The organism is Cytobacillus sp. NJ13, assembly GCA_030348385.1.
GTDB lineage: Bacteria > Bacillota > Bacilli > Bacillales > Cytobacillaceae > Cytobacillus.
The window spans coordinates 1,037,285-1,094,955 of sequence record JAUCFP010000006.1 but is presented as its reverse complement, the minus strand read 5'-3'; the positions used below and the strand labels follow the sequence as shown (position 1 = coordinate 1,094,955).

Sequence of the window (57,671 nt, the reverse complement as noted above, 5' to 3'; positions counted from 1 at the left end):
ATCGGTATGTTTACTTCCGCCTGATGTGTGCAGCTTACCATTTTTACCGCCCCTTTAAGACTTTCATAGTTGTTTTCCATGAATATCTATTCGGAATGGACGGGTAAAATTCATGAATTTGATTAATTTCCAGATGCCAAGTAAATAATAAATCTTCCTCTTCTCAAAAAGGGATATTACCTTCTGTAGTAATGGTACCTTCTCCTTGAACGTGAAGAATGACATTCATCACAGATTTGATATTCGTGTTCCCAGGGCAGTTTTTTGCCGCATTTTCTGCATTTTCTTGAGAGCTCTTTAATATCGGTTTTTAGTCTTTCGTGAACATGGTCGCTGATTTCTTCCCTTAATCTTTCCCAGTATAACGCTTCTGTTCTCTGCTCAAGACGATACAGGAACAGCAAATGCAGGCCTATTGCTTTATAAGTCAATTCCAGCTCTTCCAGATTCCGGTTCTTGATTCTCGGCTCGGGAAGCTCCTCCCCATCAATAATGGCATACATGGTTTCTTCCCATTGACGGACAAGATCATGTTCTTTTTTTGAAAATGGCAGATGGAGAAAACCATATAGGTCCATTAGGCCAAGCTTTGCTTCAATTTCTGTGCCGCGTATCCTTTCATATAGGTCTCTCTCCTCTGTTAATGCCGCTTTTTTGGTTCCTCTGGGGCTCTCAAACTTATCCCACAGCTCAAAGAATGATCCGAGATCGCGGTAATACCTTTGGAATCTTTCAAATACTGTATTTGTTGGGGCTATGGCAAAGCTGTGGACCGGGGCATCCTCCATTTCAAGCAAGGCCTTCATTCTTTTAATATCTTTTGTAAAAGCAACTTTCCCAATGTTGTAAAGCCCTTTTCGTCCTGCCCTTCCAGCAATTTGCTTAACTTCCTGTGAAGTAAGGGTTCTCCTTTTCGTTCCATCAAACTTATCATTTTCCAAAAAAACAATTCTGCGGATAGGCAGGTTGAGTCCCATCCCAATGGCATCAGTGGATACGATGACGGAAGTTTCTCCCTTTATAAAACGCTGGACTTGTTTTTTTCTGGTTTCAGGAGGCATCGCTCCATAAATCATGCTTACTGAGTGGCCTTCCTGCTGAAGTCTTGAGGCAGTTTCAAGTACTCTCTTCCTTGAAAAACAGATGAGTGCATCGCCTTTTCGTACATGACTGAATTTGAATTCCTTTGCTTCGACTTCAAGAGGAATATCCCGGCTGTATTCATTCAGTTCAATATCTGCTTCGCCAAGAAGCTGGAGCATCATGCTTTTAGCGCTGCGGCTGCCAATGATATGGACTTCATTGGCATTTGCCTTGGTAATTGCTTTATACCAGGAAAAGCCTCTGTCCTTATCCGTGATCATTTGGGCTTCATCAATGACAATGACGTCGTAATAGTCCTTTTCGTAGAACATTTCTACGGTGCTTGAAAGATGCTCAGAACCGGAAACTGCCTTTTCCTCTTCACCGGTTTTCAAAGAACACGGTATACCTTCGCGGTTCAGTTTATCATATACTTCGAGTGCCAATAGCCTTAAAGGTGCCAGATACATGCCGCTTTGGGCTGATTTCATTCCTTCAAGGGCATGATGTGTCTTCCCTGTATTAGTTTCACCAATATGAAGTACATACCTTTTGGCCCGTTCCACAGAAGGGCTGTATTCCTGCCCGAATATATATTCGAGGATGCGTTCCTCTTCTTCTTTCTTCCTCTGCTGCTCAGCTAATTCTTCTGCTATTTTTCTTTCCCTGTCAGCAATGTCCTTCTCGAGCAGATCTTTATGGACTACAGGGTCAAACGGTATATCCGCTAAGCTAAGCAGATCTTCAATATATTCCTCCTGAATGCTGTCAAAAAAGCTTTCATCAAGATCCTGAAGTGTATGGGCCATTAACTTCTTCACCGACTTACCTGTCAGCGGTTTCTGATAAGCGTCTTCATATTCCTCGAATAAATGATGCGGAAGGTTCTGCAGGACGAGCGATTGCAGAGAATCGGACAGAAATCCTGATATATGGTTCTTATAGACATAGTAATAGGCTTCATATTCAAAATAGCCTTTGCCCCCATAAGATGCTTTATGAATATTTCCTGTCAGCTCATCAAAGAATTCCCCCATTACAGTATAATCACCTGCCTCAAACCTGCCTGTCTCATCAAGCTTTTCCTCTAGAGCAAAGGTATCCACTTTTTGATATCTTATCTTGTTTCTAAAATCGGAAGCCAGCTGCTTTGAAGCCATATGTCTGACATGAAGATAAAGAAGGCTATAATCTCTTTCAATAATTTCATCAATATTCTTTTCAATCTCTTCGCGGATGCGATACTTCTTTCGCTGAAGCCGCTCCTCTTCTGTTTTTTGCAGATAATGAGCCCGTGCAGTCTCATAGAGCTCAGCCCAGGCTTCATTATTGCTTTCAAATACGTCATTAAGCCAGTCCAAACTGTTAAATGGCTGATAATCCCTCATTTCAGTCCGGAAGAGGTGATTGATTATTTTCCTGTCAACATTTTCTGTGTCGTACCCTTTTTCACTTAGATATTTCTTTTTTTCATGCTTGGAAATTTTAGCAGTGATTTTATTCAGCCATACATTTACCCAGATTTGATCAATATAATGAAATCTTTCAGAAAGATATTCCTTATAGGAGGGCATCGACTCTTTACTGCCCAGATAGCGTTCGGCATCCTCCAGGATTTTTATTTTGGTATGCTCTGCAGCATTATTGTAAATCTGTTCAAGCTGATTCATGGTCCGTTCCCCTTTAAACATCACTAAACCGTAATGTAATAATTATGACTTAGGTTATGTATGAAATTGATAATTTAAGTAGTCTTCATTTTACCATCTTTTGAAAAAATATCATTGACATAAAACTTAAACCGGCATATAATTTATCTAGAATTAAAATATCTTGAATTCAAAACAAGTGAATTCGAACTATTGGAGGAGAAAATTATGGCTAAAACAAAATGGGCAGTTGACCCTGCACACAGCAGTGTGGATTTTTCTATCAAGCATATGATGATTGCAAACGTGAAAGGCAGCTTTAATAGCTTTGATGCAGAAATAATTGCAGATCCTGCAGATTTAACAACTGCTGATCTTACATTCAATGTTTCACTTTCAAGTGTTGATACACGCAATGAAGATCGTGACAATCACCTGCGTTCTGCGGACTTCTTTGATGTTGAGAACCATCCGAAAATGACCTTTAAATCAACAAGCATTGTAAGCAAGGGTGATGATGAATATGATGTTACAGGCGATCTTACTATTCATGGTGCAACAAAAACAGAAACCTTTACTGTGACATATGAAGGATCAGGCAAAGATCCATGGGGCAATGAAAAAGTCGGCTTTACTGCTGCTGGAGCAATCAAACGAAGTGACTACGGCTTAACCTGGAATTCTGCCCTTGAAACTGGCGGAGTTCTTGTTGGAGATAAAGTGAAAATTGACCTGCAAATTCAGGCAGCAAAAGCAGAATAAGACAGAAAAGGGGCAGGTATACCGGTGATGGCATCCTGCCCTTTTCTTAATGGCTAAAAATGTACATATTCTAAAGTAAGATAACTGTCTCTGCTCTCGGGTCTAAGCTTGTCTAGTGTTGGGCTCCTAAGAGCTTGAGGCCATAAGCCGATAGGCGGGCGCCTTCCGCTTTTCTATTCATTTTATTGATTGGCTAATAACGTGGCAATTTTATCTTCAATAACCTTACCTTGACCGCCATCAGTTAAGTTATTCAGAATAATAGAAAAGATAAGCTCTTCCCCGCTGGACGTCTTAACATATCCTGATAATGAACTGACTGTTGAGATTGAACCTGTTTTTGCTTTGACATTCCCGGCGGCATTGGTGTTTTTCATGCGATTTCTAAGAGTTCCTCCCACCATCCGGTCTGTGTTGCCGGCAATCGGCAATGAGTTCAAATAGGAGCTGAACCATTCTTCGTCCTGGACTTCGAAAAGAAGTTTTGAGATTTCATTTGCCGGAATTAAGTTTACATGTGAGATTCCGGAACCGTCCCGGAGCACGAGAGTTTCCTGATTCATTCCAAAGGCTTCTGCTTGTTCATCTAATACCTCAAGCCCTTTTTCCCAGCTGCCTTCTCCTTTGGAAACTTTGCCCATTTCCTTGATTAATGTTTCTGCATGGCCATTATTGCTTAATTTCATAAATGGTATGAGCAAATCTTTGATAGGCATGGATTTATGCTCAGCAAATAGTTTTGCGCCTTCTGGGACAGGGCCTGCTTCTGTTTTCCCTTTGATTTTAATGCCTTGTTCAGCAAGAGAACGCTTCAATAGATCCAATGCGTAGCCAGTAGGCTCCCATACAGCAATCCATTCCCTTGAACGGCTGCCTTCAAGTGGAATTTCTCCTTCAATTGTAACTGTGTTCGTTCCGTGATCTCTTTCAATATGGATATCCTTCTTTTCGTCTTTAGAGACGGTTTTAGCCTTATTGACGATTTTTATGTAATCTGTTTCCGGCACCATTTTTACAATCGGTTCCTGCCCGGCTTTTTCTCCGGGATAAACCTCTACAATTACTGTGCCCGCGTCATAGTCCTCATTTGGGGAGGCAGTAAGTGCCGAGACTTGTCCGCCATAATACCATGATTCATCGCTCCATGATAGATCGGTTGAATAGCGTACATCATCATACCACGTGTCATCACCTATCAGGCTGCCATGAATAACTTTGATGCCTGCTTCTTTTACTTTAACGGCAAATGAATCAAAATCCTTTTTTAAAAGGGTTGGGTCTCCTTTTCCCTTTAAGATCAAGTCACCTTGAAGTGTCTTCCCATTTATTGATCCTGTGTGAAGAAGTTCTGTTGTGAACTGATAATTTTCTCCCAATGTTTCAAGAGCCGAAGCGGCTGTTAGGAGTTTCATATTAGAAGCAGGTCTTAAACGTATATCCCCGATATGGTCGTATACAAGCTCGCCTGTCTCTGCATTGCGGATACTGACTCCTGCAAGTCCTCCCCGAAGAATTGGATCATTATTAATCATTTGGTTCAACTGCTGTACAAGTTCGCTGCCTTCTTCCGTTGCCTGGACTTTAGGCGATTCGGGTTGAGCAAAAGGAATAAGTGCCAGCATAAATACCAGCAATAAACTGATATTTATTTTTACACTTTTTTTCATACGTATTAAGCCACCTTCCATTTTTGTTTCTTAACCTTTTCTTCTTAGAAAGGTGTGTTTCCTTTATTTCCATAATGAGGAAAAAGAATCAATTTTTGATTTACTTAACTATTTTATTCTCCACTTTAAAAGTTATGAGGACTGGATATTATTTCCTATTTCTTTCTAAAATAAATATTATGCTGCTAAGAATATTTATTCTTAAAATGCTATTAGAAAATGGTATGATAAAAGCAGGTGAATTTTTTAAGGGGTGGAAAGTATGAGTGTACATAAAGCAATATCAGAACATGTAGGAAAGCAGAATAAGATTATAACGAAATTTGCTGCCCTGGAACAGCAGCGCGAATACTATATTGAGCAAGCATTGGATTTATGCAGGCGAGGACTTCCATTTTCTGCGGATAAGATAAATGAAGTAACTGCTGAAATCAATGAACTTTCTAAACAGGGAATTATACCTGCAAGAAAGTATGTAACAATTGAGATGATTGAGGAATATGCATCAAAGACAAAATAGGTACTTATGATTATATAGAAGCGTGACTTCCGAGTGGATGCACGCTTCTTTATATTTGCTGAGATGATTCGTGGACAAATTCCTGCAAATCAAGTCTTTTATTTATATTAAAGTGAATCCCCTCATTTTCTAATAGTTCTCTCTGCATGTCATGCAAATCTCCGTCTTTAAACCCAATTTCCCCTTTCCCATTCACAACCCGATGCCACGGAAGCTGATGCTTTTCACTTTGGGTATGAAGAATCCGGACCACCTGTCTTGCTCCTCGGGGGCTCCCGGCCAGCCTTGCGATTTGCCCATATGTCATGACTTTTCCTCTTGGGATGTTATTAATGATTTTTATAACTTTTTCTGTGAATGGCTGCACATGATTGCTCCTTTTTTATCTTATATTATAAAACAAACCCGCCTGAGTTTCAGGCGGGCTTTCTTATTATCCTAACATTTTCTTTGCACGTTCCGGAAAATCAATAAATGGGTTGCGGTTTCCCTGGAGTTCTTGAATGGCAGCGTTCCTATGCTTCTCATATACAGTCACTGGATATTCCGCATGCCATCTCAGTAAAATCTGCATATCCATCTGTTCTTCGATTTTAATTACTTTATTATATCTGACAGCAAAATAGAATACTGCTCTTGCAGCAATACCTTTTCCATATTCAGGCTCAAACTTTTCCTGTTCTGCCATTCCGCATCCGTTCCTGACACTCTCAGCCTCGAATTCCGGAGCATAGGTTTCAAAATCATAGTAGGGGAAGTTGCTTCTCATACTGTTGCATGCCGGTTCACAGGCAAACAGGTGATGGAGATCCCCTCTCATTGGCTGTCTTTCTTCAAACCAGGATTGCGGAATGACATGCTCTGTATTAAAAATAACTCTTTCACTGCTGCTGAAGCCGCTTTCCTGAATTGACTGCAGGAGCTTGAGATCCTGGTCAATGGCTTTAAGCGGGTCGATGCCTTTCCCTGAATATAAACTTTTTAGCTTGAGGTTTTCCTGCAGATCCACCCATGGATATACATATTGGTGAGGTGAGTAATCCAATTGCCGGTTATGGGTACGAACCATCAGAGTATGGATTTGTTCTGGGATGTCTTCTTTTTCAAAATCAAGGGTGCTGTAGTATTCCTCCTGATTGATGATATCCTTCTGAGCGTCGTAATAGGGTTCATTCTGAACACTTTCAATATACTTTGACTGAGCCTCTGCCCAAGCCGCTGAAATATTGTTCACTTTAATCATATAGCATTATGAACCATGGATTTGAATTGTCGGTCAAAGATCCCGGCTAAATGCTCAGGTACGGTTAAATAAACAAGCCCGTTTCCTTCCAGTTTAGGCGAATTGCCTAACGGAACTGTCCTTCTGATTAATTGTGCGTAAAGTTCTGGTTCTGAAAGTTTTCTTTCAAATTGCTTGTTTGCTAAATCTTTGATTAGGGCCAGCGCACCTGAAACGTGTGGTGCTGCCATTGAAGTGCCGCTAAGCGTTGCGTATTTCCCGTTCAAAAAGGTAGATAATATCTCTTCACCAGGTGCCACCAAATCTATTTCATTATGTGAGTTTGTAAATTCGGAAGAATCCCTCTCAAGGTTTATAGCACCCACACTAATCACCTCATTGTAGCAGCCGGGATAAGCAAACTCGTCGGTAGAATCGTCCCCATCCCCTTCATTTCCTGCTGCGCAGACCACAAGGATATTCTTTTTAACAGCAGCTTTTATCGCATCATGCAATTCAGGAACATCAGCTGGTCCGCCAAGTGACATGGAGATGATATCAGCATTTTGTTCGATGGCATAATGAATGCCATTAATGATCCATTCGTATTGGCCGGAACCATCCTTGTTTAAGACCTTCACAATAAGGAGATCAGCTTCAGGAGCTACCCCAATGACACCAGCATCATTTTCATGCGCAGCGATAGTCCCTGCAACATGGGTGCCGTGGCCATTATAGTCTTTGAAAATAGTAGGATCACTGTTATCGTCGTCTGTAAAATTCCGTCCTCCAGTTATTCGATCCTTCAGATCAGCATGGCTTAAGTCGCATCCGGTGTCCAAAACAGCAATTTTAATTCCTTTTCCTTTTGTTTCGTTCCACATTTTTGGCGCCTGAATCAATTCCACGCCTTTTGGAACTTCCTTAACATCCTCTTCCTGACCAATCACCTTAAAAGGAATAACACGAACATATTGCTCCATTTCTTTCCCTCCTTAAGAGATTAAATTGAAGCTGGTTCTTGCTGTTGGATCCATTTTAACAATTCTGAATATTAATTAACAGTACCGTTGGTAGCGAAATTTAATAGAATTGTGATAATAAAAAGGAAGAATTTGTGATATTTGGACTATGAATGCATTAGGCTTATATCAAAAAGCATTCAAGTAATTGGTTTATCTAAGAGTTTTTAAAAGCTCCGGAATCTCCTCATAGATTTGTATGATTTCATCTATTTTCATTCTGACAAGCCCGGAAGATGAAGGAGCAACAAAGTCGATAGTACCGGGAACTACTGATTCCTCCTGAATTCCCCATGGCAGCTTTTTTTTGCGGCTGTATTCCTGATATACCCCTTTTCCAACAAAGCAAATGACCTTTGGCTTAAGTTCAGCTATTTTTTTCATCAGCTCTGCTCTTCCTTCTATATATTCTTCCTTCGTTATTTCATCGGCTGCTTTAGTAGGCCTTGCAACAATATTTGTCATTCCATAGCCCAATTCCAATAATTTATAGTCTTCTGTTGCGGCGTATTTACGGGGAGTTAAGCCTGATTCATGAAGAATTTTCCAAAAGCGGTTGTTTGGGTTTGCAAAATGATGGCCGGTCTCTCCTGACCGAATGCTTGGATTGAAGCCGACAAAAAGCAAATCAAGATTTTTTTCCAAATGGTCTTTAATAGACTTCATATAACCATCCTCTCTTAATATCAAGGTATAGTTATTTTACATAAAATCCACTTGGGTTTAAAAGAAACACTCTTAAGTGGAAAATAGGGACAGGCGCCCTTCTCCATACCGCAGGGCGCCAAACATAGAGGAATTTCTACAATCCATACCTATTGCAATACTGAGCAACCATCTCTTCTATTTGGTCGTTTTCGGGGAATTTTCCGGAAAATTCGAATTTAAGTTCTTCTACAAATTTTCCATTATGAAAAACATGTATGGCACCGTTCTGGCTGATGACGCTAAATTCAGGCTCAAACCGGTAGCCGTTTCTTTCAATGGCACCCAATCACATCAACTCCAATACAGTTAGTTTTTCTTAGTATAAGGAATTTTCAGCCAGGTATTTATGGCAAAACAAAAAAAGAGCCAATTCGGCTCTTTTTGCTGAACTATTTATCCTTCAAGAATTTCAACTTTCTCCATAACATCGCCATTTCTCATCGCTTTGACTGCTTCAATGCCTGAAGTAACTTTTCCAAAAACAGTGTGAACACCGTTTAAGTGAGGCTGTGGCTCATGAACGATAAAGAACTGGCTTCCGCCTGTGTCACGGCCCGCGTGTGCCATAGATAGAGAACCTTCTTCATGCTTATGAGGGTTGCCTTCTGTTTCACATTTGATTGTATACCCAGGTCCGCCAGTTCCTGTTCCATTCGGGCAGCCCCCTTGGCTTACAAACCCAGGGATTACACGATGGAAAGATAAACCATTATAAAAGCCTTCGTTCGCCAGCTTTTTGAAGTTTTCAACTGTCCCTGGTGCCGCTTCAGGATATAGTTCAAATTCAACCTTTTCACCGTTTTTCATTAATATGTATCCTTTTTCTGCCATACTAATCATCTCCTTATGTAAAAATCAAATTAATAATACCATTAATCTCTCCAGGAATAAAATTAAAAGACGTTATTTCACTGATTGAACATAAAAAACAAAGGGTAAAGTTAAGATAGCATAGCAGTATAAAAAGCAGAAATGTCTTATTGGAGGTTTATAGAATGAAAAAATGGGCTTTTGTCTCAGATTTTGACGGAACAATTTCAAAAAGAGACTTTTATCTGATTATGATGGATAAATATTTTCCGGAGGGGCGCATTCTGATGCCCAAGTGGAAGGCTGGAGAGATAAAAGACATCGACTTTTTGAATAAAGTCTTCACTTCCATCAATCAGGATGAAGAACAAATTATCAGCGATATTTATTCAATAGAAATAGATGAATATGTACCTGATTTTATTGAAAAGATTCAGCAGAACGGCGGAGATTTTTATATTTTGAGTGCCGGCACAGACTATTATATTTATCATCTATTAAAGAAATTTGGAGTAGAACATGTTAAGGTTTTTTCGAATGAAGGGCATTATCATGAGAAGAATGTGCACATGAATATAGATAAGAATCATCAGCATTACTCTGAAAGATATGGTATTGATAAATCGAAGGTTATTCAGGACTTAAAGAAGGAATATGAAACTGTGGTTTTTATTGGGGACAGTGAACCGGATTCCCACCCGGCGGAGTATGCTGACATCACTTTTGCCAAAAATGGGCTTCAGGATCTTCTTCGGAAAAAAGACATATCCTTTGTGCCAGTAGAAGAATTTAGAGAAGTGGAAGCTTATTTAAGGGAAAAAGGCATATTGTCAAGAGAATAATGTTCACTCCAGGGCAAAGCCGCTTACTTTGCCCTGGAACGTTTGTATGTACTTTAACCAAATAACTCCAAAAATAAAATTAGGATAAATGTGATAAATGCATAAAATGAGAGATGCAGAAATACAGTTGTTAATTTAAATTTGATTTCTTCCACATTAAATGACTGTTGTCTTCGAGTCCTTGCCCTCACTGCCGCAACACCATCCCTGCACATAATAAAATTGATAATCGGATCATTTCCATAAATTATATTTCTTCATGAAACAGTCGCTTCCCTTCAAGAAATAGCAGTTTATAAGTAACGGATTTCCTGGGGAAGCGCATAACATGACAGAAATTTAGGTTATTCTTCTTTTTTCTTAAGATAATTATCAATCTTATTATCGAGAATTTCTAGGCTTTTCATAGCCCGCTCAAAATCGAGTTCACGATAATGATGCGCTCCTCCGGGTTCTTCATCTTTTTCATCTGCCAATTTGACAATGGATTGCAGCGGAGTTCTTACAACCTCACCGCCAGGCAGAAATGAATCCGTGTGAAAAAGGATGGATAAGGCAATTTCTTTTGCTTTAATCGGGTTTTCACCAAGCCTGATCAGGAGTTTATGTGCCCGCTCAGCACCTTTGATGGCATGAATGTCATTCTGCCGGTAAAGGTCGTAATCCCACTTTCCATTTTTGTACCAGGTATAATGGCCGATGTCATGCATGAAACCCGCTTTAGCCGCAGAATCAACATCCTCTTCGGATTCTTTTGCGAGCTGGAAAGCATGATAGGAAACTGCAATAGCATGAGCGATGCCGGAGCGTGTAATATATTTCTGTGCGATCCGATGCTGATATATATCGGTTAGTTTTACATCTCTCATGTAATCCCCCTCCAATCAGGATTAAAATTTCTTATTGAGCTTTTTTTGCTTATTCATTACTTCAAATGATTTTTCAATAATATCTGTTAAAACGTCGCCTTTATAAATCCTGCCGAGTTTCGTGTTTTCCTGATAATAATCCACAATTTCATCCAGCATATTTGAAGTCTCTTTTGATATGCGGACATTAAGCTGAATACGGGTTTCTCCACTCATATGAATCCTCCTAGCTATTAATATCTGTAAGCTAGCAATTCGCTAGCGTATGCTGTCGTTTTGTTAGTGGGTGCTATAAATACTTAGATTACACTGTTTTGCTGAATTATTCCAGTATAAAGTTTTACTGAGGCAAAAAAAGAGAACGGCTACTTTGGCCATTCTCAATCTTCTGCTAATTGCTGAATTGATCCCATTTGTCTTTCAGGAATCTGCCGAATTCCTCAAGTTCCTGCTTGCCTTCTCTCAATTTTTCCTTCCAGATTGGAAGATCTTCTCTTATTTTGCCTTCAAATTTTTCAGCCTGTTCTTTAATGGTTTGTCCAATTTCTTCTGTTAATTCCTTTTTTTCCAGCTTTTCGTTTACCGATTTAGTAGTAAATTCACCTTCCTGCATGTATGGCAGGCTAGATTCCATTATCGCCCTAAAAACAGGAACAGCTGTTTCAGAGCTGCTTTTTGACAAATAATGTTCCCTGTCTGTCTGGTCATACCCCAGCCAAACGGCGCCAACCAGATTCGGTGTATAACCTACAAACCATTGGTCTTTCGTTCCGTTAATGTCTTTATAAGGAAGCTGGGTTGATCCCGTTTTTCCGGCGATTTGAACTCCTTCTATCTTCGTTGCGCTGCCTGTGCCCGTTTCAACCACATTTAAAAGCATGGAAGTCATTTGATTCGATACCGTTTTCGTCGTAACTTTAACTGTTTCCTTATCGCGTTCGGCAATGATGCTGCCTGTTGGGCCAACTATTTTCGTAATCAAATGGGCATCTTGCCGCTTTCCGCCATTTGGAAATGCCGCATATGCTTCTGCCAGCTTTAAGGGTGAGACCCCTTTTCTCATTCCGCCTAATGCAATCCCTAAATATTCATCTTCTTTTTCAAGCGGTATGCCGAACCTGTCAAGCGCATCCAGCCCTTTATCAAGTCCTATTTCATTAAGGAGCCAAACGGCTGGGACATTGATAGAATCTTCCACAGCTTTATACATGGACACTTCGCCCGCATATTGCCCGGAAGCATTAGCTGGAGTGTAATCTCCGTATGTTACTTGTTCATCTTTCAGCATGGATGTTGGTGAGTAGCCTTCTTCAAGTGCAGGTGTGTAGACCGCTAATGGCTTGAGTGTTGATCCAGGCTGGGCTTTGATGTGTGTGGCCCTGTTGAATCCTCTGAAAACATGTTCACCTCTGCCGCCGACAAGCCCTCTGACACCTCCTGAAGCAGGATCAAGAAGGACAGCACCACTCTGGACAATTTCTCCATTCATGCCCGGAGGGAAGATTGAATCCTTTTCATAAACATTTTCCAGGCTTGATTGCAGATTCTGATCCATTTCCGTATATATTTTGTACCCTCTTGTAAAAATCTCTTCCTGGGTTAATCCGTACTTATTTATAGCTTCATCCAGGACGGCATCAACATAGTAAGGGTATTTTCTTTCTTGCTTGCTCCGTGTCCCTTCCTTTAATTGGATCTTTTCATTTACAGCGTTCTCATACTCTTCAGCTGAAATCATCTTGTGCTCTTTCATCTTTCCAAGGACAACATTCCTTCTTTTCATTGCCCTTTCGTAGTGATTGTAAGGATCGAGTGCAGAAGGCGATTGGAGCAATCCTGCAAGCAGTGCACTCTCGCTTATGCTCAGTTCCTTTGGGGTTTTGCTGAAATACTTATTGGATGCCTGTTCGATTCCCCATGAACCGCTTCCGAAATATACCTGATTTAAATACATTTGCAGGATTTCATTTTTTTTATAATTTTTTTCGATTTCTACGGCCAGAAACAGTTCTTCAGCTTTTCGCTTATACGTCTGTTCAGGGGAAAGCAAAGCATTTTTGGCCAGCTGCTGAGTAATGGTACTTCCTCCGCCGGTAATGCTCCCTGCAAATAAATTTCCAAAAAAGGCTCTGGCAATGCCTTTGATATCGAAACCGTAATGCTTATAAAAGCGTTCATCTTCAATTGCAATAACGGCATTGCCCACGTAATCCGGCAATTCTTCAATATTTGCACCCTCAGCCCTATTCTCCGCAAGTCCTGCAGCAGCATCACCATCTTTATCGTAAATAACAGTTGACTGCCTTAAACCTTCTTTTAAGGTCTCCACGTTTGCTGTTGCTGCCAGAAACGCAAAAAATAGAATGGTTAAAAGTATTATAGTTAGTGTTAAAAGAAGCAGAATTTGTGTCAGGTGCTTTTTGCGCCAAAACCCTGCAAAAGCTTCTTTGAAACGCTGAAATTTTTCCATGATGACTCCTTCTCTATTTCTTTAAGTTCCATTATTATATCCCCTTATTATATATTAAACGAATAAACTCTATAAAAAGTTTCAACTTCAAAAGTAAGGGACGAACACTTTTGTTCATCCCCTTACACTATTTTTATTCATTTTTGGTATCCAGAGGTTTTATTTTTGCCTCGATTTCCTCCCGCCTGTTTTCAATATATGGAGGAAGTGCAAGCTTTTCTCCTAATTGGTCGAAAGGTTCATCTGCTTCAAATCCAGGTCCATCTGTTGCCAGCTCAAAAAGAATACCGTTCGGTTCCCGGAAATATAAAGATTTGAAATAATACCTTTCTACAAAACCAGAGCTGGCAATCCGCAATTCTTTCAGTTTTCGTACCCAGTTTCTTAATTCCTCTTCATTTTCCACCCGAAAAGCAACATGGTGGACACTTCCCCGGCCTGGACGCTGCTTCGGCAAATCATGGCGTTCTTTAATATGGATTTCTGCTCCGTTTCCTCCTTCACCGGTTTCAAATACAACTACAGTATCTTCATCCAAAGAATATTTGCCTATTCTTCGATATTCCATTACTTCTGTAAGCAGGTTTGCGGTGGGTTCGAGCTCAGAGACGGTGAGCATTACGGGTCCGAGCCCGATTATTCCATGGTTTGGAGGAACAGCAGCTCTATCCCATGGCCTCCCTCCTTTTACTCCTTTATTATTTTGATCGGAAATCAGGGCCAAACGCTGGCCTTCGAAATCTTCAAAGAACAGCATCTTCTTTCCGTCTGCTTCTCTTATTTCTTCATGCAAAACATCTTGTTCTGACAGTCTCTTTTTCCAATAAAGAAGCGATTCATCAGATGGCACACGCAGAAATGTACAAGTTATACTGTCCGTCCCCCTGTAAGTGCGGCCAGCATTTTTAATTTCAAAAAACGTTAAGTCAGTGCCAGGGTTACCCCTTTCATCTGCATAAAATAAATGATACATCGTGGTATCATCCTGGTTTACTGTCTTTTTTACAAGCCGCATTCCAAGGATTCTGGTGTAAAACTCATAGTTCTTCTGAGCATTGGCTGTTATGGCAGAGACATGATGCTGCCCTTTTAATGGTTTCATATGATCACAACCCTAATCAATGTATTTTAGTATATTTTGATTGAACAATGAAAGGAATGCAACGGAAGCGCACAAAAAACACTTGTTTTCTTTATAGAATAATGCTATATTAGTAAAGCGATGAGCTAATTGCATAAGACGACAGACAAGCCTAACTGGCAATGCACTATGTGGAGTGCAGTCGGGTCGCCGCAATACGTATAAAAAGACGCCTCTCTGGGGCGTCTTTTTTATTTTAATTGAGATGTAAGATACGAGCATGCAGCAGATGAATGAAGCCTTGCAGCTACATATGGGGGCCGTGCGTTTTTATGAGTCTCAGCCGGCATCCCAAGCCACAAAATATGTCCGTCAATTATTATGCAGGGAAATGGAAAGCCGTTTGGCAATATCTCATCAGGAGCAGCGGAAGGGATAGAATGCTCGGCAAGGATGGTAAGCTTCGTTTGCGAAGGCCTCCCGGAAAGTGCCTGCCCCCACTCATTCCCCAGTTCTTGTCCCTCAGGCAGGGAAATAATAATCTCCTTTTTAGCTTTAGAAATATCCTCAAACACATTTTCCAGCTTTCTTGCATGCATCCATTGGAGGCGCGGATGCTGATTTTTGATCCATCTCCCAATCTGATCAGGATGAATGGCCTGTCCATTGTGCAGCTGGTGGTCTGCCAGCTTCCGCCATGTTTTGTTTTTAAATACGTTGTTGTGTATAAATTCCAAATCGCAAATATGAATAAATTTCCCTTTGGTTCTAGTTATGGCAACATTCATCAGTCTTTCGCTTTCTTTCCCGATTAATAGCATTCCAGCTCTGTCATGGGGCGGAGCATCGACAGAGTCAAAAATCATGACATCCCGTTCACTTCCCTGAAAACGGTGAACTGTTGCAGCAATAATATCAGCCGCAGATCTTTCCTGCTCGTATAGCTCACCCAGAAGCTGTTCCATTAATAATGCCTGTGCACGATACGGGGTGACATAACCTATGGACCTGCTTCCTCCTGTATAGGCTTCATGTATTAGCTGAAATCCCAGCAAAAGATCCCATAAATTAATTCTTGAATTTGAGCTGCCATCTTTTATGCCATATTCTCCTGATCCGGCTGTATTTAGCAGGATCGAGGCTTTGGCGGGAAAAGGCCTGCAGGCAGCGATATCAGATCTCGCAGCCAGAACATCCGGATGGTCACCTACAAGTGAATGGTAGATATGTTTATTCGAAAATGCTGAAATGTCCGGGTGCATACGGCGCTGCTCTTTTAATAGAAAAAGGTGCGGATGCAAGTATCCATCCTTGACTGCGTCAGAAACACCAGAGTGATGAAAGATATCCTCTCTTAGCCATTTTTCCGACAATTTTTGTTTCGAGGCAGCAATAGGAGGAAGCTGTTTAAAATCCCCGCAAATGATGACTCTTCTGCCAAGTGAAGCTGCAAAGGCAGCCTGTGGAACATAAGCCATGCTGGCTTCATCAATGATGACTAAATCAAAATTTTTATCGTAAATTGCCGGATCACTTGCAGCTTTTGCCAGTGTTGTTCCAATAATTGAAGCATTTTTTACAAACTCTATTTCTTTTTGCCTGATTTTTTCAAGTACTCCAGATAGCTTCTTTTCTATTTCAATAAGATGATTGGAATCTCTCTTGCTGAAGGATCGGAATAAATCCTGTTTAAGCAGGCGGCGTTCCTCAAATAGAGCAGCTTTTTGCTCCGAGAGATTAGTATGCTGCTTATTTAAAAGATACTCGGCTGTTAATGAATGATGATCGAATAGCGCTGGACCGATTTGTGACCCGTAACGAAGCAGATCCCCATCAGGAATTTTCCGTTTACCTGATGCAAACGATGAAATCTCTGCCATAAGGACATCTATTGCTTGGTTTGAATGTGCCAGAATGAGAACACTTTGGACTTTAAAGTATTTGTTGGCGGCCACACGTGCGAGTGTATAGGTTTTTCCTGTGCCTGGCGGACCCCAGACATATGTGACTGGATTATATTTTGAACGCAATATCAATTCATGGGCACCAGTCTTTACCTTATCGGCAGGGTGTTTGGGAGGCATGGAAGGATCCATCAATTTTTTTATTCTATTTCTTTTTCTTTTGCTGTCTTTTATGTCCTCTAAGCGCTGAAAAAGCTGATCCAATAGCTCCCAGGGATCATGAAGCAAATATGCTTCCGATAGATCGATTCCAATATCCTCTTCTAATGCCAATATGACATTATTTCCTTCCGCAGAAAGGATTCTTCCTTCCACCCTCTTTCTTCCCCATTCGATTTTTATGGAAGATCCAGTTGGAATTTTAATAGCAGAAGGTGTATCGAAAAAATAAGTATATGCATCTGATTTTGATAGCAGCTGCCCATTTAGCATTAAGTGGCGGGAGCTCCCATATTTTTTTAAATGTAAGATCTCAGCCTGGATGGCTTTTTGCCACTCTCTTATAAAGCCAAGTGTTGATGTCATTTGTATCTTCCTTTGTTCACTATTGTATTCAATTAGACTAATATATCATTTACTTGCCGATATGCAAAAGAAATAATGGCACCTGAATGATTCCAACAACATCAATAGGGTTAATTCCGCAGAAGTATGAGATAATGTGTTAATAACACTTTATGTGTAAAGAAAGAGGGATCAGTGTGAAGCGCAGAAATAAGTTCGAGCATAATGATATTGTTATTCTGATTGACACAGGAGAGAAAGTAACGATCAACAAAACCTGTTATGTGGCGAAAATGAAGAAATACACATATACAATTAAAGAAAATCCAAAAATGTTTTATTTTGAAGAAGAAATGAAGAAACTTTTATAGAATAGGTCTAAAGAATAGTAAAATTTTTATCCACAAATGCCCAGTTCTGCGGAAAACGCAAGCTTAATTGCCAGTATGTCATCCCTAATAGATTATACTGGTCAATTAATTTATATTTTTCTGTTATGCTGCGGATATCTTCAAACCAGACCACATGTTCTTCTTTTCCGTTCCAATATCGGAACCATGGGGATGCTGCATAAGCATCGAATTGAATAATGGCTCCTCTGCTTAAAGCTAAATTCTGAATGGCTTGCATGGAAAATGAGCGGGTTAGATTATCAGATGTTCTCCAGTCATAGCCATATAACGGCAAAGCAATTTGCAGTTTTTTCGGGTCAATCTGGGTAATCGAATATTTAATGACCTCTTCGACCCACCATAGTGGAGCGACGGGATTAGGAGGACCAGTCGGATAACCATAGTCCATGGTCATGACTGCAACAATATCGGCCCCCTCCCCAATTGCTTTATAATCATATGCCCCTATTATCCGGTTTGCCGGGAGATCTTCTGTCTTAGCATGTACATTGACATGAAGAACTTTTGGCCCTAAGGCATTTTTTAATTCCTTAATGAATGAATTGAAATCCTGGCGCCTTGGCGGCGGGATAAATTCAAAATCCAGGCTGATGCCTCCATATCCTTTTTGAGTGACAAAATTCATCAGGCTTAAGATTAAGTTCCTCCTATTTGCCGGACTTTCAAGCACCCCGCCAATCAGTTCAGCATTAAATTCACCTTGTGAAAGATTTCTGATCATCAGCAGCGGAATGACATTCAGCCGGCGGCTTTCTGCCAATATGGCTGTATCGTCAAGTTCAATATATGCGTAACCTTCCCTTGTTAAAGAATAGGCAGAAATTGCGATGTAGGTTAAGTACCTTGCTGTTTCCCTGAAAGCGGGTAAAAAAGTATCAGGAGAATACGGGACTATGAACCCCAATGTTTCCATGACTAATCTGCTTGGTGATGGAATATTTATCTTCTGCCCGATATATAGCCCCTCCGGCCTTATCTCCGGATTTGCGGACAGGATGGCATTAGTTGTAGTTTGATAACGCCGGGAAATGCTCCATAATGTATCTCCCGGCTTAACCAGATAAGACCTGATAACTGGTCCGCTTTCCGGAATGTATAGCGCTAAACCAGGGATGATACCAGGTCCATTCTCAAGGCCATTAGCCGTTCTTATATCCTGGATAGGAACTTTATACTTTTGAGAAATGGTCCAAAGGCTATCGCCTGCCTGAACGATATGAATCCCCATAATGCACCTCTTTTCACTTGCTTTTAATCAGTTTATGGGGGGGGCAAGCCTGAATAGTACCAACAGAGAAATCCAGCCAAATGTAAAATTTTTTAAAAAGTTTGTTTTTTAAGGAGTGATTCGGTGCAGTTTGTCGATGAACGAGGTTTTCTAGTGAAGCACAAAAAAAGTGGCTTCAAGAATTCTTGATGGCCACTTTCTCATTTCGCTCTAAATTTTTACTGATAATCAGCTTCATGCCCGCTCAGGGAATCCATGTGGCTGGCAATCATGGCAATGATTGTGCTTGCCTCTTCTTTGCTGAAGATAAAGTGATCTTCATCTTTGATCATTTCTTCGTCATCTGTCCAAATGCGATTAACCCTGCGAAGGACTCCATCACCGGTTTCATGGACCACTCCAAACTGATAGGATACCTCCACTTCGTTTTCCTTGAAAAAGGCAGTTACTTCAGGAGTTTCCCACTCTACATCTACTTCTTCAAAGATATCACCTTCGCCATCAAAATCATATTCGTCGCCCATGTCGAAATTTTCTTCTTCTGAAACATATATTTCTTCATCATCTTCAAATTCAAAATGATCCTCATCTTCGCCATTCATGTAATCGTGAAGACTTTCGTGGACTGTATCGATGATATCTTCAATATCAAAAAGCATTGTTTTAGAAGTATGTCCCAGCTCAAAATCAAAGTCTTCTACATAGAATTCTTCATTATGCGGATCAAAGAAAAGAGTGCAAAAATACTCTCTATCATTATCACTGGTTTCAATAAAAAACTCCATTCTGGGATGCTTGGCACCCCGGTCAATCGACATATGGCCAATCTGATCATATTTACTGCAAATCGATTCAAGATGGTCCTGCAACTCACCGCTTACCCTGTCAAACCATTCAAGTGACATACTGCATCCCTTCCTCCCAAGGTTTTTCTCACACCTATTTTGCCCATCCGGCATTTTTTAAGTATGGGATTAATACCCAATAGCATTGGCTGAAGGTTCTCACTTGACAAACAAAATTAGCACCCAAACCATTTGGGTGCCATGAAGAAAAATTAAACCTGCAATCCATAGTTGCGGCAAAGAGCTGCCAAGCCGCCTGAGAAGCCGCTGCCAATGGCATTGAACTTCCAGTCATTCCCATGGCGGTATAATTCACAGAAAACCACTGCTGTTTCAATTGAAAAATCTTCTCCAAGATCAAAACGCAGCAGCTCCTGATTATTGGATTCATCCGCTAATCTTACGAATGCATTGGAAACCTGGCCGAAATTTTGCTGCCTTAATTCTGCATCATGAATCGTAACAGTTATGCCAATACGATGAACATGTGAAGGTATTTTGGTAAAGTCGACAACAAGCTGCTCATCGTCGCCGTCTCCTTCACCTGTACGGTTGTCTCCTGTATGTATAACTGCTCCGCTTGGATGCTCCAGATTATTATAGAAAATAAAATCATGATCATTGACACATTTACTAGTTTCATCTGCAAGAAATGCAGATGCGTCAAGGTCGAAATCATGACCGCCGCTATATCTGTTCGTGTCCCAGCCCAGCCCGATAATGGCTCTAGTCAGGCCAGGATTTGTTTTAGTCAGATCAATTCTTTGCCCTTTTGATAATTGAATACCCAAGATAATCACTCCTTCATAACACAGGTCCTTTTTTACGGCAGATCATCGATATGAGGGGAATACACCCTAAAGAGAAAGCCAGGGAAAAGCGGCTGCTCTGCCTGGCAATATGGAACTTAACCTACCTGCAAACCGAAGTCAGTCGCAATACGGGCAAGTCCTCCCTGATAGCCTGAACCCACGGCAGAGAATTTCCATTCGCCATTATGACGGTATAATTCGCCTGTAACAATGGCAGTTTCAATGGAGAAATCTTCTCCTAAATCATAACGGATTAATTCTTCATTTGTTTTTTCATTAATGACTCTTGCAAATGCATTTGAAACCTGGCCAAAGTTTTGACCGCGGCCTTCGCCATCATGGATCGTAATGACAAAAGAAATCTTCTCAATGGATGCAGGAACCGCACTAAGGTTAACTTTGACCTGCTCGTCATCGCCATCGCCCTCACCTGTTCTGTTATCACCTGTATGAATGACTGAGCCATCGCCGCCTTCAAGCTGGTTGTAGAAAATAAAATCTTTATCAGATGTACATTTCCCATTTGCATCTAATAAAAACACACTGGCATCGAGGTCGAAATCCAAGCCCCCATCATATTTATTTGTATCCCAGCCGAGTCCTACTATTACTTTAGACAAACCAGGGTTAGTTTTTGTTAAATCAATTTTTTGCCCTTTCGATAAAGAAATACCCAACCTTCATCCATCCTTTCAAGTCCGATAATTTTAACAGAAGTATCGCTATCATATTTGCGACTGAAAACTATGTACCCTTTAAGTGTAAACGTTTCAAAAGAAATCGTAAACCGATTTGCCATTGGACTGGGAAAAAAGTTTCATTCCTGCATTAAATATGTTGATGGATAATTCTGTTCCTTCCTTTTTTGCTCGTCATTCTTTATAATATCTTGTTGGATAGCTGGATATTAGAAAGGGGGAAGGCGTATGGCCGAGCTAAAACAGCTGATTTTCTTTGATTTTGAAATGCTTTGCAGCAAAAATGGCATGCTTTTTGAAGATATGGAGGCCATTCGCCTTGGTGCTGTAAAAGTTGAACTTGAAACAGGTAAGGTAACTGGATTTGATAGGTTCATTCGTCCGCAGCAGGACTCACCGCTAAGCCCATTCTGCAAAGAACTGACGGGGATATCCGACTCTGATCTTAAAACAGCGGATGACTTTTCTGAGGTGTTTAAAGATTTTCTCTTTTGGGTCGGCGGAGTTAAAAAAGCAAGATTCTATTCCTGGTCGACCAGTGACATCTTAAGATTAAAAGCCGATGCATTCAGGCATAATCTTCCTCAAGCTACGATTGATAAGATTACTAAAAGATATGTCGATTTCCAGGCTATTTTCACAAAAAGAGCTTCCCGGACTGCTGCTTCAGTGGAAAAAGCATTGTCTTTTTATGAGCTTTCTTTTATCGGAGAGCCTCATCATCCCATGTATGACGCCTATAATACTTTACGGATATATCAGTCATTTGAAGAACAGACTGTAAAGACCGATTTAATTATGCTGCAGCAGTTTATATTTCAGGAAGCTGAACTTCCTCCTATTGAAAGGCTCAGCCAGGAACTTAAGAATATTTTCCTAAAAGACTTGATAGAATTCTACTCCCATTTAAATGATGCTTTTCGCATGAGAGATGCCTGGAAATTGATAAAGAAAACTAAAAAGCTAGTTGAAAAATATGAGAATATCCTTCTCAGCCGTACAGGCATTTTTGATGAAGAATTGATTTCGAACGTTGAGGAGTTAATCACTTTTTATCAGGAACTTCAAACAGCATATAAAGAGCATTGTTCATATACATCAAAAATTATGATTCTGCATGAACAAATGGTTGAACCGCTGCAGAAAATATGCGGATAAAAAGGAGGTGACAAAACAGTTGCCTCTTATTTTTATGCCCCCAATTTAATATGATCCAGCACCCTTTGCAATGCTGAAGAACGTTTAGCTTGGTATTCTTTGCATTTTCAGAGATAATAACAATGCAAAAAAAATTGGGAGATGATACTTTTGGATAGAGTGCAGATGGCAGAGGATCTGTCGTTTTCAAGAATCGTACATGGTCTATGGAGACTGGCTGACTGGAAATTTTCAGATGAAGAATTAATCACCTTAATAGAAAGGTGTTTTGAGCTGGGAGTAACGACATTTGATCATGCCGATATATATGGCAGCTATACATGTGAAAGCCTGTTTGGAAGGGCTCTTGAGAAAAAGCCGGAGCTCCGTGAAAAAATGGAAATTGTAACGAAATGCGGGATTGTACTCCGGTCACCAAACCGCCCTGAGCATAAATCCCATCATTATAATACCGGAAAAAACCATATTATTGCTTCGGTTGAGAAGTCTTTGCAAAATCTGAAGACAGATTACATAGATACCTTGCTCATTCATCGTCCTGATCCTTTTATGGATCCTGAAGAAGTTGCTGAGGCATTTTCAGCTTTAAAGGCTGCCGGCAAGGTAAGGCATTTTGGAGTATCCAATTTTAAAAGCCACCAGTTTACGATGCTTCAGTCATACCTTGATATGAATCTGATTACAAATCAAATTGAACTTTCTGCCTATCATCTGGAGAACTATGAGGATGGCACATTAAATCTGTGCATGGAAAAAAGAATCGCTCCGATGGCCTGGTCCCCTTTGGCAGGAGGCAAAATTTTTAGCGGTACTGAAGAAAAATCAGCACGCCTTAAAGCAGCATTACATAAAGTCGCAAAGGAAATCGGTGCATGTGATATTGATGAAGTTTTATTTTCCTGGCTCTTAAATCATCCTGCCCGGATCATGCCAATTGTCGGATCCGGCAAGATTGAAAGAATTGAACGTGCAGCCGGTTCATTATCTTACAAACTTAACAGGGACCAGTGGTTTGAGATTCTTCAAAGTTCAATGGGGCATGATGTGCCTTAATACATACAAACAGCCCTATTCCAAATAGAATAGGGCTGTTTGCTGCGCATTTATTGGAAAACGCTGCTGAAAGCAGGAGCAGGCAGTTCTGCTTCTTCAAAAACTTTAGTCATTGAATTGATATATTCCTCTTTAAATGGCTCTGCTTCCGCCATATCCTCGGATCCTGCTTTTACCAGCTCAGCTTTTTTAGCATAGTATTGTGATAGGCTATCAACCGCTGCTTCAATATCCTTAGTGTAGTTTATTAATTCTTCTGGTATAGACACGGCTTTCGCTTCCTTTTCAAAAGCTGCAGCTGCTTCAGCTGGATCCTGACCTTCAGCGGTCAAGTTTGCATCTGTGTTTCGGATTACTTTTGTCACTTCTCCCTGATAGCTTAGCAGTGCTGAGCGCATTTCTTTCGCTTCATCAGCGGCATCTGTCGTCTCAGCTGCCGACTCTTCCTTCTCTTCCCCTTTAGAAGCCTCTTCGTTTGAGCATGCTCCAAGCATAAGTGTCAATACAGCTGCTGAAAGCAAGAAAGATAATTTCTTCATGTAAAGGTCCTCTCCTTCTTTTTGTTTTAGAGGTAGTTTTGGTTGACTCCCTATGCAGTCAGATTCATGACAATATCTGTCAATTAACTGACAATTAATAATTTACCTATTTATTCAATTTTTTGCAACACTTTTTATTACGATTTACGAAGTTTATTTCGGCGTCGAGAGCATCAGGCTCAATATGCATATATGTCTCAAATTTGAAATGTTCAGGCTTTTATAGGATAGTGCCCATCCCTCTCAAAAAGGGCTGGCATAGGCTGTTATAAAAAGTGAAAACTGAGGAGTGTTCCTATGGCCAAACAATCAAATGAGGATGGAAACCCTAAGCTTTTTCTAAGCCATTCAGACACTGTTTCCAATCAGGGTACTTATCGTCTCAACTTTCTCCAGGAAGTATTGAAAGAACAGCAAATTGTTAATACCCGTATATCCGAATCATATGAAAATATGAAAAATCAGCTCGATGCTTCCTTTTCTGACATGAGTAAACTTGTAAAAAAAGCAGCTGGTAAACAAAATAATCATATTGAGCATTTGACAGCTAAGCTTAAAAAGCAGGATGCGTTTTTAACGAGTTTTCTGGAAATGATGAACCAGCGCGAAACGGAAAATGATACTTTGAATAAAAGGCTGGCTGCACTGGAGGAATTAAATAAAGAAATAATGGAAACCATCGAAAATGAAGAGCCGGTAAACCAGAAAATACTTGAACTAGTATCCTGTCAGGAAGCGGCAACTCAGGCACTTTCCCGGAAGTTTGATAAATTTGACGCTTTTTCTGAGGAAGCTGTTTCAAATTTTAAAGCACAGGAAGAAATGAAAGCAGAATTAAGCAAAAAGCTTGATGTACAGGAAGTATTTCATAATACTGTAATGGAACGTTTAGAGCAGCAGTTTGCAGCATTTTCAGAGGAATCTGAGAAAAAGTTTAAAACACAGGAGCAAATGAAAGAAGAATTAAACAAGAAGCTTGGCGTACAGGAGTTTGCCAGCAAGTCCATAATGGAACGCTTAAACCGCCAGGAAGCAATCACAGAAAAAATCAGCAGGCAATTAGACAATCTTAAATCGGTTGTTTACGAGCGGGCCTCCCACCTTTCTGAACGCTTTGAAAAAAGCCTTAAACAGCTTGCAAAACCAGTCCACAGTTTTTTTGTACATCAGGAGGAAAAAGCAAGAGAAAGAAATGATATAGAGTAAAAGAAAGAAGGCACCCTGTAAGTGCCTTCTTTTCTAGTATTAATCTAGAATCGTAACTTTAACTGTTTTTCTGCCGAAATTGATGGCGTCTTCCTGAGAAGGCATGAATATATCGATCTTGTTGCCTTTAATGGCTCCGCCAGTATCACCTGCGACAGCATTACCATAACCTTCAACATGGACTTTACTTCCCAGTGGTATCACATTAGGATCTACAGAGATTACTTTTTGATCCGGATTTTCTTTTAAATTGATCCCTGTAGCAGTAATTCCTGAGCACCCTTCACAATTAGCCGTGTAGGCTGTTGCTTCCATATTCAGCACTGTTTGAGCTGCAGTTTCCGCTGGCTTTTCTGCTTCAGGCTCGGCAGCAGGTTGGGATTCCACAGCAGGCTTGGCAGGCTCAGGTGCGGGCTTTGATTCCGCAGCAGGTTTGGCTGGTTCTGGTTCTGTATTTGCCTCTGCAGCGGGCTTTGCTTTTGGTGCCGGCTGTGCAGCTTCAACTGGCTGCGTTTCTTTTGCTGCAGGCTGTTCAGACTTTTGCACAGGAGCTGAAGCTGTCTCTGCAGGCTTTTCTGATTTTGCTGGAGCTGCCTTAACTGGAGCAACTGCAGCATTAACAGCTTTAGCATTCGGATAAAGGATTAATTCATTGTCCGGCAGAATTAAATCAGAGCTTAAGCTGTTCCATTCTTTTATTGCCTCTGCTGTGACGTTATGTTCTCTTGCTATATCCCAAAGAGTATCGCCTTTAGATACTATGTATTTCTTTTCCGGATAGACATTAAGTACATCATCTGGATGGATGATATGAGAAGACAGCCCATTCCATTCTTTTATCATGTCAACTGGTGTATTATATGTTTGGGAAAAATCCCAAAGAGTATCGCCCTTTTTTACTGTAACTTCTTCTGCTTGTACATTAGCACCTGCTGTTCCCGTAATTGCCGCAGCAGCTACAAAAGATAAAATTGATTTTTTCATGTTGTTAAAACCTCCCGTATAGCTCGTTTTTAGCTAACGGGGTTAATAATAACATGGAATCTTTACTAAAAAAGAACAAACAGATAATAATCCCGTTACGCATATAACAGAATGATAACAAACACATTTCAGAGAAAAGGGCCCTTTAAAACGAAATTAATGTTTTTCATTGATATCATGGGAATCTCTCCAATGTTATGATGTTTTTCCTATATATTGGAAAATCAATTATTAAACAGGACAGGAATTAATTTCTAACAAAAAGCCAATCCTTTTGGGATTGACTATGCAGATTTCGCAGGCAGAACAATATTGAATGTTGTACCTTTATTTAATTCACTCTCGATAAATACTTTTCCGTTATGGCTTTCGATGATTTGAAAGCTGACCATAAGACCTAAGCCGTTTCCATTTTTTTTGGTTGTAAAAAAGGGTTCTCCGATATTTTTCAGTTTTTCCTGCGGGATTCCTACACCTGTATCCTGTATTGCAATTTGAACCTGGTTATTTATGATTCTAGCACTAACGGTGATGTCCCCACCATCAGGCATTGCTTCAATTCCATTTTTGATAAAATTAAGGAAGACTTGTTTTAGCCGATTTTCGTCACATTCAATTTGAATAATATCCTGTTCATATTCGAAACCAATTTTCACGTCTCTTTTTCGTGCTTCAAATTCCAAAAAAGAAACGACATTTTTAATAATGGGTATGATATCTCTTTTTTCCAGTTCTGCGGCTTTCGGCTTAGCGAGAACCATAAAATCTTCTACTATATTATTTACCCGGTCAATTTCATCTAAAATGATGCTTAAGTACTCCTGCCTCTCTTCATTTGTCTCATCCAGCTGCAGGAATTCTGTATATCCTTTCATGGTTGTGAGCGGATTGCGGATTTCATGGGCAACCCCTGCAGCAAGCTGGCCCACTGCTGCCAGTTTATCCTGCCGATGCAAAACTTCTTCAGTTTTTTTCCTCTCTGTTATATCGGTTCTTATTGCTAAGTATTGATAAGGTTTTCCGCTTGTGTTCAGGAACGGCACAATTGTAGTATGAACCCAGTAATAAGATCCGTCTTTTGTTTTATTGCGTATTTCCCCTTTCCATACTTCTCCCTGGCCAATTGTTTTCCATAAGTTCTTAAAGAATTCTTTTGAATGAAGTCCTGAATTTAAGATGGAGTGATTCTGTCCTATCAGTTCTTCCCTGCTGTACTGAGAGATTTCACAAAACTTCTCATTTACATTGGTTATTGTTCCTTTTTCATCTGTAAAGGCAATAATGGAAGACTGATCAAGCGCAAATTTAATATCGTTTACCTCTTTCAGAGAATTTTTAAGGCTGGCTTCAGCAGATTTCAATGCCGATATATCAGTCCGGATGGAAACATACTGATAGGGTTTATTCTTTTTATTGAGAAAAGGGACAATAGTAGTTTCAACCCAATAAAAGCTTCCGTCTTTTGCTTTATTTCGAACTTCACCCTTCCATATTTCCCCTGATCCAATTGTTTTCCATAGCTTTTGAAAAAATTCCGGCGGATGAAAACCCGAATTTAAGATATTGTGATTTTTGCCAAGCAGTTCATTTTCTTCATATTTAGATATTTCAACAAATTTATCATTCACATAAGTGATAATGCCCTTTGGATCTGTAATAGCCACTATAGATGATTCATCAAGCGCAGCCTGAATATCATGTAAATGGGTGTCACTTGCTTCCAGGCGCTTGCTGATTAAAGTGCTTGAAGCAATGAGCCCGCTCAGGATAAGAATTCCTGCAAAAAATACAAGATAAGTCAGAAAAGTTTCCGGCGAGCCCCCTCCCCTGCTAAATTCCCCGTTTGAATAAAATGATGACGATCGGATCAGCAGAAAATAACCCTCCACAATGGCTCCCGTGAAAATGAGTGCACATAAGGGCTTAATCCAGATAGGTCTGGAGTACGAAAGACTCTTCGAATAAAAGAGCATCCATAGTGAAAATAAAAAAGAAACAAAAATGATCAGTGCGGAAATAAGAAATATGATAGGCCCAAACTGCACATTCACCCCCACAGCAAACATTCCTGTTACATGGATAGATAGGACTGCCATTGTTAAAAAGAAGCTTCCCGCAAATAGATTTCCTGTTTTCAGCTGCTGGTCGATAACTGTATTAAATGCCATACCAGTAAATGAAATGCCAAAAACCATGGACAATAAGGTTAGCGGAATATTATAACTTCCTGAAGCATTTATGTTGATGGCGACCATGCCAATAAAGTTCATAATCCATATCCCGATCCCAAGTGAAAAAGTTCCGCCCAGGAACAAAAATTTCTGGTTTCTGTCAGATGATTTAATCAGTGTAAATAAATCTAATGCTGTATAGGAAGCCATAATGGTCAGTATAATAGCTACAAATATTAATACCGGATTAAAAGAAACAATTATCTCAGTCATCGCAGGCTTTTAGCCCCCTCATTATTACCTTACTAAATATGATTGTAATGGAATCAATACAGCCATGGAAGGGGCTGGACGAAATAAAGTCAGAAGTTCATTAGAACAGATAGCCCTTTTGCCGTATAGCTAGAAATCATTAGATGATTTTACCGCATGTCTTCGGACTCGTTCCTCTGGATATCCCCTTCTCCTGTCCGAATGGGGACCGACTTCGGACTCGCTCCTTCGGATTTCCGCTTCTCCTGTCCGAATTGGGACTGACTTCGGACTCTCTCCTCCGGATATCCCCTTTTCGTGTCCGAATGGGGACCAACTTCGGACTCGTTCCTCTGGATATCCCCTTCTCCTGTCCGAATGAGGACCAACTTCGGACTCGTTCCTCTAGAATTCCGCTTCTTCTGTCCGAATGAGGACCAACTTCGGACTCGTTCCTCGGGATATCCCCCTCTCCTGTCCGAATGAGGATCAACTTCGGACTCGTTCCTCCAGAATTCCGCTTCATCTGTCCGAATGTTGACCGACTTCGGACTCGCTCCTCTGGATATCCCCCTCTCCTGTCCGAATGAGGATCAACTTCGGACTCGTTCCTCCAGAATTCCGCTTCTCCTGTCCGAATGAGGACCAACTTCGGACTCGTTCCTCCAGAATTCCGCTTCTTCTGTCCGAATGAGGACCAACTTCGGACTCGTTCCTCGGGATATCCCCCTCTCCTGTCCGAATGAGGATCAACTTCGGACTCGTTCCTCCAGAATTCCGCTTCATCTGACCGAATGGGGACCGACTTCGGACTCGCTCCTTTGGTTTTCCCCTTCTGATGTCTGAATGAGAACCAACTCTTATTTTGCACCAATGAATGTAATAGATAAAATTTTTTAAAAATTTAATTAAACCACTTCACATTTAATTTTGTTTAGTATATACTGTACTATAACAGATGAAAACAAAATAAACTGTATTATAAAAAGGAGGAAAATTCATGATCAAAAGTCCAGTTGAATTTTTTAGAACTCTTCCCAAAAAGGTATGCCCGGAGTGCGGCCAAACAGTAAAAGAACAGGCCGAATCTTATTTAATGGAATGTGATCGCTGTCTTTCAAAAAAAATGGAATAGTACAATCAGCGGAAGGCTTCATGCCCTCCGCTTTTTTATTTACTGCTATGTGCCAAAATTTCCACTATCAAGGGAACTCCAGCTGTTACAGTACAGTTATACTTAAAATGTTTGAAAAGTCTATAAATTTATTCTTCCTTCCTGTATAATTGTCCCATAATCTCTTTATTTAGAGAATCGAAATAGGAGGGATCGTTAAATGGTTCAAACAGCAGTAACCCGATTAAAGCGTGTTGAGGTTCCGGTAGATCGTACATGGAAAGTGGAGGATTTATTTGCTTTAGAGGAAGATTGGCATAAAGAAATCAGAAGTATTGATGAAGATCTTTCTGTTTTTGAACAGTTCAAGGGAAAGCTCCATGAAGGCCCGCAAATATTACTGGGCTGCCTTTCCGCTCAGGAAAAGCTCTCCATCCGTTTGGTTCAAGCTGGAACGTATGCTAGCTTGCGCCAGTCAGAGGATGGAACAAATCCAGATAATCAGGCAAATTCATCCATACTTGCATCTTTAAGAGCAAGAGCAGCCTCCGCTCTTTCGTTTATTGACTCTGAATTAATGTCCTTACCTGAAGGCACGATTGAAAAATACATAGACAGTGAAAGCGGCCTTGAGCCTTTCAGGAAACAGCTGACAGATCTTCTTGAATCAAAGACGCATAGGCTTTCTCCAGAGACGGAAGAAGCGCTGGCTGCATTGGGTGAAGTACTTGGAGCTCCGTATAATGTGTATCAGGCTGCAAAACTTGCTGACATGCCATTTTCCTCTTTTAAAGACAGTAAAGGAAACGATTTGCCAAACTCTTTTGCTCTTTACGAAGATCGTTACGAGTTTTCGTCAGATACTGCCATTAGAAGGAATGCCTATGTCTCATTTACAGATTCACTGGAAAACTATAAGAATACATTTGCCTCTGCCTATTCTGCCGAGGTGAAAAAGCAGGTAGCACTTTCAAAGCTGAGAAAATACAGTTCAGTCACACAAATGCTCCTGGATTCCCAGCATGTTACAGAGGAAATGTACAACAATCAGCTGAATATTATCCAAAAAGAGCTTGCCCCCCATATGCGCAGATATGCTCAGTTAAAGAGAAAAGTTCTGGGATTGGATAAGATGCTTTTTTGTGACCTGAAGGCTCCTCTTGATCCGGAGTTCAATCCTGAAACAACATTTGAAGAAGCATCAAAAGTCATATTAGAGGCACTCAAAGTAATGGGACCAGAGTATACAGATATAATGGAGAAAGGCTTGACTGAACGCTGGGTTGATTTGGCTGACAATGTGGGCAAATCTACAGGTGCATTTTGTTCAAGTCCCTATGGATCGCATCCATTCATCCTGATTACATGGACAGACACCATGCGCGGTGCTTTTGTTCTCGCTCATGAGCTTGGGCATGCGGGTCATTTCTATTTGGCCAATAAATATCAGCGTATAATGAATACCCGCCCTTCAACCTATTTTGTAGAAGCTCCCTCAACACTTAACGAATTGCTGCTTGGACAGCATTTAATGGCCGGCACTGAAGATAAGAGAATGAAGCGCTGGGTAATTCTTCAGCTGCTTGGAACTTATTATCACAACTTTGTCACACACCTTCTCGAGGGAGAATATCAGCGAAGAATATATACTCTTGCTGATCAAGGGGTTCCGTTAACAGCAAAAACACTTTCAGATCAAAAAATGGAAACACTTGCTGAATTCTGGGGTGATACGGTTGAACTGGATGATAAGGCGGCTTTAACCTGGATGAGACAGCCTCATTATTACATGGGACTCTATCCATATACTTATTCAGCTGGTTTAACTGCATCCACTGCTATAGCACAGAGCATTCGAGAAGAAGGCCAGCCTGCCATTGAACGATGGCTTGGTGTTTTAAAAGCTGGTGGAACGAAAAAGCCGCTCGATCTGCTCAAGAGCGCAGGCATTGATATGTCCAAACCAGATCCAATCCGCAAAGCTGTAAGCTATGTGGGAACATTGGTAGATGAATTGGAAAACAGCTGCGAATAAGTTGGAGCCCCTTCTGTTTCAGAGGGGGCTTTACATATATATCAGTAATTATTCTCCAGGATTTATACTTAAAATTCACCTTTTAAAAGGATTTATATGGCTGAATATTAGAGCAATGCTGAGTGAAAACTTAAAGAAAAGCCACCTTAATTTAACTGAAGGAGTATTATGCATGAAAGAGAAAGAAGAAAAGTACCTGACACAAGCACCGAAAGAAGAGATCGTGACAATCGAAACGGATGGAAAATTTCCTAATTTAAAAAATATTGCCGGAGATTCAATAGATGAACATGAACAGCTGGAAGCTGCAAATGCCATAATTGGCGCACACGAAATTGGCCAGCAAAACGAAAACCTATAATTAAAGGAGTGAATGGAATGGAGACAATCGATCCTAAAAAGGTGAAATCTGGTGATGAGGTTTTTGTTATTTATCATAACCCTCATACTCCAAGTGTGGCAAACGTCAGGCCGGCTGAAATTGTACAGCATCCTAAAGACCCTAATGCAGTGGCCCTCTTCCTTAATGAATCCTTCCATTTAATGGAAGAAGATGATGCCTTATTTTCTTCCGAAAAGGACGCAGAACAGGCCTTTCAGGAATTATATGGAGATTATTGAATTTAATAAAGAAAGACTGTTTTTTAAAGGACAACAGTCTTTCTTTATATCTTGATTATAGAATTTGAGGCAATTCCCTCATTTCGGCAGTTGTTTCATCACCGCATAATGGGCATTTTAAATCTGAAGAGGCAAAATCTTTTCTCATCCAGCCATTGCAGCTATTGCAGGAATACACCTCTGTGTCCAGCATTACAACTTCCGGCTTGTCATCTTGGCCTTTTTTATTGAAGAAAATTGGAAACGCCCCCTTTTTTTCTTAGTATGGCCAAGAAAAGAGAAAATTATTGAAAATGTTTGAACAAAATTTTGAATAGGAGGTGAGCCAATGGACCGCCGAGAGAAAAAGAGAAACCTTACTCTAGCAGGAACTGATATTGATGAAGTAAAAAGGCTGAATAGCCAATCAGGGCTATCATACAATGAAGCAAAAAAACTGCTTGCAGAAATTTACTTTAAGAGATGAGGTATTGGAAGGGTTACAACATTAATAGGATCAATTTTTAGTTACAGTGAAGCAACCTTTATTAAAGGCCAGAAATAAGCATGTTTTTCCGGAGAGTAGTGGACTATCGGTTCGCCTTTAAAGTACTTGCGGGGCAAAAATGAAGCTAAAGTGTTTTGATGTATCGTGCAGGAAGCTTCATGCAGCTGCCATTTTGTATGATGGATATCCCCGCGGAAAACCTTTTTACCTTTTGTTACCCATAAGCAATACCTTTCAGTAAGCCATTCATCAAGTGTTCCGGGTTTTGAATTGAAGGGTCTTGATATTGGCTTATAATGGGCTTTGAATTGGCCGCTCTCAGAATGGCTGTGTGCTCGGCTGCTTTCATAATTAATTAAACCTTCAGACTTACTGACTTCCATTTCGGCATTCTTATACGGCAGGAAATACAACATTCTGGCCCCTGTTACGGCTAAAAAGTTGTCTGCATCCAGGCTAAAAAAATATACCCCTTTCATGCCCTCATATTCCACATAAGTCCTTACATTCAATTCATTCATCGATTTCATAATTGGCAAAGGCGGCAAGCCGCGCACCCTTATTTTACTGATCCAGAAAGGTACGATTCCAACCCATGCGGTACCATTGTATGTATCTAATGTTAACTGTGAAGGGATGTGTTCTTTCATTATTTCTGCAGGTACTGGCCAATGAGCAAATAATACATCATTCCATATTTGTTCCATAACCCAGGGTTTATCAGGCAGTGAAAAAGGCCTGTGTCCTGTTATCTTCAATTCTTCTTTCATTCCCTTACCGCCCTTCAACATTTATATAAAAGATTATTCCTCATAATGCAGGTATTAAACTTAGCATAAATGAAGTGTTGATTGTCTATAGTTCTAACGCTGGGGATTGCATTGTATTTATGAATGGAGGTGATGGTTCATGAATAGTCAGTTTTCAGCACCTTATCTGAAAACACGAAGTCTGTCTCCTGAAAATCAGGAGTCTCCCGTTCATTTTTTGGAGTGCTGGAAAACACCGCAGGATTATTTTTATTTAAGAAACCATTTTTCCTACCCGATATTTAGCCCTCAGAATTTATTTTTGTCCATTAGCGGGAACGTGAAAAAAGCGATGGAAATTTCTTTAAGTGAACTTTCCCGCTTTCCATCCAAAACCATTCTGGTCCCTCTGGAATGCGCTGGCAATAACAGAGCGAAATTTAAACCAAAGGTTTTTGGTGAGCAATGGGAAGAAGGAGCAGTCAGTCAGGGGAAATGGAAGGGAGTGCCTTTAAAAGAACTGCTGGATAAAGCCGGACTTTTGGATGGAAGTGAAGAAGCTGTGTTTGCAGGAGTGGATTTTGGTGAGCGAAAAGATTTGAAAGGAACCTTTTACTTTGCCAGAAGCCTGCCAATTGAGAAGGCACTCTGTGAAGATACGATTGTAGCTTATGAGTACAACGGCAAGCCCATACCTTATAAGCATGGGTATCCATTCAGACTGATCGTGCCTCAATGGTATGCAATGGCCTCCGTCAAGTGGCTTAGGAATATTTTTATTATTCAGCATGAATTTAATGGTCCTTTTCAATCAGAAGATTATGTTTATTATCCTTATAAAGACAGCGATTTGGATAAAAAGCCTGTTACCGCCATAAATGTTAATACCATAATCCAGCAGCCATTGAATTATTCCATTATAAAAGAAGGATTTCATGCAATAAAAGGAATTGCCTGGACTGGCACTGGAACAATTAATGAGGTGGCAATAAGAATTGACCATAGGGATATATGGAGAAAGGCATCGCTTATATACAGGGAAAACGAAAAATTTTCCTGGGTAAAGTGGCATTTTGATTGGGAGGCATATAAGGGTGAGCATACCATTCTTGTGAGGGCCAGCGATTCAGAGGGCAATATGTAGCCAATAAAACCTTACTGGAACAGAAAAGGATATGGGTATAATGCTGTGCAAAATATAAAAATTCAAGTGGAATAATCCTGCTTACAGGTGCAATATCCCAAATGTCCAAATATAGTCATAAATCGAGTAGGAGGGGGTGACTAACCCCCGACCTCTCACACCACCGTACGTACCGTTCGGTATACGGCGGTTCAATTAAGTTTGACGTAGAAATTCATATCTTTGATATAGACTTTTAAGCCCTCGATTACTCCAGTAGGAGTTATCGAGGGTTTTGTGTAGGATTGGACTAGAGGCTATTCTCCAATATTTCTTTCTGGAGTTTCCCCATTCGTATGCCTTTTGGTCAGTGACACCTAGACCTTTGAGTTTTCTTACTCTTGTCCTCGGTTTCTTCCATTGTTTCCATTCAATCATACGAAGTCTTCTTCTAATCCACTCATCGAATTCTTTAAATTTACTTGGTGTATCAGCCAATGCAAAATATCCACACCATCCCGTTAGATATTGATTTAGTTTCTCGATTCTAACTTCCATAGGAATTGGTTTAGAACGGGAGGTTAACTCCCTTATTTTAGTTTTAAGCTTTTTGATACTTTCATTTGCTATTCGAACCTTCGGTATCTTATTAAACGTAAAGCTAAAGCCAAGGAACTTTCGTTTCCACGGGCGATCAACCGCTGATTTTTCTCTATTTACTTTAAGCTTTAATTTCTGCTCAATGAAGCATGTAATCGAGTTCATCACTCGTTCTCCAGCTTTCTTCGATTTCATGTAAATATTACAATCATCGGCGTAGCGGACAAACTTGTGACCTCTCTTTTCTAGCTCTTTATCGAGCTTATCCAGAAGGATATTCGAAAGAAGAGGGCTCAGAGGACCTCCTTGTGGTGTCCCTTCTTCTGCATCATGGACTACACCATTTATCATGATTCCTGCTTGGAGATATTTCCGTATCAATTTCAAGACCAATCGGTCTTGGATTTTACTTGCCATTATCCCCATCAATTTATCATGATTCACTTTGTCAAAGAATTTCTCCAAGTCCATGTCAATCACCCATCTATAACCTTCACTTATAAATTCCCTTGCTTTACGAACAGCGTCGTGAGCTCTTCTTTTTGGTCTAAATCCATAACTATGTTCTGAGAAGGTTGGGTCAAAAAGCGGGGTTAGAACTTGGGCGATGGCCTGTTGGATGAACCGGTCTGTCACGGTAGGTATTCCTAGTAACCTTACTCCACCGTTCGATTTCGGGATTTCGACTCGACGGACTGGGTTAGGTTGATAGGTACCTTTCCTTAAAGAGTCACAAAGGGTGTCCCAGTTCTCATAAAGATGTCTTCGTAGGGATTTTACGGACATTCCATCTATGCCGTGACTCCCTTTGTTCTTCTCCACACGTTTAAGTGCTTCTATTAAGTTTTCCCGTGACAGAATCAGATCCATTAACATGTGATATTTCCTTTCGACGTGAACGTAGAAATCTAATTATGTTATTCCTGCTCCACCCTCATGAAGTCCCCTGTGGATTCACCACTTCCTCCTTCAAGTAAGTCCTTTCGGATTGTCTGCTTCTACACAGGAATTGTATGCCTAGTTTCTCGTTCTTCCTAATTGTTCAGTCCTTCCCTTACCGTCTCGAGTTGGTAAGGTACTATGACCTCTGCTGACTTCTAATTGTTCAGCTATCTATCATTAGATAGGTTACCAAGTGTACTTGGCGTTTCAATCAGACCTCCCCGGGTAAGAGTACAGTCTTTCCCTCCATCTATCTGCTCCATTTACTCTGTACCACCTTCGGCAGTAAGGATTTCGTTTTGATGTGCAAACTCATCCAATGGTACCTAGCCTTATATGAAGTTCGTGTTCCTCAGACCGGAGGTTTGCCGCTCGCTTCCTTCAGATTCCGCGTCACCGCGGACACCCTTGCGTTAAGCTAACCACTACTACTGCCTTCATGGCTCGGGACTTGCACCCTATAGACTGCACCCATGCCGGGCGCACACAAAAAAGAGAAGATGTTCTAACATCCTCTCTTTCTGATTATAGCTTTTATCAAGGCAGCAATCTCAATTAGCTATCCATGCGGAACAGATTTTAATTTTCTTCATCTGTTCTCTTACCTGCTTACTATGCGTTATTCATCATACCCTTTGCGCGGAATGGAAATATCCACCCCGACAACGTCTTCAATTACGGCATCCGCCTGTCCTTCCATGTATGCGTCACTCACTTGTTCATGGGTTGTCGCCAGGCCTGATGAAAGCTGATCATTCCTGTTATAATCTTCAGTCTCATAATATCTGCCCGCAATATTCGTGCCATCATTTTTGTCTTTTTTGTTCATGCTGAATCCCTCCTTCTAAATTATGAACTATCCTTATTTTGGACATTAAACCGATTATCATACTGATTTCATTTGAACAGGAAGGCTGAAAAAAAAATCTGCCCAAGCAAGGGCAGATTTTTTGGGCTGTGAACTTTTTAGATATTAATAGAAGCCTCCACCAACGAAAGCAGCACCAACAATGATTAGAAGTATAAACAGGACAACGATTAAAGCAAAACCGCTGCCACACCCTGCACCTGTACCCATTCTAACACCTCCTGACATCTAGTGACAGTGTATGAAAATGATGTTTGTCCCGAATGGGCAATTATAACAGGGGAATGAAAATAAAATCGAAGATATGTTATTTTAGCTGTGGCAAATTTACAGATATTGGTTCGTTAAAGAGACTAGATTCATTGAAATTGTAAACAAAATAGGAGATTAAACAACAATTTTAACTTGGCAAGAAAAAAACTCTTTACTGCAAGCGGATTCATGTTAAAATGGACAAGTAATCAAGTTAGATGTCTGACGTCTATTCACGAACCTCTTAAATAAGAGGTCTATATTTTTGGCGTTTCGTAAAAACGTTTTCATTATTCTAAATTCAACAAATGAGGTGTCAAAATGAATTTTATCTGGGGTTTATTAGGGATTGCTTCTGTATTGGGGATTGCTTTTCTCCTTTCTTCAAATCGGAAAGCGATCAATCTTCGTACAATTCTTGGCGGGCTGGCCATACAGTTTGCGTTTGCATTTGCTGTTCTCAAATGGGATCTTGGTAAAAAAGCATTAGAAAAACTAACTTTTGCAGTAAATGATATTGTCGGTTATGCAAATGAAGGCATTAATTTTCTATTCGGAGGATTATTCCAGGAAGGATCTGGAGTTGGTTTTGTCTTTGCTTTTCAGGTGCTGACTACAGTAATCTTCTTCTCTTCCCTAATATCTGTGCTTTATTATACCGGGGTTATGCAAGTGATTATAAAGGTCATTGGCGGAGGTTTGTCCAAACTGCTTGGAACAAGCAAGGCAGAATCCATGTCTGCAGCAGCTAATATTTTTGTCGGACAAACGGAAGCTCCATTAATTGTCCGTCCTTTCCTGAACAAAATGACGAAATCTGAACTGTTTGCTGTTATGACCGGAGGCCTTGCATCAGTTGCTGGTTCAGTTCTTATAGGATACTCCCTTCTTGGGGTACCATTGGAATACTTGCTTGCTGCAAGCTTCATGGCTGCACCTGCCGGCCTTGTCCTGGCTAAAATTATGATACCTGAAACAGAGGTTTCAGAGACAACAGACGACATAACGATTGAAAAAGATACTGATTCTGTAAATGTGGTAGACGCTGCGGCACGCGGTGCAAGTGTCGGACTTCAGCTTGCATTAAATATCGGTGCTATGCTTCTTGCTTTCATCGCTCTGGTTGCTCTTATCAATGGAATTATCGGATTTGCAGGTGGGCTTTTCGGATTTGAAAATCTTACATTGGAAACCATTCTTGGATTTGTTTTTGCCCCTCTTGCATTTGCAGTAGGTGTTCCGTGGGCTGAAGCTGTACAGGCTGGCGGATATATCGGCCAAAAGCTTGTATTGAATGAATTTGTTGCTTATTCAGCTTTCGCTCCAGAAATCAGCAGCCTGTCTCCTAAGACTGTTGCAGTAGTGAGTTTCGCGCTTTGCGGATTTGCCAACATTTCCTCTATGGCCATTCTTCTGGGCGGATTGGGCAACCTTGCCCCTGACCGCCGGAACGATATAGCCAAGCTTGGAATTCGTGCTGTAATAGCTGGAGCACTTGCTTCTCTATTAAGTGCAGCAATTGCAGGAATGTTAATTTAATAGTTTTATAGCATACTGGATTAATCCGGTATGCTTTTTTTTTGTTTAAAGTTGGGAACAGGCGAGAATTGTCGAACATTATCTGAAAATTATTTTAATTCAGAGTTGATTTTATATTTTTGTTAATGTTAAAGTATGATTGTAAGCGTTACCATAAGTATTCTTCTAAATGTTTTGCACCATGGAAATACATAGACTACTATTTTAAGGAGGAATTATATGAGTCAGCTAACTGCAGGATTAAAAGAAAAGGTAGAAAAGTTTTTAAGCGGAAAGAAGAAATTATATATCAATGGTGAATTTGTTGAAAGCAAATCACAGAAGACGTTTGATACGTATAATCCGGCTACAGGAGAAGTTCTTGCTTCTGTTTTCGAAGCCGGTGCAGAAGATATTGATCTGGCAGTAAAAGCAGCCCGAAAGGCTTTTGATGAAGGCAAATGGTCAAAAATGAGCGCATCTAAGCGCAGCCGCCTTATGTATAAGCTTGCTGATCTTATGGAAGAAAACAGTGAAGAATTAGCACAGCTTGAGACATTGGATAATGGTAAGCCGATCCGTGAAACAACTAATGCCGATATTCCTCTGGCTGTTGAACATATGCGCTACTATGCAGGCTGGTCTACGAAGATTGTCGGCCAGACTATTCCTGTCAGCGGGCCATTCTTCAACTATACTCGCCATGAGGCAGTTGGTGTGGTTGGGCAAATCATCCCTTGGAACTTCCCTCTCCTTATGGCAATGTGGAAGCTGGGTGCAGCCCTTGCAACAGGATGTACGGTTGTTCTTAAGCCAGCGGAGCAAACACCTCTTTCTGCTTTATATCTTGCTGAGCTGATGGATGAAGCCGGCTTCCCTCCAGGGGTTGTCAATATTGTTCCAGGTTTCGGAGAAACAGCTGGCCAGCCGCTTGTCGATCATCCATTAGTTGATAAAATTGCGTTTACTGGTTCTACTGAAGTAGGCAAACTGATTATGTCCAATGCTTCCAAGACTTTAAAGCGCGTTACGCTTGAGCTTGGCGGTAAGTCTCCAAATATTATTCTGCCAGACGCTGATTTATCAAAGGCTATTCCAGGAGCTCTGAACGGTGTTATGTTCAACCAGGGTCAGGTGTGCTGTGCCGGCTCCCGTGTTTTCATACAAAAAAAGCAGTTTGATAATGTTGTAGCTGACATGGCTTCGCATGCCAAAAAAATTAAACAAGGTGCCGGTATTCATGCTGACACAGAAATTGGCCCGCTTGTTTCTGCTGAGCAGCAAAACCGCGTTCTTGGGTACATTGAAAAAGGCCTAAGCGAAGGTGCCCAGCTTGTAGCAGGAGGTGACAAGCCGCAAGAGCAAGGTTACTTCGTCTCCCCTACTATTTTTGCTGATGTTCGTGATGAAATGACAATTGCGAAGGAAGAAATCTTCGGACCAGTCATTTCAGCCATGCCTTATGATGACATAGACGAATTAATTAACCGTGCTAATAACAGTGAATATGGTTTAGCTGCAGGCGTTTGGACTCGTGATGTGGCAAATGCACACTATGTGGCCAACAAACTTCGCGCAGGTACAGTTTGGGTGAACTGCTACAACGCATTTGACGCTGCATCTCCATTTGGCGGCTATAAGCAATCCGGTATCGGCCGTGAAATGGGATCATACGCTCTGGATAACTATACAGAAGTTAAGAGTGTTTGGATTTCAATGAAATAATAGCAGAACCAAAAAAGGAACCTTGCGGGGTTCCTTTTTTATTTATCAGAAATTCTGTCTTTGATTTCTGAGCAATGTCTAGCTTCAGCGCCTACCCCCTCGAGGTCACAAGCTTGTCTAGTTGCGGCTCCCTGGGCAGTCGCCTCCACTTTTCAAGCAATCCTCCAAAAAGGTAAAGGACGATTTTGTAATAAACATGGTACTGTTTTTGGAATTTGTTACTTGAATTATAATTATTTAAATTCTATTTAAGGGGAATGACGTCCCCTTGTCTCTTTTGACAATTTTATCTCTCATCCCCCCATCTGAACATCTATCAAAGTCATTTCATCGGCCAGCTTCAAAGCTTCCTTTAAAGTCTGTTCAAATTCATCCAATTGATGAGGTCTTACACCTTTTACTCCAAAACTATTGGCTAATTGCACAAAGTCAGGGTTGCCAAAAGCAGTTCCAAAGCTGCTATTGAATTTTTCCAGCATCATTTGTTCCTCTAATTTTAATGCTGCATTATTTAAAACAATGATGATAAACGATAGGCCTAATCGTTGGGCCGTTTCTAATTCGGTTATATTCATTAATGCCCCTCCGTCTCCGGTGATACAAATAACCGGAGCATCTGGACAAGCTATTTTGGCACCAATGGAACCTGGCAAGGCAATCCCCATTGAGGCTAAGCCATTTGATATAATGAGTTGACCGGCTTGTTTGGGTTGGTAGGTGCGGGCAATAGATACCTTGTGGGCACCTACATCAGAAATGATGATGGTGTTTTCTGGTGTGATTGTTTCAATCACCTTTAAGACATTTTCTATCGTTAATGATTGATCTTTTTTTGAATCTGTATCGATTTGGTAAGCTAATTTAACCCGTTCTCTTAAATTCCCTATCGGAACCCATGGTCTAAATGGAATTTCCAGTTGATTAAGTGCCTGTAAGGTCAGATTTAAATCACCTACCAATTCTCCCTTTAAAGGATAGTGTTCATCCATTTCGGCTGGAATTGGATCAATATGTAAAATAGGACGCTGCTTTTTATTCCAATCCTCAGGAGGCTTTTCAACAAAATCATACCCTACGACGATTAATAAATCTGCTTCCTCTATGATTGGTAAAACTTCATCCTTTTCATTAAATCCAAATGTATAAAAATTAAGGGGATTGTCTTTAGGTAACACCCCTTTCGCCATAAAACTATGAATAACAGGTGATTTAAGCTTCTCCACAAATGTGATGAATTCCGAAACAGCTTCTTGTCTTATTATCCCGTTGCCTGCTATGACAAGTGGTTTCTGGTATTGACCTAATATAGTACATGCACTCTCTAAAGCTTGTGAACTTGGTGTACTTCTTGGAATAGGTGTCACTGGTAATGTGTGATTAGAAATCATCTGTGCGGCAAGATGCTCTGGAAATTCAATTAAAACAGCACCAGGTTTTTCCATTTGAGCTAATCTAAAGGCCTTGCGAATGATCTTTGGAATGGTTTTTGAATCTTTTATTTGAACACTCCACTTTGTTGCAGGTTCAAATATTTTAACGATATCCAAATATTGATGGGATTCCTGGTGCTGCCTATTAAAGCCAGTTTGTCCTGTTATGGCTACAACTGGAGAATGGTCCAAATTTGCACTCGAAATTCCTGTCAAAAGGTTTGTCGCACCAGGTCCTAATGTCGCTGTGCACACACCAGCCTTTTTTGATAATCTACTGTAAACATCCGCCATAAAAGCTGCTCCTTGTTCATGACGAACATTTACAAACTGAATTTGTTTCGATTTTGACAATGAATCAATCAGATCAAGGGTTTCCTTCCCAACAATCCCAAAAATATACTCTACGCCCTCATTTTCTAAACATTGAACAAGTAAATCGGTTGCTTTCATACGACTCCCCTTTTCAAACTAGCTTTTTCCTATTTTTCCCCTTCATTTATTAAAATAACCTTTCGATCTTAGGAGGAAAGGTTGTAAGCATGACGTAAATCGGGCATGTTGGAAGTAAAGCAAGTTAAGGCAAGCAATTCTCCGCAGCCTATCTTGCTAATACAGATACTACCGCTATAAAAGTATCCAATTATATTTACCTCATCTTATGTATAACTAAGTCTCATTTAGATATCTACTAAATACGAACAGTTAAAAATTAAGTTTCGTTTAATAATGTTTAAGGTTAACCAATACCTTTAGTTTAAATGAACAAGGCGCTTACGCTTTTCTTATTGCTTCACTATAATTTCCCCTGTTTTAAGAATAAGTTCACAGATTATCCATAGGATTTTTGATGGATATTATTTATCCTTATATTGGGAGGGGAAATAATGAAAAAAGTATATATTATATCCGCTATTATTGTCATATTAGGCATAACAGCCGGCATTTCTTTTTTTATCATTCGTGATATGACAGCAAAGATACCTGATCATATTACACTTTTAACCGATGATGAGAAGGTTTACGACTTTGCAGAATCGGATAAAAAACTGAAGCTTGTTGAATTTATTTATACGCATTGTCCGGATATTTGTCCGACTACTACACAAAGGATGAATCTGCTGAAAGGCGATCTTGAGAAAGAGGGTGTTTTTGGGGAGAAGGTGCAATTCATTACTGTAACGATAGACCCCTATAGAGACACTGCAGAGGTTCTTCGAAAATATAGAAATACCTTTGAAATTGAAAATGATGGCAATTGGATCTTTCTTACTGCAGAGCCTGATAACCTGAAAAAAGATCAGTCAGAAATTCAGGAGCTCGCTAACACGTTTCAATTTCAATACCGTGATCCCGGTGATGGCTTCTACGTTCATAGCACCTTTGTCTATTTGCTTGACGAGAATAATAAGTTTATTAAGAAGTTCCCAATGGGAGAAGATTTTGATAAGAATGATGTTTTCAATAAGATCATGAAGCAAATATAATAAAAAAGTGGCGGATTCTGAATCCGCCACTTTTTTTAACCTAATTCGCAGAAGAAGATAAATTTTTGTTTTGGTTAATGAGTATTAAAGTTTTTGATCTTGGCTTTGAAAAGCTTACTTTAATACCGGATTTCTTTAATCTGTTTACCAAATCAACCAGCTGCTTTTTAGCCATTTGAAAAACTCCTTTTTCCCTGCCTGTATGTTTATTATTGTACATGAAAAATATGAAAAAACTATGAACAAAAAGAAACATTTTATGATTTTTGGGTAGCTTTTTCAAGGTTTTAATAAAAGTGTATGCATGGTCTTCTCTTCAGTGAGAGTTGTCTTATGATAGATCCCTTCTGCCCAGCCGTTCATCTGGTCATGATACCACTGGCTTAGAGGATGTCCTGATTGTCCTGGTCCCACAAGATGATAGGCTGTATTCATGTTTTGCGTATCCAGTACAAATCTCCACGAGCCTCCATGATTTACTGTGCCATCCTCTTTATTAGCTGCCGCCTGGACTGTGACTGAACTTCCGCCAACAGGAATCCGCCCTTCTCTATTAAACAAGTAGTTTAAGGGTTTTACACTTGAAAGCGGATGGGAAAAGGCTAATTGATGATAGTCTCCCCATTTCCACTCAGACAGATTATTTCCTTGAAGATCTGCAGCTTTCTTCACTGCTGAACTCAATGATCGCGAAAGGACCTCTTCCAGTCCGCCCTTTTCTTCAATCCAGCGGCTTTCCCTGCCATTTGCTGCATTTCTCAATAATTCATCCACCGCCTGCTTTTGCCCTTTAAAGAGCTTCCTCATTTCTGGTGATATCTGATTATCAAAAAGAACATCGGATATGCTTTTCATCCAAAGATTGAAAATGAGAGGGGCTGCACCATCTTTGCTGTCGTTATAATCCCATTTACTCAGGACGGAAAAAGCTTCCTTTTCAAGATTGGAAGATGGTTCTCTAATTTCAGACAGGAAAATGGATATAAATTCCTTTGCCTGCAGGTTTTTCTGATCCATCTGCAGAGACATCATATCATCTGCTGTAAGATCATCCTTGCTATTCAGGAATTCCTGTATGCGCATTTGCCTGTACGGCTGTGCCCAATCATGACTTATATGGTAAGGGTAGCTCTCGTCAATAACTTTATTGTTTGCAGTAGATATGAAGCCTTCCTTTGGATTGATGGTTTTTGGCAGTTCATCATAAGGAATGTATCCTTCCCATCCATAATCTTCTGTCCAGCCTGGCACTGGCAATAGCCCGTCTCCTTTCTTTCTAATGGGGATTTTACCGTTTGCTTTATAAGCTATTGTTCCATCAGGCGAGGCAAATACAAAGTTCTGTGCTGGTGTATGAAATAACTCCAATGCTTGTTCAAATTGATTCCAGTGAGTTGATTTATTCATTTTTAGAATGGCTTCCAGTTCTTTTGAAGGTTCAAGGGCAGTCCATTGCAAAGAAAGAACGGTATCTTTGCCGCTGTCTGCAGCAAATTCCGAAATTACAGGTCCGTGGCGTGTAATTGTTACTTGATAGTTAATTGTCTCTTTTTCTTTTACCTTAATTGGTTCTTCAATTACTTCTGCCTTTTCCCATTTTTCATTGAATAGAAACTCATTTTTATTGGCAGGATTCCTTTTTTCAATATACAAATCCTGGACATCTGGCCCTGTATTGGTTACTCCCCATGCAATGTTCTCATTGTGACCGAGAATAATGCCCGGAATGCCGGCAAAAATGACTCCGCTGACGTTCATTTCCGGGGACTTCAGATGCATCTGATACCAGATGGAAGGTGTGCTGAGTGATAAATGCGGATCATCTGCAAGAATTGGCTTCCCGGATGCCGTTTTGCTGCCGGCTGCAACCCAGTTATTGCTTCCGTTGAATTCCGGCGGAGTAATTGCATTTGCAAAGCTTTCTTCAATATTTAAGTTGTGTTTTCCTATTATGTAAGGGGCTTCTTCCGGATATGAGGGGAATAATTCATACGCTTTATCTTCCGGAAAATGCTGAAGGAGATAATAGCGGAATGCCTGGCTTTCCCAGTGTCCGCCGAGATCATATGCCATATACTTGCCTATTGTGAGTGAATCCGCGGGAGTCCATTCTTCAGGCTTATAGCCGAGTATGGAAAATTCAGGCGGCCATTTTCCGTTTTCTTTGACCTCTTTAATATAAAGATTTACGCCTTCCGCAAACCAGCCTAAAATCTGTTTTGCTACCGGGGAATAGGCTTCATAGGATGCTTCTGCGGCCCTTCTCAGTCCAAGTGTCCTAAAATATTTATCATTTTCAACCGCCGCTTCCCCGACTACTTCACTTAATCTGCCAGATGCCTGCCGCCTGCTTAAATCCATTTGAAACAGGCGATCCTGAGCCTGCACATATCCTTGTGCAATAAAAAGGTCTCGTTCATTATCCGCAAGTATGTGGGGAACGCCATTGCTATCGCGATTCACCCTGACTTCCGCAGAGATGAATCCAATTTTGATCTCTCCTTCTGTTTTAGGGATTGAGCGCGATAAAAATCCAAACATAACGAAAAATGCCGCAGCCAATAAAACTAATATGATTACAAAGGTCCAAAGTGAGTATTTCTTCCACTTTGATTTTGGCTTGAGCTGGACCCCGATATGACCTCCCATAGAAATCCTTCCTTTATATTATATTTTTACTTGGAACTGTCCTGAGAGCTTCACTTCACCGGCTTCATTTTTAACTGATACTTCTCCTGTCAGTCTCTTCTCCTCCTCTTCCATTGTTTCCCCTGTCACTCTTCCTTCTATTGTCAGTTTCTCGCCAGGACGCGTCATTTTGCTGAAGCGCACTTTGAACTTCCTCAGGTCTTTTCTCGGAAACCAATCAGCCAGTGCTTCGCCAGCCATTCCCATAATGAGCATCCCATGGGCAATCACACCGTCCAATCCCGCTTTTTCCCCAATCGGTACTACTGTATGAATTGGATTAAAATCTCCGGATGCTCCTGCATACTTGACCAGCTGTGTATGTGTAATCTCGGGTTTATGAATCGCTGTTAATTCGCTCATTAATCTGTCCCCCTTCTTTCGATTATGGTAGATTCCGAATACAGAACCTCGAATCCTGCATTGTTTTTGTAATGAATTCCTATTGTGATAAAACGGAGATTCCTCTTTTCAAATGCTGAGATTAACTGAGGAACGGCAGTTATTGTATCGCCAGCACATAATTCCCCCATATAGAGATATTCCTGTCCTCCATGAAGAACCTTAAGCGGGTCAAGACCGAATAGGCTGATTAGGGTTTCGAAATCCAATCCTCCCCACATCTCAATAGCCGTCGGAAATGTAGGCGGAATGGGGATGTCCCGGTACCCCTCTTTTCTCGCTATGTCCGCATCATAATAAATAGGATTCCTGTCTCCAATTGCCATAGCAAATTCCCTGATTTTTCCCCTCTCAATTGTGAAGCGGAAAGGTTTTAGTTTTACATCTTCTTTTATAAGAGATTCCATTAAAAAAAGCACTTCCTCTCATCAAATATATAATCTTTATGTATTCGACTTTTTCCTGCTGCTTCCTTTTAATTTTCTTAACTTTTATGAAACCGATAGATTGCATTAAGAAGAATTCGCGATTACGCGCTGAAAGTGGTATACTTTTAAGGATTATGTATTTGGAGGAATAAAAATAATATGATAACTGTCAGTAATGTAGGTCTTCGATACGGCGACCGCAAACTATTCGAAGATGTTAATATTAAATTTACACCTGGCAATTGCTATGGTTTGATTGGAGCAAATGGTGCCGGTAAATCAACTTTTCTAAAAATTTTATCCGGTGAAATCGAGGCACAATCGGGAAGTGTTCATTTAGGTCCCGGCGAGCGCCTTGCTGTCCTGAAACAGAATCATTTTGAATACGAAGAATTTGAAGTTTTAAAAGTAGTCATCATGGGACATGCCCGCCTTTATGAAGTGATGCAGGAAAAAGATGCGATTTACATGAAGGCGGATTTCACTGATGAAGATGGCATGAAGGCTGCTGAACTTGAAGGTGAATTTGCAGAATTGAACGGATGGGAAGCAGAATCTGAAGCAGCTATTTTGCTGAAAGGGCTTGGCATTGAAGAAGATCTTCATGACAAAAAAATGGCTGACCTTTCTGGATCGGAAAAAGTGAAAGTTTTGCTTGCTCAAGCCCTTTTCGGCAAGCCGGATGTTCTTTTGCTGGATGAGCCGACGAACCACTTGGATATCAAAGCAATTCAATGGCTTGAAGAATTTCTGATCAACTTTGAGAATACTGTAATTGTCGTATCCCATGACCGTCATTTCTTAAACAAAGTATGTACGAATATTGCCGATCTTGACTTTGGGAAAATCCAGATTTACGTTGGGAACTATGACTTCTGGTATGAGTCGAGCCAGCTTGCACAAAGGATGGCTCAGGATGCCAATAAGAAAAAGGAAGAAAAAATCAAGGAACTGCAAAGCTTTATTGCCCGCTTTAGTGCAAACGCATCAAAATCGAAGCAGGCAACTTCACGTAAAAAGCTTCTTGATAAGATTTCTTTGGATGACATTAAACCGTCCTCCAGAAAATATCCGTATGTCGGCTTTTCGCCTGACCGTGAAATCGGGAATGATCTGCTTCGGGTAGACGGCATCAGCAAAACTATTGATGGCGTTAAAGTTCTGAATAATGTCAGCTTTATCATGAACAAAGACGATAAAATTGCGTTAGTTGGCACAAACGAATTGGCAAAAACTGCGTTATTTAAAATATTGACTGGTGAAATGGAGCCGGATGAAGGAACGTATAAGTGGGGTGTTACAACATCTCAATCCTATTTCCCGAATGATAACTCGGAGTTCTTCGAAAACTCTGATTTGAATCTTGTAGACTGGCTGCGCCAATTCTCACCTGCTGACGACAGTGAAAGCTTCCTGAGAGGTTTCCTTGGAAGAATGCTGTTCTCTGGTGAGGAAGTTCTAAAGAAAGCAAGCGTTCTTTCAGGTGGAGAAAAAGTCCGCTGCATGCTTTCCAAAATGATGCTTAGCGGTGCAAATGTACTAATGCTGGATGAGCCGACCAACCACCTTGATTTGGAATCCATTACGGCATTGAATAATGGTCTAATTAATTTCAAAGGGTCTTTGATTTTTGCATCACATGACCATCAGTTCATTCAAACCATTGCCAACCGCATTATTGAAATTACACCGGCTGGCATTGTTGATAAGCAGATGACTTATGATGAGTATTTAGAAGATGCATCCATTCAAAAACAAGTTGCTGAAATGTATCAGTAAACAGTAGAAGCAGGAGGAATAACCTCCTGCTTTTCGTTTTGTTAAAAGTCCTGTTTTTTCTTTTTATGCCGTGCAGAAGAAGCCGTTCTGCTTCCTGTTTCCATATTAGTTGTACCTTGCCCTTCGATGTTTGGAGAACTTAGTCCAGCCTTTGAAGGGTCTTTTTTGCGTTTGCTCATATTAAACACCTCCTTTCTTACTGTTTCGTGATTAGGCTTTTTTTATCCATGGAATAAAATTGGAGCACAAAAGCCAATCTAACAAACGGAGGAGGTGTTAACATTGACGAAAAGAGTAGCGGTTGAACAATCCTTAACAAATGTTTCTGAAGCGCTTCGCCAAAAAGGATATGAAGTGGTTGATTTGAAGTCGGCGCATGATGCTGAGAACTGCTCCTGCTGTGTAGTGAGCGGTGTTGATTCAAATGTGATGGGTATGCAGGATGTTTCTACAAAAGCTTCTGTCATTGAAGCAAGCGGCCTATCGGCGGATGAGGTATGCCGTCAGGTGGAGCAAAGAATGCAATAAAAGAATGTCCGCAGACTAAAGAGAAATTCTTTAGTCTTATTTCAGAAGAACATGCAATAAAAAAGACGGGCATTAAACCCGTCTTCTTCTTCTGGCTTTTGCTTTTAAATTTTTCCTTAATAATAGAATAAAGATCCCAAATAAAAATATCGTTAACCCGACTCTGCCATAGTACCCAGTTGTCTCTTTCTCAGGCTCCTTATCTGTTTTCAGCTTGCTTGAAACCACTTCATCTTGTTTGTCTTCCAGAAGCTCTACAGATTGAATGATCCTTCCGTCTTCACCCTTAATCTGCAGCTTTCCTTTTGCTGTAATGTTTTCTTCGTAGTTTCCTTTTGGCAAAGTTATGGCTACATTTTCACCGCCAGTTGTATAGGTTTTTCCATCAGAAGGAAAAACGTCAGTGCTGCTCAGTCTCGCAGTTTCAAAGTTGCGGAACCCATAATTCAAAAGTTTTTTTGTATCATTATAAATATCCCGCTTGAAATCAGCCTTTAACACAATGGCCGTTAACTTTATTGAATCATTCTCTGCAGAAGTGGCGAGGGTCTGTTTAGCTTCATCTACGAAACCGGTTTTTCCCCCTGTTACTCCTTCGAATGGAACCTCCCCTTTAAGCATCCTGTGATGAGTAAAGATGGTGGTGTCCCATGACTTTCCTGCCCACTTAAGTTCCTTTGTTCCATAGATTTCTCTAAAGGTCTCATTTTTCAGGGCATAATTAGTTAATTTTGCAAGGTCCCCTGCCGTTGTATAGTGGTTTTCATCATACAGACCGTGAGGGTTAACAAAGTGAGTATTTTTTAATCCTGTACTCTCTTCAAGATAGCGATTAAGATTCTCTGAGAATGCTTTCATATTGCCGTCAAGATGCTCAGCAATGCTCCAGGCAGCATCATTTCCTGAATTTATCAGCATTCCCTGAACGAGCTTTTTTAAAGGCACTTTTTCTCCTTCCTCCAAATAAACTCGTGTTCCTTCAACCTCTGCTGCTTTCTTGCTTATAGTTGCTATGTCATTTAAGTCTCCATTTTCAATGGCATATATGGCTGTTGCTATTTTCGTCAAGCTGGCCGGGTACATCTTTTTATCCGCATTTTTTGCATACAGAACAGCACCTGATTCAGAATCTGTTACAATTGCGGCTTCACTGATAATTTCAGGGTCTTTTGTTTCCTCAGCTGCTGCATATGCAGTCGGAAAACTGAATAATAGCAGTATAAAAGCAAGCAAAATTTTCATAAATACACATCCAATTCAAACCGATAATCAATACTGATTGTACCAGACAATTCATGCATACTTATATCATATTTATAAATTGTTACATAATTGAAAATTTAATGCCGTAATTTGAGAAGATTGATAATGAAAGGAAATTACCTGCTTTTATCTTTTCCAAAACAACAAGAACCTAAAATTTTGAAAAACAAAAAAGCAATCCAATTGGACTGCTTTTTAGCTTGAACATCCGCCTCCGCAGCTCGAACAGCTGGAGCCGCCGGAATCATGACCACCATGGCTGCTGCAAGAGAAGCCGGAACAGTAAACCATTCCGGCAGCACTGTCTTTTGCGAGTTCCGGGGGAAGAAGTTCGTTCATATGGTCCTCGAACCCATCTGGTTCATAAACCGAAAAATACAAGGCTGGAAACAACAGATTGGAATACTGGCTGACAGAAGCGGGCTTCGTAAATTCCAGCGGCTTTTTCCCAAGCTTCACTGATTCTGCTTCAGAAATTTCATGCTTCAGTTTTTCGATCAATTTCTTTTTCAGTTCAAGACAATCATTTCCTGCCCTGAAATACTTATTTAATAGTTCAGCCTCATTCATGCTTCTGAAATCCTCAAGTATTTCCTTTTTAATCGGATTTTGCAAAAAGCTCCCCCAAATTCTTCTGCTATTATGGCCTGCTTCAAAAAGGCTTAAATACACCCAGTCAAAAAAAGCCCTTTCCCCTGGAATGGGTGTGCTGTCCATATTTGGGGAATGGTGCAGGTATTCACCGAAGAAATTTTTTGAAAACTGATCATAATCACGAGTAAACATGAGCATTTCATGCCATATTTCATCCGCTTTCCTGCTGAACATAGGCACTGCTTTAAGTATGGCATTCATCACAAAATATCTTTTCAGCTCAAAAAATGTCCAATCATATCCGTAGTCTTTCCATTTAGGGTGCTCTCTCAGCACACGATTTTTTATATTCTCCCTGTACCCTTCAGGCAAAGATTTTTCTAATTTTTTAATCATTGACAAATAGTCGTCGGACTGAATTCCGAGATGTTCAGGAAATGGCTCGTCTTTAATAAAGGGATCTCTTTTCGAACCCCTCACCAGAACTTTAATGAAGATGGCAGCGAAAATCACACCAAAAATATACAAAAATATTTCCATAGATCCTCCCCCAAACTATATATATGTTTCAATTATATATGAAATTTACAATATTTAGCAGGGGTGGTTTTTCAAAAAAATAAACCGCCGAAAAGGGCGGCATTGCTAATTTTTTGCCTTTATATAAAAACGCTTTAAAAATTCTACATAAATATCATCATGAACAAGCCATGCCTGGTATTTTCTTTTAATAAAGTTTTCTGCCTGCTGAAAGTTCTGATAGGATTCGCGGACGGGCTTTCCGTTCATTTCCAGAATCCAATTGTCCTCGCCTGCAGCAAAAATGAAAAATTTGTCTCCTTTCTTATTTTCGTAAAGTGATCCCTGAATAGAACTTTTATTATTGTATTTGTTCCTGAATGCATCCTGCCTCATAGGATCCAGAGGGAAAATATCCTGTACGAATAGTTTATAGGCATCTTTTCCCATTGAACATCCTGAAGCTTTTGCGTGTCCGCCTCCTCCAAACTTTCCGGCGACGGCAGATACATCAACGTGGTCATGAATTGTTCTGAAACTGATTTTTTTCCCCCCCAGGTTTAAGATAGCGATATAATCCAAATGGGGGAAGTCTTTGCCAAGTTCGTTTCCTAATTCAGAATGATAGGATTCAGCATGGACGATGCCAGCACAAAATTCACCAATGAAAGTTTGGACAATTTCCCGCTTCTTCCGTCTAACATAACGCTCAATCTTTTCCTCTTCCATTTCCAGTAATTTTTGTTCAAAATCATCAAATTCGAAATGGTCGGAGTTTATGATTCTTTCCGTCATTTTTTCTTCGAATTCTTCAATGGAAACCATAAAGAATAGATCGTTCAGATTCTTTGCTTTAATATTATCATTTTGATCCCATTCCCAAGTATCATACTGGCGGACAAGTTCAACGAATTCGTCCAAAGCCTGGGATGATTTAATCAGTTCATGTTCCAGGAGATACTCATACAGCAAAGAGGTTGCAGCGGTGAGCCTGCCATCATCATATTGAACCTTCACTCTGCCCCAGCTGTAATCATTAAATTGCAGGGCTGTTTTGTGATGGTCAATTAATCTGACTTTGCCGCCGCCTTTTTCCAGATCATCAAGCCTTATCAAGTTTTCATCATTAACTGATAAATCCGTGATAATTAAAAAGTCATCCTTCAAATTCTTTTCATTTTCAAACAATTTTTCAATCTGATGATCAAGTCCCATTACAGAGTTATAGCGTACCTCTACCTCTTTTCCAAAAGCAATCTTTGCAACGATACCGCATCCAACGCCATCAAGGTCATTATGTGTATACAGCCTGTACAATATCAATCACCTGCTATTCTTAGACTCATTCCTCTACTAGTTTGGTTGTGCAAAAAAATTCTATGCGGAAAATCCCCGCTGCAATGAACGGGGATTTTCCGGTTAAAGCAATATATAGGCCAGAGGCGCAGCAATCAGTATCGTTAAAATTGTTCTTTCTGCCCAGATGACAATCAGCTGCGGAATGGTGATCGGGATCTCAGTTGATAAAATACACGGGACAAGTGCAGAAAAGAAAATGATAGCTGATACTGAAACGACTCCGATAACAAATTTAGTGGCCAGTGCTGCCTCTGCTGCAAGCAATGCCGGCAAAAACATTTCAGCAATCCCCACTGCACTTGCTTTTGCTGCTAATAATGGTTCAGGCAGCTGTACTAGAGCTGTAAAAGGATAAAAGATATATCCAAGCCAGTCAAAAACAGGGGTGAATTCTGCAAGAACCAAGCCTAATAAACCTACTGACATAATGGATGGCAAAATGGACATCGTCATGACAAACCCATCTTTTAAATTATCTCTGACGTTTTTCCATAATGCCGGAGACTGAGCGGCTGTATCCATCGCTTCTTTCCAGGCTGCCTGCAGACGGCTCCCTGAAAAGGTTTCCGGTGGAGGCTGCTGTCCATTATAATATTCTTCGCTCATTGATTTAAGAGGCCAGATTCTTACTGTAATAGCTGTTACGATAAAGGTTACAGCAAAGGTCGTCCAAAAATAAGTGTTCCAGATTTCCATCAATCCAAGTGTTTTGGCAACAACAATCATGAAGGTTGCGGAGACTGTTGAGAATCCGGTAGCAATGATGGCTGCTTCCTTAATACTGTATTTTCCTTCTTTGAATACCCTGTTTGTAATGAGCAGCCCGATTGAATAGCTTCCAACAAAAGATGCCACCGCATCGATTGCAGATTTCCCTGGTGTCTTCCAGATTGGCTTCATGATCGGCTGCATTATGACACCGAAAAATTCAAGGAGGCCATATCCAACCAGCAGTGCCAGAAAAACGGAGCCGATTGGAACGAGCAGCCCGACAGGCACGACGAGTTTGTCAAACAAAAACGGTCCCATACTCGGATCGAATAGCCAGTCAGGGCCATAGCCGCAGACGATCATTATGGCGACAAATAACCCAATCACTTTAAAAATGGAGAATACAATATTTACTTTGTTCTTGTTCCAGGATTTTGTATAGAAAGGATAAATGGCGCCAAGCAGAATGACAAGCAAAGCATAATAAGGTACAGCTGCGGGTACGGAAGTCTGAATGGCTGTGACAATATGGTCAAGCATGATGGAGGATTTCTCATTAACTGTGACGGGAACAAAAAACATAAATAGGCCAATTGCGCTGAAAAGAAAGAATTTAACCTTATTTTTCAAAGCTGTATTTGGATTCTTGAGCTCAGGCTGTTGAGATTGATTCACTGCAGTTTCTTTTTCCATTCTCATTCCCCCTTGTAATTTAGCGGTAAGGAGCAAAGTTAGCCCCTTACCTTCTGTTCATTAATGCTGTCAAAAAGGTCAGAAAAGTGTACGTACCTGCTTTCACCGTTGGCTGTGCCTGGTGATCTCTTGTTGGATCTAGGCAAACTATATCCATGGCTGCCGTTTTGGAAGAAAGTCCTGCAGCATATACCGCACTGAATAATTCTTCGGTGCTCATGCCGCCTGGTGTGGATGCTGGAACCCCGGGAGCAAAGCCGATATCAAGCACGTCCATGTCAATCGTGACATAAATTTTATCCACTTTTGACTCCAGCTGCCGAAGTGATTCTTTAACCGTTTCTTCAATTCCCCGTTTTCTGGCTTCTTTCAGCGTAATATAATTGAGTTTGTGCTCTTTCGCATACCTGATAAGTGACTGGCTGTTAAAAAAGCCATGAAGGCCAATATTATAGACATTTTTCCCTTTAATCATGCTGTTCTGAATCAGGTTGCGGATGGGTGTCCCATTAGTCGGCCCGTGGTCTTCAAGGCTTCTGAGATCAAGGTGAGTATCCAGCTGGAGTATGCCAATTTCTTTTTCTGGCTCCAGTTCTTTCAGGCCGCTGACAAGCATGGCTGTAATGGAGTGGTCTCCTCCAATCGCAATTGGAAATGAATCAGGAAATTGTTTTCTTATATCTTTCATTGTCTGTTTGATATTGGAATGGCATTTCGGAATATCCGTGAAATGCATTTTTACATCGCCAAGATCTGCAACCATCATCTTTTGAAGATCACTTTCAAAATCTAAATTGTATGTGGAAAACCCTTTCCAGGATCTCCTGAATGATTCAGGGAATTCAGATGCTCCTGATGCGCTTATGGATGACCGGGAAAGAGGGACACCGAAAAGCACGACATCCCATTTTTCTTTTTTCAACTCCTCTTCCTTCTGGATTTGGCGAATCCATTCATTCACCTTTACGTCAGTTCCTAATTCGGCTTGCGGCCAAAAGAACCCGGGAGGATTTATTGTTGGCAGCATAAACTTCCTCCTTTCACGACCACTTTCCCATTTTTAATCACTGTGTCTGTATGGTTCATTCCGTAGTGATATTGCATTTGCATGTAGTTCGGTACATTGAGCATAAGCAGATCAGCCTTTTTCCCGGCTTCAATGCTTCCCACTTCTTTTGCCCGATTGATGGCATGTGCTGCATTAATTGTAGCGGCAGTAATGGCTTCTGCCGGCGTTAAACCCATGTGCATGCAAGCGAGATTCATCATAAATGGCATGGAGCAGGTTGGCGAAGAGCCGGGGTTGCAATCGGTTGATAATGCAACCGGCACACCTTTATCGATCATCAGGCGGCCCCTGGCGGCTTCAGCCATCAGGAAGAATGCTGTGCCTGGAAGAAGCACTCCGATTACTCCCTTTTCAGCCATCATTTCCATGCCTTTATCAGATGCTCTAAGCAAATGATCTGCAGAGATGGCACCGACTTCTGCGGCAAGTTCCGCCCCCTCATATGGTTCGATTTCATCGGCATGGATTTTAGCTATCAGGCCAAGCTTCTTCCCTGCTTCGAGCAGCTTTCTGGACTGTTCTGGAGTGAATACGCCCCTTTCACAGAAAACATCGTTGAATTCGGCAAGATTTTCTTCTGCAACTTTCGGAAGCATTTCTTCAATGACCAAATCAACAAATGCGTCTGGATTCTCTTTGTATTCTGCAGGAACCGCATGTGCACCCATAAAGGTGCGGACAACATCCACCGGATGAAGTTCGTCCGCTTTCCGGGCTGCAGTCAGCTGCTTGCGCTCCGTTTCCCAATCCAGGCCATATCCGCTTTTTGCCTCTATCGTGGTTACACCGTGTTTAAGAAAGCGATCAAGACGGACAAGGCTCGCTTCTACCAATTCCTCTTCAGATGCTATTCTGGTCATCGAAGTAGTGGCGTGAATTCCTCCGCCATTGTTCATGATTTCCATATATGTCGCCCCATTCAGACGCATATTGAATTCCTCTTCCCTGCTGCCTGCATAAACTAGGTGAGTATGTGGATCAACAAGTCCTGGAAGGAGAATTTTCCCTGAGGCATCAATGATTTCGGCCTCCTGAAGCCGGCTTTGATAGTCAGCTTCAAGTTCCGCTGTTGTCCCTGCTGATTTGATAATGTCTTCTTCAATCCATACCGCCCCGTCTTCTATGATGTGAAGTTCGCTCATTTTTTCTTTCGTCAGCGGCTGTGCGGAGCTGCCCTTTAATGTGATCATTTGATTTGCATGTTTTATATAAATAGGTTTTGAGTGCATTTTGCTCCTCCTTAAAAAATGGAAGTTCCAATCTGCAAAAATCACGGATTGGAGTGCTTCCTATTAGAAAATATAAATGGTTATTTGCCAGTTTAAGAGTGTTTTTCGCTGAATTGACTGGATTATTTGTAAATTCGAATAGTTTATTTGCTGATTCAGTGTTTTCTTTGCTGGTATTCCGCCATTATTTGCTAAGTTCATAAAATACAATAGAAAATTTTTATTTCATCATCGGAATGTTAACGCCTTTTTCTTTTGCTGTTTTGATAGCAAGATCGTAGCCTGCATCAACATGGCGCACAATTCCCATGCCTGGATCAGATGTAAGAACCCTTTCAAGGCGCTGTTCAGCTTCTTTTGTACCGTCTGCCACGATGACCATTCCTGCATGAAGTGAGTACCCCATGCCTACGCCGCCTCCATGGTGGACAGATACCCAGCTCGCACCGCCGACCGCATTGATCAGTGCATTCAGAATTGGCCAGTCCGCCACTGCATCACTGCCGTCCTTCATAGCTTCTGTTTCACGGTTTGGAGATGCAACGGAACCAGAATCAAGATGGTCGCGCCCGATAACGATCGGAGCCTTCAATTCTCCTTTTGCCACCATGTCATTAATGATTTTGCCGAATTTTGCACGCTCCCCATAACCCAGCCAGCAAATTCTTGAAGGAAGTCCCTGGAATTGGATTTTCTCCTGTGCCATCTTGATCCATTTGCAAAGGTGTTCGTTATCAGCAAATTCGCGCAGGATCACTTCATCTGTTTTATAGATATCTTCAGGATCTCCTGATAATGCTACCCAGCGGAAAGGTCCCTTTCCTTCACAGAATAGCGGCCGGATGTAGGCAGGCACGAATCCAGGGAAATCAAAAGCTTTCTCAACACCTTCATCTTTTGCCACCTGACGGATATTGTTTCCGTAA

57 protein-coding genes (2 of these 57 running past the window's edge) are annotated in these 57,671 nt (G+C 40.7%); 18 read left to right on the top strand and 39 right to left on the bottom strand.

Annotated elements, in window-relative coordinates:
• On the bottom strand, positions 1–41 hold the 5' end (the start) of the coding sequence (locus tag QUF73_05335; protein MDM5225628.1) for an SRPBCC family protein. The gene continues 421 nt to the left of window position 1, outside the view; only the first 41 of its 462 coding nucleotides appear in the window; it begins with the start codon at positions 39–41; its stop codon lies off the left edge, out of view.
• Between the two features lie 135 nt (positions 42–176).
• Positions 177–2,753 carry a DEAD/DEAH box helicase gene (locus QUF73_05330; GenBank protein MDM5225627.1) on the bottom strand — a complete coding sequence of 859 codons (2,577 nt, stop codon included), beginning with the start codon at positions 2,751–2,753 and terminating at the stop codon, positions 177–179.
• Between the two features lie 207 nt (positions 2,754–2,960).
• Between QUF73_05330 and QUF73_05325 the strand changes: the two genes are divergently transcribed.
• Complete coding sequence (locus tag QUF73_05325) at positions 2,961–3,494, top strand: YceI family protein (GenBank protein MDM5225626.1); 534 nt, start codon at positions 2,961–2,963, stop codon at positions 3,492–3,494.
• 182 nt (positions 3,495–3,676) lie between these two features.
• Here the strand turns inward: QUF73_05325 and dacB are convergent, their stop codons facing one another.
• Entirely contained in the window at positions 3,677–5,161 is a 1,485-nt protein-coding gene (gene dacB, locus QUF73_05320; GenBank protein MDM5225625.1) for a D-alanyl-D-alanine carboxypeptidase/D-alanyl-D-alanine-endopeptidase, read from the bottom strand.
• Between the two features lie 262 nt (positions 5,162–5,423).
• Between dacB and QUF73_05315 the strand changes: the two genes are divergently transcribed.
• Positions 5,424–5,681: a YpbS family protein gene (locus tag QUF73_05315; protein ID MDM5225624.1), complete on the top strand. Its 258-nt coding sequence runs from the start codon at positions 5,424–5,426 to the stop codon at positions 5,679–5,681.
• 49 nt (positions 5,682–5,730) lie between these two features.
• Here QUF73_05315 and QUF73_05310 read toward each other — a convergent pair whose 3' ends face one another.
• The 6 genes from QUF73_05310 to QUF73_05285 form a co-directional block, all read right to left on the bottom strand.
• Positions 5,731–6,048: an MGMT family protein gene (locus tag QUF73_05310; GenBank protein ID MDM5225623.1), complete on the bottom strand. Its 318-nt coding sequence runs from the start codon at positions 6,046–6,048 to the stop codon at positions 5,731–5,733.
• Between the two features lie 66 nt (positions 6,049–6,114).
• Positions 6,115–6,924: an endonuclease gene (locus tag QUF73_05305; protein ID MDM5225622.1), complete on the bottom strand. Its 810-nt coding sequence runs from the start codon at positions 6,922–6,924 to the stop codon at positions 6,115–6,117.
• Complete coding sequence (locus tag QUF73_05300; GenBank protein MDM5225621.1) at positions 6,921–7,886, bottom strand: S8 family peptidase; 966 nt, start codon at positions 7,884–7,886, stop codon at positions 6,921–6,923. The genes QUF73_05305 and QUF73_05300 overlap by 4 nt, the downstream gene beginning before the upstream one ends.
• A 192-nt stretch (positions 7,887–8,078) precedes the next feature.
• Positions 8,079–8,591 (bottom strand): mismatch-specific DNA-glycosylase, encoded by a 513-nt coding sequence (locus QUF73_05295; protein ID MDM5225620.1) that lies wholly within the window; start codon positions 8,589–8,591, stop codon positions 8,079–8,081.
• 136 nt (positions 8,592–8,727) lie between these two features.
• Complete coding sequence (locus QUF73_05290; protein MDM5225619.1) at positions 8,728–8,919, bottom strand: YbxH family protein; 192 nt, start codon at positions 8,917–8,919, stop codon at positions 8,728–8,730.
• Positions 8,920–9,026: 107 nt separating this feature from the next.
• On the bottom strand, positions 9,027–9,464 hold the full coding sequence (locus tag QUF73_05285; protein MDM5225618.1) for a peptidylprolyl isomerase: 438 nt from the start codon (positions 9,462–9,464) through the stop codon (positions 9,027–9,029).
• A 164-nt stretch (positions 9,465–9,628) separates the two neighbouring features.
• Between QUF73_05285 and QUF73_05280 the strand changes: the two genes are divergently transcribed.
• The gene (locus QUF73_05280; protein MDM5225617.1) at positions 9,629–10,285 is read left to right on the top strand and encodes an MtnX-like HAD-IB family phosphatase; all 657 of its coding nucleotides are present in this window, start codon (positions 9,629–9,631) and stop codon (positions 10,283–10,285) included.
• 344 nt (positions 10,286–10,629) lie between these two features.
• Here the strand turns inward: QUF73_05280 and QUF73_05275 are convergent, their stop codons facing one another.
• From QUF73_05275 to QUF73_05255, 5 genes are all read right to left on the bottom strand, one after another.
• The gene (locus QUF73_05275) at positions 10,630–11,154 is read right to left on the bottom strand and encodes an HD domain-containing protein (protein MDM5225616.1); all 525 of its coding nucleotides are present in this window, start codon (positions 11,152–11,154) and stop codon (positions 10,630–10,632) included.
• A 21-nt stretch (positions 11,155–11,175) separates the two neighbouring features.
• Positions 11,176–11,370, bottom strand: a complete 195-nt coding sequence (locus QUF73_05270) for a hypothetical protein (GenBank protein MDM5225615.1) — start codon at positions 11,368–11,370, stop codon at positions 11,176–11,178.
• Positions 11,371–11,545: 175 nt separating this feature from the next.
• Positions 11,546–13,624, bottom strand: a complete 2,079-nt coding sequence (locus QUF73_05265) for a PBP1A family penicillin-binding protein (GenBank protein MDM5225614.1) — start codon at positions 13,622–13,624, stop codon at positions 11,546–11,548.
• 133 nt (positions 13,625–13,757) lie between these two features.
• Complete coding sequence (locus QUF73_05260; GenBank protein ID MDM5225613.1) at positions 13,758–14,726, bottom strand: ring-cleaving dioxygenase; 969 nt, start codon at positions 14,724–14,726, stop codon at positions 13,758–13,760.
• Between the two features lie 230 nt (positions 14,727–14,956).
• Positions 14,957–17,194 (bottom strand): AAA domain-containing protein, encoded by a 2,238-nt coding sequence (locus tag QUF73_05255; GenBank protein ID MDM5225612.1) that lies wholly within the window; start codon positions 17,192–17,194, stop codon positions 14,957–14,959.
• Positions 17,195–17,370: 176 nt separating this feature from the next.
• Between QUF73_05255 and QUF73_05250 the strand changes: the two genes are divergently transcribed.
• A complete protein-coding gene (locus tag QUF73_05250) occupies positions 17,371–17,544 on the top strand; it encodes a hypothetical protein (GenBank protein MDM5225611.1) in 174 nt (57 codons plus the stop codon).
• Between the two features lie 7 nt (positions 17,545–17,551).
• On the opposite strand, the gene QUF73_05245 is transcribed toward QUF73_05250, so the two are convergent.
• The 4 genes from QUF73_05245 to QUF73_05230 all read right to left on the bottom strand — a co-directional run bounded on the left by QUF73_05245 (position 17,552) and on the right by QUF73_05230 (position 21,148).
• On the bottom strand, positions 17,552–18,814 hold the full coding sequence (locus QUF73_05245) for a glycosyl hydrolase family 18 protein (GenBank protein MDM5225610.1): 1,263 nt from the start codon (positions 18,812–18,814) through the stop codon (positions 17,552–17,554).
• Between the two features lie 218 nt (positions 18,815–19,032).
• Positions 19,033–19,719 (bottom strand): hypothetical protein, encoded by a 687-nt coding sequence (locus QUF73_05240; protein MDM5225609.1) that lies wholly within the window; start codon positions 19,717–19,719, stop codon positions 19,033–19,035.
• A gap of 152 nt (positions 19,720–19,871) precedes the next feature.
• Positions 19,872–20,450 carry a TerD family protein gene (locus QUF73_05235; protein MDM5225608.1) on the bottom strand — a complete coding sequence of 193 codons (579 nt, stop codon included), beginning with the start codon at positions 20,448–20,450 and terminating at the stop codon, positions 19,872–19,874.
• A gap of 116 nt (positions 20,451–20,566) precedes the next feature.
• Positions 20,567–21,148 (bottom strand): TerD family protein, encoded by a 582-nt coding sequence (locus tag QUF73_05230; protein ID MDM5225607.1) that lies wholly within the window; start codon positions 21,146–21,148, stop codon positions 20,567–20,569.
• Positions 21,149–21,397: 249 nt separating this feature from the next.
• Here QUF73_05230 and QUF73_05225 point away from each other — a divergent pair, with 249 nt between their 5' ends.
• Positions 21,398–22,327 (top strand): 3'-5' exonuclease, encoded by a 930-nt coding sequence (locus tag QUF73_05225; protein MDM5225606.1) that lies wholly within the window; start codon positions 21,398–21,400, stop codon positions 22,325–22,327.
• 150 nt (positions 22,328–22,477) lie between these two features.
• Positions 22,478–23,380: an aldo/keto reductase family oxidoreductase gene (locus QUF73_05220; GenBank protein MDM5225605.1), complete on the top strand. Its 903-nt coding sequence runs from the start codon at positions 22,478–22,480 to the stop codon at positions 23,378–23,380.
• A 50-nt stretch (positions 23,381–23,430) separates the two neighbouring features.
• Here QUF73_05220 and QUF73_05215 read toward each other — a convergent pair whose 3' ends face one another.
• Positions 23,431–23,919, bottom strand: coding sequence for a hypothetical protein (locus QUF73_05215; protein MDM5225604.1), 489 nt, complete (start codon positions 23,917–23,919; stop codon positions 23,431–23,433).
• Between the two features lie 297 nt (positions 23,920–24,216).
• On the opposite strand from QUF73_05215, the gene QUF73_05210 reads away from it, so the two are divergent.
• Positions 24,217–25,125, top strand: a complete 909-nt coding sequence (locus QUF73_05210) for a hypothetical protein (GenBank protein MDM5225603.1) — start codon at positions 24,217–24,219, stop codon at positions 25,123–25,125.
• A gap of 39 nt (positions 25,126–25,164) precedes the next feature.
• Here QUF73_05210 and QUF73_05205 read toward each other — a convergent pair whose 3' ends face one another.
• Together QUF73_05205 and QUF73_05200 are read right to left on the bottom strand one after the other, a co-directional pair.
• Positions 25,165–26,109: a LysM peptidoglycan-binding domain-containing protein gene (locus QUF73_05205; protein ID MDM5225602.1), complete on the bottom strand. Its 945-nt coding sequence runs from the start codon at positions 26,107–26,109 to the stop codon at positions 25,165–25,167.
• Positions 26,110–26,393: 284 nt separating this feature from the next.
• Positions 26,394–28,553, bottom strand: coding sequence for a PAS domain S-box protein (locus tag QUF73_05200; GenBank protein ID MDM5225601.1), 2,160 nt, complete (start codon positions 28,551–28,553; stop codon positions 26,394–26,396).
• A 979-nt stretch (positions 28,554–29,532) separates the two neighbouring features.
• On the opposite strand from QUF73_05200, the gene yhfH reads away from it, so the two are divergent.
• From yhfH to QUF73_05180, 4 genes are all read left to right on the top strand, one after another.
• Complete coding sequence (gene yhfH, locus QUF73_05195; protein MDM5225600.1) at positions 29,533–29,667, top strand: protein YhfH; 135 nt, start codon at positions 29,533–29,535, stop codon at positions 29,665–29,667.
• Between the two features lie 199 nt (positions 29,668–29,866).
• Positions 29,867–31,681, top strand: a complete 1,815-nt coding sequence (gene pepF, locus QUF73_05190; protein ID MDM5225599.1) for an oligoendopeptidase F — start codon at positions 29,867–29,869, stop codon at positions 31,679–31,681.
• A gap of 172 nt (positions 31,682–31,853) precedes the next feature.
• The gene (locus QUF73_05185; protein MDM5225598.1) at positions 31,854–32,042 is read left to right on the top strand and encodes a hypothetical protein; all 189 of its coding nucleotides are present in this window, start codon (positions 31,854–31,856) and stop codon (positions 32,040–32,042) included.
• 17 nt (positions 32,043–32,059) lie between these two features.
• Positions 32,060–32,302 carry a transcriptional regulator SplA domain-containing protein gene (locus QUF73_05180; protein MDM5225597.1) on the top strand — a complete coding sequence of 81 codons (243 nt, stop codon included), beginning with the start codon at positions 32,060–32,062 and terminating at the stop codon, positions 32,300–32,302.
• A 55-nt stretch (positions 32,303–32,357) separates the two neighbouring features.
• Here the strand turns inward: QUF73_05180 and QUF73_05175 are convergent, their stop codons facing one another.
• Entirely contained in the window at positions 32,358–32,540 is a 183-nt protein-coding gene (locus QUF73_05175; protein ID MDM5225596.1) for a cold-inducible protein YdjO-related protein, read from the bottom strand.
• Between the two features lie 90 nt (positions 32,541–32,630).
• Here QUF73_05175 and QUF73_05170 point away from each other — a divergent pair, with 90 nt between their 5' ends.
• Entirely contained in the window at positions 32,631–32,768 is a 138-nt protein-coding gene (locus tag QUF73_05170) for a hypothetical protein (protein ID MDM5225595.1), read from the top strand.
• Between the two features lie 41 nt (positions 32,769–32,809).
• Here QUF73_05170 and QUF73_05165 read toward each other — a convergent pair whose 3' ends face one another.
• Positions 32,810–33,559 (bottom strand): DUF2071 domain-containing protein, encoded by a 750-nt coding sequence (locus QUF73_05165; GenBank protein MDM5225594.1) that lies wholly within the window; start codon positions 33,557–33,559, stop codon positions 32,810–32,812.
• Positions 33,560–33,698: 139 nt separating this feature from the next.
• Here QUF73_05165 and QUF73_05160 point away from each other — a divergent pair, with 139 nt between their 5' ends.
• The gene (locus tag QUF73_05160; GenBank protein ID MDM5225593.1) at positions 33,699–34,682 is read left to right on the top strand and encodes a sulfite oxidase; all 984 of its coding nucleotides are present in this window, start codon (positions 33,699–33,701) and stop codon (positions 34,680–34,682) included.
• Between the two features lie 195 nt (positions 34,683–34,877).
• Here QUF73_05160 and ltrA read toward each other — a convergent pair whose 3' ends face one another.
• The 3 genes from ltrA to QUF73_05145 form a co-directional block, all read right to left on the bottom strand.
• On the bottom strand, positions 34,878–36,137 hold the full coding sequence (ltrA, locus tag QUF73_05155) for a group II intron reverse transcriptase/maturase (protein MDM5225592.1): 1,260 nt from the start codon (positions 36,135–36,137) through the stop codon (positions 34,878–34,880).
• 685 nt (positions 36,138–36,822) lie between these two features.
• Entirely contained in the window at positions 36,823–37,032 is a 210-nt protein-coding gene (locus tag QUF73_05150) for a YozQ family protein (protein MDM5225591.1), read from the bottom strand.
• 144 nt (positions 37,033–37,176) lie between these two features.
• Positions 37,177–37,281: a YjcZ family sporulation protein gene (locus tag QUF73_05145; GenBank protein MDM5225590.1), complete on the bottom strand. Its 105-nt coding sequence runs from the start codon at positions 37,279–37,281 to the stop codon at positions 37,177–37,179.
• A 363-nt stretch (positions 37,282–37,644) separates the two neighbouring features.
• Here QUF73_05145 and QUF73_05140 point away from each other — a divergent pair, with 363 nt between their 5' ends.
• Both QUF73_05140 and QUF73_05135 read left to right on the top strand, forming a co-directional pair.
• Entirely contained in the window at positions 37,645–38,862 is a 1,218-nt protein-coding gene (locus QUF73_05140; protein MDM5225589.1) for a NupC/NupG family nucleoside CNT transporter, read from the top strand.
• Positions 38,863–39,081: 219 nt separating this feature from the next.
• Entirely contained in the window at positions 39,082–40,566 is a 1,485-nt protein-coding gene (locus QUF73_05135; GenBank protein ID MDM5225588.1) for an aldehyde dehydrogenase family protein, read from the top strand.
• A 293-nt stretch (positions 40,567–40,859) separates the two neighbouring features.
• On the opposite strand, the gene QUF73_05130 is transcribed toward QUF73_05135, so the two are convergent.
• Positions 40,860–42,449: an acetolactate synthase large subunit gene (locus QUF73_05130; protein ID MDM5225587.1), complete on the bottom strand. Its 1,590-nt coding sequence runs from the start codon at positions 42,447–42,449 to the stop codon at positions 40,860–40,862.
• Between the two features lie 434 nt (positions 42,450–42,883).
• Between QUF73_05130 and QUF73_05125 the strand changes: the two genes are divergently transcribed.
• Positions 42,884–43,483, top strand: coding sequence for an SCO family protein (locus QUF73_05125; protein ID MDM5225586.1), 600 nt, complete (start codon positions 42,884–42,886; stop codon positions 43,481–43,483).
• A gap of 40 nt (positions 43,484–43,523) precedes the next feature.
• Here the strand turns inward: QUF73_05125 and QUF73_05120 are convergent, their stop codons facing one another.
• The 4 genes from QUF73_05120 to QUF73_05105 all read right to left on the bottom strand — a co-directional run bounded on the left by QUF73_05120 (position 43,524) and on the right by QUF73_05105 (position 46,980).
• The gene (locus QUF73_05120; protein MDM5225585.1) at positions 43,524–43,658 is read right to left on the bottom strand and encodes a hypothetical protein; all 135 of its coding nucleotides are present in this window, start codon (positions 43,656–43,658) and stop codon (positions 43,524–43,526) included.
• Positions 43,659–43,762: 104 nt separating this feature from the next.
• Entirely contained in the window at positions 43,763–46,120 is a 2,358-nt protein-coding gene (locus QUF73_05115; GenBank protein ID MDM5225584.1) for a penicillin acylase family protein, read from the bottom strand.
• Between the two features lie 30 nt (positions 46,121–46,150).
• The gene (locus QUF73_05110) at positions 46,151–46,534 is read right to left on the bottom strand and encodes a MaoC/PaaZ C-terminal domain-containing protein (protein ID MDM5225583.1); all 384 of its coding nucleotides are present in this window, start codon (positions 46,532–46,534) and stop codon (positions 46,151–46,153) included.
• Positions 46,534–46,980, bottom strand: coding sequence for a MaoC family dehydratase N-terminal domain-containing protein (locus QUF73_05105; GenBank protein ID MDM5225582.1), 447 nt, complete (start codon positions 46,978–46,980; stop codon positions 46,534–46,536). Before QUF73_05105 ends, QUF73_05110 begins: the two co-directional genes overlap by 1 nt.
• A 180-nt stretch (positions 46,981–47,160) precedes the next feature.
• On the opposite strand from QUF73_05105, the gene QUF73_05100 reads away from it, so the two are divergent.
• Complete coding sequence (locus QUF73_05100; GenBank protein MDM5225581.1) at positions 47,161–48,780, top strand: ATP-binding cassette domain-containing protein; 1,620 nt, start codon at positions 47,161–47,163, stop codon at positions 48,778–48,780.
• Between the two features lie 41 nt (positions 48,781–48,821).
• On the opposite strand, the gene QUF73_05095 is transcribed toward QUF73_05100, so the two are convergent.
• A complete protein-coding gene (locus QUF73_05095) occupies positions 48,822–48,959 on the bottom strand; it encodes a YuzL family protein (GenBank protein ID MDM5225580.1) in 138 nt (45 codons plus the stop codon).
• Positions 48,960–49,062: 103 nt separating this feature from the next.
• Here QUF73_05095 and QUF73_05090 point away from each other — a divergent pair, with 103 nt between their 5' ends.
• Positions 49,063–49,308, top strand: a complete 246-nt coding sequence (locus tag QUF73_05090; GenBank protein ID MDM5225579.1) for a YkuS family protein — start codon at positions 49,063–49,065, stop codon at positions 49,306–49,308.
• 72 nt (positions 49,309–49,380) lie between these two features.
• Here the strand turns inward: QUF73_05090 and QUF73_05085 are convergent, their stop codons facing one another.
• The 7 genes from QUF73_05085 to hutU form a co-directional block, all read right to left on the bottom strand.
• Positions 49,381–50,550 carry a D-alanyl-D-alanine carboxypeptidase family protein gene (locus QUF73_05085; GenBank protein MDM5225578.1) on the bottom strand — a complete coding sequence of 390 codons (1,170 nt, stop codon included), beginning with the start codon at positions 50,548–50,550 and terminating at the stop codon, positions 49,381–49,383.
• A 216-nt stretch (positions 50,551–50,766) separates the two neighbouring features.
• Positions 50,767–51,705, bottom strand: a complete 939-nt coding sequence (locus QUF73_05080; GenBank protein MDM5225577.1) for a hypothetical protein — start codon at positions 51,703–51,705, stop codon at positions 50,767–50,769.
• A 105-nt stretch (positions 51,706–51,810) separates the two neighbouring features.
• On the bottom strand, positions 51,811–53,001 hold the full coding sequence (locus QUF73_05075) for an oligoribonuclease (protein ID MDM5225576.1): 1,191 nt from the start codon (positions 52,999–53,001) through the stop codon (positions 51,811–51,813).
• A 102-nt stretch (positions 53,002–53,103) separates the two neighbouring features.
• Positions 53,104–54,447, bottom strand: a complete 1,344-nt coding sequence (locus QUF73_05070) for a YjiH family protein (protein MDM5225575.1) — start codon at positions 54,445–54,447, stop codon at positions 53,104–53,106.
• Positions 54,448–54,493: 46 nt separating this feature from the next.
• The gene (locus tag QUF73_05065; protein ID MDM5225574.1) at positions 54,494–55,474 is read right to left on the bottom strand and encodes an agmatinase family protein; all 981 of its coding nucleotides are present in this window, start codon (positions 55,472–55,474) and stop codon (positions 54,494–54,496) included.
• Positions 55,459–56,745: an imidazolonepropionase gene (gene hutI / locus QUF73_05060; protein MDM5225573.1), complete on the bottom strand. Its 1,287-nt coding sequence runs from the start codon at positions 56,743–56,745 to the stop codon at positions 55,459–55,461. Before hutI ends, QUF73_05065 begins: the two co-directional genes overlap by 16 nt.
• Positions 56,746–56,965: 220 nt before the next feature.
• Positions 56,966–57,671: the final stretch of a urocanate hydratase gene (hutU, locus tag QUF73_05055; protein MDM5225572.1), read on the bottom strand. 956 nt of this gene lie beyond the right edge of the window; 706 of the gene's 1,662 nt are visible here — the last part of the coding sequence; its start codon lies off the right edge, out of view — the gene reads right to left on this strand; the stop codon is at positions 56,966–56,968.

Excerpts from the sequence above, each read along its gene's own strand:
- dacB (MDM5225625.1), bottom strand. The coding sequence starts at position 5,161 with ATGAAAAAAAGTGTAAAAATAAATATCAGTTTATTGCTGGTATTTATG.
- QUF73_05145 (MDM5225590.1), bottom strand. The coding sequence starts at position 37,281 with ATGGGTACAGGTGCAGGGTGTGGCAGCGGTTTTGCTTTAATCGTTGTC.
- QUF73_05170 (MDM5225595.1), top strand. The coding sequence starts at position 32,631 with ATGGACCGCCGAGAGAAAAAGAGAAACCTTACTCTAGCAGGAACTGAT.
- QUF73_05085 (MDM5225578.1), bottom strand. The coding sequence starts at position 50,550 with ATGAAAATTTTGCTTGCTTTTATACTGCTATTATTCAGTTTTCCGACT.
- pepF (MDM5225599.1), top strand. The coding sequence starts at position 29,867 with ATGGTTCAAACAGCAGTAACCCGATTAAAGCGTGTTGAGGTTCCGGTA.
- QUF73_05140 (MDM5225589.1), top strand. The coding sequence starts at position 37,645 with ATGAATTTTATCTGGGGTTTATTAGGGATTGCTTCTGTATTGGGGATT.
- QUF73_05330 (MDM5225627.1), bottom strand. The coding sequence starts at position 2,753 with ATGAATCAGCTTGAACAGATTTACAATAATGCTGCAGAGCATACCAAA.
- QUF73_05080 (MDM5225577.1), bottom strand. The coding sequence starts at position 51,705 with ATGGAAATATTTTTGTATATTTTTGGTGTGATTTTCGCTGCCATCTTC.
- QUF73_05285 (MDM5225618.1), bottom strand. The coding sequence starts at position 9,464 with ATGGCAGAAAAAGGATACATATTAATGAAAAACGGTGAAAAGGTTGAA.
- QUF73_05065 (MDM5225574.1), bottom strand. The coding sequence starts at position 55,474 with ATGCTGCCAACAATAAATCCTCCCGGGTTCTTTTGGCCGCAAGCCGAA.
- QUF73_05110 (MDM5225583.1), bottom strand. The coding sequence starts at position 46,534 with ATGAGCGAATTAACAGCGATTCATAAACCCGAGATTACACATACACAG.
- QUF73_05120 (MDM5225585.1), bottom strand. The coding sequence starts at position 43,658 with ATGGCTAAAAAGCAGCTGGTTGATTTGGTAAACAGATTAAAGAAATCC.
- QUF73_05210 (MDM5225603.1), top strand. The coding sequence starts at position 24,217 with ATGGCCAAACAATCAAATGAGGATGGAAACCCTAAGCTTTTTCTAAGC.
- QUF73_05100 (MDM5225581.1), top strand. The coding sequence starts at position 47,161 with ATGATAACTGTCAGTAATGTAGGTCTTCGATACGGCGACCGCAAACTA.
- QUF73_05165 (MDM5225594.1), bottom strand. The coding sequence starts at position 33,559 with ATGAAAGAAGAATTGAAGATAACAGGACACAGGCCTTTTTCACTGCCT.
- QUF73_05245 (MDM5225610.1), bottom strand. The coding sequence starts at position 18,814 with ATGGGGATTCATATCGTTCAGGCAGGCGATAGCCTTTGGACCATTTCT.
- QUF73_05280 (MDM5225617.1), top strand. The coding sequence starts at position 9,629 with ATGAAAAAATGGGCTTTTGTCTCAGATTTTGACGGAACAATTTCAAAA.
- QUF73_05270 (MDM5225615.1), bottom strand. The coding sequence starts at position 11,370 with ATGAGTGGAGAAACCCGTATTCAGCTTAATGTCCGCATATCAAAAGAG.
- QUF73_05125 (MDM5225586.1), top strand. The coding sequence starts at position 42,884 with ATGAAAAAAGTATATATTATATCCGCTATTATTGTCATATTAGGCATA.
- QUF73_05275 (MDM5225616.1), bottom strand. The coding sequence starts at position 11,154 with ATGAGAGATGTAAAACTAACCGATATATATCAGCATCGGATCGCACAG.
- ltrA (MDM5225592.1), bottom strand. The coding sequence starts at position 36,137 with ATGTTAATGGATCTGATTCTGTCACGGGAAAACTTAATAGAAGCACTT.
- QUF73_05265 (MDM5225614.1), bottom strand. The coding sequence starts at position 13,624 with ATGGAAAAATTTCAGCGTTTCAAAGAAGCTTTTGCAGGGTTTTGGCGC.
- QUF73_05105 (MDM5225582.1), bottom strand. The coding sequence starts at position 46,980 with ATGGAATCTCTTATAAAAGAAGATGTAAAACTAAAACCTTTCCGCTTC.
- hutI (MDM5225573.1), bottom strand. The coding sequence starts at position 56,745 with ATGCACTCAAAACCTATTTATATAAAACATGCAAATCAAATGATCACA.
- QUF73_05225 (MDM5225606.1), top strand. The coding sequence starts at position 21,398 with ATGGCCGAGCTAAAACAGCTGATTTTCTTTGATTTTGAAATGCTTTGC.
- QUF73_05180 (MDM5225597.1), top strand. The coding sequence starts at position 32,060 with ATGGAGACAATCGATCCTAAAAAGGTGAAATCTGGTGATGAGGTTTTT.
- QUF73_05185 (MDM5225598.1), top strand. The coding sequence starts at position 31,854 with ATGAAAGAGAAAGAAGAAAAGTACCTGACACAAGCACCGAAAGAAGAG.
- QUF73_05260 (MDM5225613.1), bottom strand. The coding sequence starts at position 14,726 with ATGAAACCATTAAAAGGGCAGCATCATGTCTCTGCCATAACAGCCAAT.
- QUF73_05215 (MDM5225604.1), bottom strand. The coding sequence starts at position 23,919 with ATGAAGAAATTATCTTTCTTGCTTTCAGCAGCTGTATTGACACTTATG.
- QUF73_05325 (MDM5225626.1), top strand. The coding sequence starts at position 2,961 with ATGGCTAAAACAAAATGGGCAGTTGACCCTGCACACAGCAGTGTGGAT.
- QUF73_05255 (MDM5225612.1), bottom strand. The coding sequence starts at position 17,194 with ATGACATCAACACTTGGCTTTATAAGAGAGTGGCAAAAAGCCATCCAG.
- QUF73_05130 (MDM5225587.1), bottom strand. The coding sequence starts at position 42,449 with ATGAAAGCAACCGATTTACTTGTTCAATGTTTAGAAAATGAGGGCGTA.
- QUF73_05070 (MDM5225575.1), bottom strand. The coding sequence starts at position 54,447 with ATGGAAAAAGAAACTGCAGTGAATCAATCTCAACAGCCTGAGCTCAAG.
- yhfH (MDM5225600.1), top strand. The coding sequence starts at position 29,533 with ATGATCAAAAGTCCAGTTGAATTTTTTAGAACTCTTCCCAAAAAGGTA.
- QUF73_05160 (MDM5225593.1), top strand. The coding sequence starts at position 33,699 with ATGAATAGTCAGTTTTCAGCACCTTATCTGAAAACACGAAGTCTGTCT.
- QUF73_05095 (MDM5225580.1), bottom strand. The coding sequence starts at position 48,959 with ATGAGCAAACGCAAAAAAGACCCTTCAAAGGCTGGACTAAGTTCTCCA.
- QUF73_05300 (MDM5225621.1), bottom strand. The coding sequence starts at position 7,886 with ATGGAGCAATATGTTCGTGTTATTCCTTTTAAGGTGATTGGTCAGGAA.
- QUF73_05315 (MDM5225624.1), top strand. The coding sequence starts at position 5,424 with ATGAGTGTACATAAAGCAATATCAGAACATGTAGGAAAGCAGAATAAG.
- QUF73_05200 (MDM5225601.1), bottom strand. The coding sequence starts at position 28,553 with ATGACTGAGATAATTGTTTCTTTTAATCCGGTATTAATATTTGTAGCT.
- QUF73_05135 (MDM5225588.1), top strand. The coding sequence starts at position 39,082 with ATGAGTCAGCTAACTGCAGGATTAAAAGAAAAGGTAGAAAAGTTTTTA.
- QUF73_05240 (MDM5225609.1), bottom strand. The coding sequence starts at position 19,719 with ATGTCACTTGAATGGTTTGACAGGGTAAGCGGTGAGTTGCAGGACCAT.
- QUF73_05295 (MDM5225620.1), bottom strand. The coding sequence starts at position 8,591 with ATGAAGTCTATTAAAGACCATTTGGAAAAAAATCTTGATTTGCTTTTT.
- QUF73_05205 (MDM5225602.1), bottom strand. The coding sequence starts at position 26,109 with ATGAAAAAATCAATTTTATCTTTTGTAGCTGCTGCGGCAATTACGGGA.
- QUF73_05150 (MDM5225591.1), bottom strand. The coding sequence starts at position 37,032 with ATGAACAAAAAAGACAAAAATGATGGCACGAATATTGCGGGCAGATAT.
- QUF73_05305 (MDM5225622.1), bottom strand. The coding sequence starts at position 6,924 with ATGATTAAAGTGAACAATATTTCAGCGGCTTGGGCAGAGGCTCAGTCA.